Annotated in this window: 40 protein-coding genes and 1 tRNA gene; 20 read left to right on the plus strand and 21 right to left on the minus strand. The window is 53.8% G+C overall.

The genetic code is table 11. The features are described 5' to 3' along the window. Positions 1-180: 180 nt before the first annotated feature. Positions 181-507, minus strand: coding sequence for a thioredoxin TrxA (trxA, locus tag J122_RS17730; protein WP_011784020.1), 327 nt, complete (start codon positions 505-507; stop codon positions 181-183). A gap of 285 nt (positions 508-792) precedes the next feature. Between trxA and ppx the strand changes: the two genes are divergently transcribed. Beyond that, positions 793-2,319: an exopolyphosphatase gene (ppx, locus tag J122_RS17735; RefSeq protein ID WP_061333455.1), complete on the plus strand. Its 1,527-nt coding sequence runs from the start codon at positions 793-795 to the stop codon at positions 2,317-2,319. A 13-nt stretch (positions 2,320-2,332) separates the two neighbouring features. Here ppx and J122_RS17740 read toward each other — a convergent pair whose 3' ends face one another. Next, positions 2,333-4,279 carry an ATP-binding cassette domain-containing protein gene (locus tag J122_RS17740; RefSeq protein ID WP_061333456.1) on the minus strand — a complete coding sequence of 649 codons (1,947 nt, stop codon included), beginning with the start codon at positions 4,277-4,279 and terminating at the stop codon, positions 2,333-2,335. 44 nt (positions 4,280-4,323) lie between these two features. On the opposite strand from J122_RS17740, the gene J122_RS17745 reads away from it, so the two are divergent. The 3 genes from J122_RS17745 to J122_RS17755 all read left to right on the plus strand — a co-directional run bounded on the left by J122_RS17745 (position 4,324) and on the right by J122_RS17755 (position 6,074). Then, complete coding sequence (locus J122_RS17745) at positions 4,324-4,857, plus strand: DUF2390 domain-containing protein (protein WP_061333457.1); 534 nt, start codon at positions 4,324-4,326, stop codon at positions 4,855-4,857. Continuing rightward, positions 4,854-5,237, plus strand: coding sequence for a hypothetical protein (locus J122_RS17750; protein ID WP_061333458.1), 384 nt, complete (start codon positions 4,854-4,856; stop codon positions 5,235-5,237). The genes J122_RS17745 and J122_RS17750 overlap by 4 nt, the downstream gene beginning before the upstream one ends. Positions 5,238-5,360: 123 nt before the next feature. Next, the gene (locus J122_RS17755; protein ID WP_061333459.1) at positions 5,361-6,074 is read left to right on the plus strand and encodes an FKBP-type peptidyl-prolyl cis-trans isomerase; all 714 of its coding nucleotides are present in this window, start codon (positions 5,361-5,363) and stop codon (positions 6,072-6,074) included. A 70-nt stretch (positions 6,075-6,144) separates the two neighbouring features. Here J122_RS17755 and J122_RS17760 read toward each other — a convergent pair whose 3' ends face one another. Continuing rightward, positions 6,145-6,624 (minus strand): Rsd/AlgQ family anti-sigma factor, encoded by a 480-nt coding sequence (locus J122_RS17760; protein ID WP_061333460.1) that lies wholly within the window; start codon positions 6,622-6,624, stop codon positions 6,145-6,147. Positions 6,625-6,729: 105 nt separating this feature from the next. Next, positions 6,730-7,236 (minus strand): disulfide bond formation protein B, encoded by a 507-nt coding sequence (locus J122_RS17765; RefSeq protein WP_061333461.1) that lies wholly within the window; start codon positions 7,234-7,236, stop codon positions 6,730-6,732. 67 nt (positions 7,237-7,303) lie between these two features. Here J122_RS17765 and fliL point away from each other — a divergent pair, with 67 nt between their 5' ends. Further along, entirely contained in the window at positions 7,304-7,729 is a 426-nt protein-coding gene (gene fliL, locus J122_RS17770; protein WP_061333486.1) for a flagellar basal body-associated protein FliL, read from the plus strand. A gap of 1 nt (position 7,730) precedes the next feature. Here the strand turns inward: fliL and rmf are convergent, their stop codons facing one another. The 4 genes from rmf to J122_RS17790 form a co-directional block, all read right to left on the minus strand. Further along, the gene (rmf, locus tag J122_RS17775; RefSeq protein ID WP_058091935.1) at positions 7,731-7,943 is read right to left on the minus strand and encodes a ribosome modulation factor; all 213 of its coding nucleotides are present in this window, start codon (positions 7,941-7,943) and stop codon (positions 7,731-7,733) included. Positions 7,944-8,056: 113 nt separating this feature from the next. Beyond that, the gene (gene gshA / locus J122_RS17780) at positions 8,057-9,613 is read right to left on the minus strand and encodes a glutamate--cysteine ligase (RefSeq protein WP_061333462.1); all 1,557 of its coding nucleotides are present in this window, start codon (positions 9,611-9,613) and stop codon (positions 8,057-8,059) included. A 65-nt stretch (positions 9,614-9,678) separates the two neighbouring features. Continuing rightward, on the minus strand, positions 9,679-12,009 hold the full coding sequence (locus J122_RS17785; RefSeq protein ID WP_061333463.1) for a Tex family protein: 2,331 nt from the start codon (positions 12,007-12,009) through the stop codon (positions 9,679-9,681). 52 nt (positions 12,010-12,061) lie between these two features. Continuing rightward, entirely contained in the window at positions 12,062-13,795 is a 1,734-nt protein-coding gene (locus J122_RS17790) for an EAL domain-containing protein (RefSeq protein ID WP_061333464.1), read from the minus strand. A gap of 144 nt (positions 13,796-13,939) precedes the next feature. On the opposite strand from J122_RS17790, the gene rep reads away from it, so the two are divergent. The 3 genes from rep to J122_RS17805 all read left to right on the plus strand — a co-directional run bounded on the left by rep (position 13,940) and on the right by J122_RS17805 (position 18,926). Further along, entirely contained in the window at positions 13,940-15,958 is a 2,019-nt protein-coding gene (rep, locus tag J122_RS17795) for a DNA helicase Rep (protein WP_061333465.1), read from the plus strand. Between the two features lie 114 nt (positions 15,959-16,072). Beyond that, on the plus strand, positions 16,073-18,376 hold the full coding sequence (locus tag J122_RS17800; RefSeq protein WP_082780636.1) for a galactose oxidase-like domain-containing protein: 2,304 nt from the start codon (positions 16,073-16,075) through the stop codon (positions 18,374-18,376). A 10-nt stretch (positions 18,377-18,386) separates the two neighbouring features. Next, entirely contained in the window at positions 18,387-18,926 is a 540-nt protein-coding gene (locus tag J122_RS17805; protein ID WP_061333466.1) for a hypothetical protein, read from the plus strand. A 65-nt stretch (positions 18,927-18,991) separates the two neighbouring features. On the opposite strand, the gene J122_RS17810 is transcribed toward J122_RS17805, so the two are convergent. Continuing rightward, complete coding sequence (locus J122_RS17810) at positions 18,992-19,408, minus strand: c-type cytochrome (RefSeq protein WP_061333467.1); 417 nt, start codon at positions 19,406-19,408, stop codon at positions 18,992-18,994. Between the two features lie 215 nt (positions 19,409-19,623). Here J122_RS17810 and J122_RS17815 point away from each other — a divergent pair, with 215 nt between their 5' ends. After that, positions 19,624-19,956 carry a hypothetical protein gene (locus tag J122_RS17815; RefSeq protein WP_061333468.1) on the plus strand — a complete coding sequence of 111 codons (333 nt, stop codon included), beginning with the start codon at positions 19,624-19,626 and terminating at the stop codon, positions 19,954-19,956. Positions 19,957-19,965: 9 nt separating this feature from the next. Then, a complete protein-coding gene (locus tag J122_RS17820) occupies positions 19,966-21,084 on the plus strand; it encodes a phospholipase A (protein ID WP_061333469.1) in 1,119 nt (372 codons plus the stop codon). Between the two features lie 128 nt (positions 21,085-21,212). Here J122_RS17820 and J122_RS17825 read toward each other — a convergent pair whose 3' ends face one another. The 5 genes from J122_RS17825 to J122_RS17845 all read right to left on the minus strand — a co-directional run bounded on the left by J122_RS17825 (position 21,213) and on the right by J122_RS17845 (position 24,571). After that, entirely contained in the window at positions 21,213-22,568 is a 1,356-nt protein-coding gene (locus tag J122_RS17825; protein ID WP_061333470.1) for a phosphomannomutase/phosphoglucomutase, read from the minus strand. Positions 22,569-22,577: 9 nt separating this feature from the next. Beyond that, a complete protein-coding gene (bfr, locus tag J122_RS17830) occupies positions 22,578-23,054 on the minus strand; it encodes a bacterioferritin (protein ID WP_061333471.1) in 477 nt (158 codons plus the stop codon). Positions 23,055-23,183: 129 nt separating this feature from the next. Continuing rightward, positions 23,184-23,390: a bacterioferritin-associated ferredoxin gene (locus J122_RS17835; protein WP_061333472.1), complete on the minus strand. Its 207-nt coding sequence runs from the start codon at positions 23,388-23,390 to the stop codon at positions 23,184-23,186. Between the two features lie 97 nt (positions 23,391-23,487). Next, entirely contained in the window at positions 23,488-24,213 is a 726-nt protein-coding gene (locus J122_RS17840) for an LrgB family protein (RefSeq protein WP_061333473.1), read from the minus strand. Then, positions 24,206-24,571, minus strand: coding sequence for a CidA/LrgA family protein (locus J122_RS17845; RefSeq protein WP_061333474.1), 366 nt, complete (start codon positions 24,569-24,571; stop codon positions 24,206-24,208). Before J122_RS17845 ends, J122_RS17840 begins: the two co-directional genes overlap by 8 nt. A 69-nt stretch (positions 24,572-24,640) precedes the next feature. Here J122_RS17845 and J122_RS17850 point away from each other — a divergent pair, with 69 nt between their 5' ends. The 7 genes from J122_RS17850 (at position 24,641) to J122_RS17880 (ending at position 33,267) form a co-directional block, all read left to right on the plus strand. Beyond that, the gene (locus J122_RS17850; protein ID WP_061333475.1) at positions 24,641-25,186 is read left to right on the plus strand and encodes a YaeQ family protein; all 546 of its coding nucleotides are present in this window, start codon (positions 24,641-24,643) and stop codon (positions 25,184-25,186) included. Positions 25,187-25,276: 90 nt separating this feature from the next. Further along, positions 25,277-25,353 (plus strand) — tRNA-Arg (locus tag J122_RS17855). A 295-nt stretch (positions 25,354-25,648) separates the two neighbouring features. Then, complete coding sequence (locus tag J122_RS17860; RefSeq protein ID WP_061333476.1) at positions 25,649-28,231, plus strand: DNA phosphorothioation-associated putative methyltransferase; 2,583 nt, start codon at positions 25,649-25,651, stop codon at positions 28,229-28,231. A 90-nt stretch (positions 28,232-28,321) separates the two neighbouring features. After that, entirely contained in the window at positions 28,322-29,401 is a 1,080-nt protein-coding gene (gene dndB, locus J122_RS17865) for a DNA sulfur modification protein DndB (RefSeq protein WP_036134109.1), read from the plus strand. After that, positions 29,398-30,918: a DNA phosphorothioation system sulfurtransferase DndC gene (gene dndC, locus J122_RS17870; RefSeq protein ID WP_061333477.1), complete on the plus strand. Its 1,521-nt coding sequence runs from the start codon at positions 29,398-29,400 to the stop codon at positions 30,916-30,918. Before dndB ends, dndC begins: the two co-directional genes overlap by 4 nt. Beyond that, a complete protein-coding gene (gene dndD, locus J122_RS17875; protein ID WP_061333478.1) occupies positions 30,918-32,912 on the plus strand; it encodes a DNA sulfur modification protein DndD in 1,995 nt (664 codons plus the stop codon). Before dndC ends, dndD begins: the two co-directional genes overlap by 1 nt. 1 nt (position 32,913) lies before the next feature. Continuing rightward, a complete protein-coding gene (locus tag J122_RS17880; RefSeq protein WP_061333479.1) occupies positions 32,914-33,267 on the plus strand; it encodes a DndE family protein in 354 nt (117 codons plus the stop codon). 80 nt (positions 33,268-33,347) lie between these two features. Here J122_RS17880 and J122_RS17885 read toward each other — a convergent pair whose 3' ends face one another. The 6 genes from J122_RS17885 to J122_RS17910 form a co-directional block, all read right to left on the minus strand. Beyond that, a complete protein-coding gene (locus J122_RS17885; RefSeq protein WP_061333480.1) occupies positions 33,348-34,622 on the minus strand; it encodes a DGQHR domain-containing protein in 1,275 nt (424 codons plus the stop codon). Next, complete coding sequence (locus J122_RS17890) at positions 34,622-35,095, minus strand: hypothetical protein (RefSeq protein ID WP_061333481.1); 474 nt, start codon at positions 35,093-35,095, stop codon at positions 34,622-34,624. The genes J122_RS17885 and J122_RS17890 overlap by 1 nt, the downstream gene beginning before the upstream one ends. Continuing rightward, a complete protein-coding gene (gene dptH / locus J122_RS17895; RefSeq protein ID WP_197463878.1) occupies positions 35,095-40,203 on the minus strand; it encodes a DNA phosphorothioation-dependent restriction protein DptH in 5,109 nt (1,702 codons plus the stop codon). The genes J122_RS17890 and dptH overlap by 1 nt, the downstream gene beginning before the upstream one ends. Further along, positions 40,184-41,518: a DNA phosphorothioation-dependent restriction protein DptG gene (gene dptG / locus J122_RS17900; protein WP_061333483.1), complete on the minus strand. Its 1,335-nt coding sequence runs from the start codon at positions 41,516-41,518 to the stop codon at positions 40,184-40,186. Before dptG ends, dptH begins: the two co-directional genes overlap by 20 nt. Further along, entirely contained in the window at positions 41,515-43,110 is a 1,596-nt protein-coding gene (dptF, locus tag J122_RS17905; RefSeq protein WP_061333484.1) for a DNA phosphorothioation-dependent restriction protein DptF, read from the minus strand. The genes dptG and dptF overlap by 4 nt, the downstream gene beginning before the upstream one ends. A 271-nt stretch (positions 43,111-43,381) precedes the next feature. After that, a complete protein-coding gene (locus J122_RS17910) occupies positions 43,382-43,618 on the minus strand; it encodes a helix-turn-helix domain-containing protein (protein ID WP_022993304.1) in 237 nt (78 codons plus the stop codon). Between the two features lie 152 nt (positions 43,619-43,770). Here J122_RS17910 and J122_RS17915 point away from each other — a divergent pair, with 152 nt between their 5' ends. The 3 genes from J122_RS17915 to J122_RS17925 are packed head-to-tail and all read left to right on the plus strand — an operon-like array spanning position 43,771 to position 45,494. Continuing rightward, positions 43,771-44,010, plus strand: a complete 240-nt coding sequence (locus J122_RS17915) for a hypothetical protein (RefSeq protein WP_058091260.1) — start codon at positions 43,771-43,773, stop codon at positions 44,008-44,010. Continuing rightward, positions 44,003-45,211: an Arm DNA-binding domain-containing protein gene (locus tag J122_RS17920; RefSeq protein ID WP_058091259.1), complete on the plus strand. Its 1,209-nt coding sequence runs from the start codon at positions 44,003-44,005 to the stop codon at positions 45,209-45,211. Before J122_RS17915 ends, J122_RS17920 begins: the two co-directional genes overlap by 8 nt. Then, positions 45,201-45,494 (plus strand): hypothetical protein, encoded by a 294-nt coding sequence (locus J122_RS17925; RefSeq protein ID WP_035232409.1) that lies wholly within the window; start codon positions 45,201-45,203, stop codon positions 45,492-45,494. The genes J122_RS17920 and J122_RS17925 overlap by 11 nt, the downstream gene beginning before the upstream one ends. 303 nt (positions 45,495-45,797) lie before the next feature. Here the strand turns inward: J122_RS17925 and J122_RS17935 are convergent, their stop codons facing one another. Further along, positions 45,798-48,317 (minus strand): hypothetical protein, encoded by a 2,520-nt coding sequence (locus J122_RS17935; RefSeq protein WP_197463879.1) that lies wholly within the window; start codon positions 48,315-48,317, stop codon positions 45,798-45,800. Between the last annotated feature and the right edge of the window lie 820 nt (positions 48,318-49,137).

Here is a 49,137-nt window from a genome sequence, read left to right on the forward strand (position 1 = left end):
CCCTTGCCGTCCGGCTAGTGGTTCCCCTTGCCGGGCCCACAGGGGACTTGCACCCCCAAGTCATCCGGCCAGCACCACCTGTACCGGAACAGCGCCCGTCAAGGCGCTACGCGCCATGCCTGGCGCACCAAAAAAACCGCCCGTGAACCATGTTCAGGGGCGGTTTTCTTCAACAGCGGATCAGAGGTTGCTGTCGAGGAAGGCGGCGAGTTGTGACTTGGACAAAGCGCCAACTTTGGTGGCGTCCACGTTGCCGTTCTTGAACAGCATGAGGGTCGGGATACCACGGATGTTGAACTTGGGCGGGGTCTGTTCGTTTTCGTCGATGTTGAGCTTGCAGACCTTGAGCTTGCCGTCGTATTCGTCGGCGATTTCTTCCAGAACCGGGGCAATCATCTTGCACGGGCCGCACCACTCAGCCCAGTAGTCGACCAGTACCGGGACGTCGGACTTCAGTACGTCCTGTTCGAAAGAAGCGTCGGTGACATTAACGATATTTCCGCTCATTACCTTTTCCTGATTCAGGCGCTCCGGGGCCTGTAACGCAGCCGCGTCGGAGTCGCTGTTGACTGTAGCAGGCTGTACAAACCGTCATCGGAATGTCGCCTGCCCGGATTTCGTTAGACGAATACTTTACGCGATTGCCGGCCTCAATGTGAAGCGAGATCTGTTTCCGTCGGCGACGATCCGCATCCGTATTCACCGCAGACCGTTACTGACAGCGCACCGCGCTTTCTTTTATAGTACGGCCATTGTATCGACAAGTTCACACCATACAGGACGCCAACCCACGTGACGGCCGCATCCCCTGCCGAGAACACCGCCCCCTCCCCGGACATGCTGGCAGCCATTGATATGGGCTCCAACAGTTTTCATATGGTCGTAGCCCACCTGGTCCATGGTGAAATTCGTACCGTCGAAAAGATGGGCGAAAAGGTCCAGCTGGGCGCGGGGCTTGACCCCTATAACCGGCTGACGGAAGAAGCCCAGCAAAGGGCCCTGGAATGTCTCAGCCGGTTTGCCCAGCGCCTACAGGGCATGCCTGCCGAGGGGGTTCAGATTGTCGGCACCAACGCTTTGAGGGTGGCCCGCAACGCCCCCGAGTTCATTGCCCGGGCAGAAGAGGTCCTCGGTTACCCGGTTGAGATCATCGCGGGACGGGAAGAAGCCCGTCTGATCTACCTTGGCGTTTCCCACACTCTGGCCGATGACGAAGGCAGGCGACTGGTCATCGATATTGGCGGCGGCAGCACCGAATTCATCATCGGCCAGCGATTTGAGCCCCAGGAGCTGGAAAGCCTGCATATGGGCTGTGTGTCGTTTCGCAATCGCTATTTCCCGGACGGCAAAATTACCCGGCGGCAGATGGACAAGGCGATCACTCACGCCGAACAGGAGCTCCTGAACATCCGCCAGCACTACCGCTCGGTTGGCTGGCAGAGTGCCGTCGGTTCCTCAGGATCCATCAAGGCGATCTGCAGTGTGCTGGCCAACCTGAAGATCACCGATGGCACCCTCACCCGTGACGCAATGGAAGAGCTGCGTAAACGGCTTGTCGACATGGGCAGGGTCGAAAAACTGGCAGACCTGGGCGTGCGCCAGGACCGGCAAAGCATTTTCCCGGCCGGGTTTGCCATCCTGCTGGCGGCGTTCCGATCACTGGATATTCAAGCGATGACCTTCGCTGATGGCGCGCTGCGGGAGGGGCTGCTGTACGACATCGTAGGCCGTATCCAGCACGAGGATGTACGGGAGCGCACCATTGCCGCGCTGCAGGAGCGCTACCATGTGGACCAGGCTCACGGCGCTGCCGTTGAGCAAACGGCTATTGCTGCATGGCAGCAAGTGGCCGATCAATGGGGCCTGCATACGTCAGCGGACGAGGATGTACTGCGCTGGGCCTGCCGGCTGCACGAGATTGGTCTGACCATCTCCCACAGCCAGTACCACAAACATGGCGCTTATCTGCTGCGTTATTCCGACTTGCCCGGGTTTACCCAGCAGTTTCAAAAAGATCTGGCCACCCTGGTGCGTGGCCATCGACGGAAATTCTCCTCCACCGTGTTCGAGGGCATAGAGCCGGAAGACAAGCCGCGCCTGCGCTACCTGTGCGTTTTGCTAAGGCTGGCCGTGCTAATCCAACACCCCAGGAATCTGGAGCAGCCACCCGAATTCGTCCTCCATGGCCATGAAAACAAGCTGGTGGTGGAGTTTCCGGAAGGCTGGCTGGATAACCGGCCACTGACCCTGGCAGACCTGGAGAACGAGCGGGATTACCTGTCCAAACAGGATTTCACCCTGGAAATCGGCACCCGGTAAACCCGATGGGGCACTAGCCAGCCAGTTCGGCCTCGAGGTTTTCCACCATTTCGCTGACCTCCAGCCATTCGGCCTCGGCCTCCTCCAGGGCCCGCTTGAGTTCGGTCTGCTCCGCCAGCAGCGCCTTCAGGCGCAATTTCCCGCTGTCTTCGTACACCGCAGGGTCGCCCAGAGAAGCTTCCACGCCTGCCAATTGCTGCTGCAGCTGATCCATCCGGGCTTCCAGAGATACCTGTTTTTTCCGCCACGGGCTCAGCTTCTGACGAAGTTCCGCCTCCTGGCGTTTTCTGGCCTTGCGCTCTTCGGCCGTCAATGCCTGGCCACTGCCCGCCTTCTTTTCAGCATCTGAATCCTCAGCTACCTGGCGTTTGGGGGGCTCGTCCTCATCCTTCCTGCGGTCTGCCAGCCAGCGTTCATAGTCTTCCAGGTCGCCGTCGTATTCCTGGACTGTGCCATCCGACACCAGCCAGAACTCGTCTACGGTATTGCGTAACAGGTGCCGATCATGGGACACCACCACAATGGCACCATCAAAATTCTGCAATGCCATGGTCAGGGCCTGGCGCATCTCCAGGTCCAGGTGGTTGGTGGGCTCATCCAGCAACAGCAGGTTGGGTTTCTGCCAGGCGATCACCGCCAGGGCGACCCGGGCTTTCTCCCCCCCGGAGAACGAGCGAATCGGACTCAGGGCTTCGTCGCCATGAAAATCAAAACCGCCCAGAAAGTTCCGTACCGATTGCTCGGACGCACGGGGCGACAATCGCTGCAAATGCAAGAACGGGCTGGCGTCCAGGTCCAGGGCTTCCAGCTGGTGCTGGGCAAAATACCCGATGGCCAGGTGCTCGCCACAGGTACGCTCACCGGCCAGCAGGGTACCAGTGCCCCGCAGGGCATCCATAAAGGTTGATTTGCCCGCACCGTTGGGGCCGAGCAAACCAATGCGCGAGCCGGGCAGCAAGGTGACGTTGATATTGTTCAGGATAGCCGTCTGGCCATGGCCGGCCACACCGTTGCGAATGGACAACAACGGGTTGGACACCTTGTCCGCCATTGGAAATTCAAAGCTGAAGGGCGAATCCACATGGGCTGGCGCGATTCGTTCCATGCGCTCCAGGGCCTTGACCCGGCTCTGGGCCTGGCGGGCCTTGGTAGCCTTGGCCTTGAAGCGGTCAATGAAACGCTGGATCTCGGCAATACGGGCCTGCTGGCGCTCGTAATTGGATTGTTGCTGGGCCAGGCGCTCACTGCGCTGCACTTCAAACGCCGAGTAGTTGCCGGTGTAGAGTTCCAGCTTTTTGTTATCAAAGTGCACCAGGTGTGTGGCCACCCGATCCATGAAATCCCGATCATGGGAAATAAATAGCAGGGTGCCAGGGTATCGACGAAGCCAGTTCTCAAGCCACAGACAGGCGTCCAGGTCCAGGTGGTTGGTGGGCTCATCCAGCAACAGGAGGTCCGATGGCCGCATCAGGGCCTGGGCCAGATTCAGGCGAATACGCCAGCCCCCTGAAAACGCCGATACTGGCCGGCCGGTATCGCTATCAGCGAACCCCAACCCACGCAGCAACGAGTCGGCTCTTCTCGGCGCAGACCAGGCTTCGTGCACATCCAGCTCGCCGTGCAGGCGGGCAATGGCGTGATGGTCATCCCGGGTCTCGGCATCGGCCAGCTCACGCTCCATACGGCGCAATTCAAAGTCGCCATCCAGGACAAAGTCCCGGGCAGATCGCTGGCTGGCCTCAACCTCCTGCGCCATGTGGGCAATACGGCAGCCCCCTGGCAACGACACACTGCCCTGCTCCGGCGCCAGATGGCCCAGTAAGAGCTGGAACAGGCTGGATTTTCCGGCACCATTAGCGCCAACAATCGCTACCCTCTGGCCGGGCTGCACCGTCAGGCTGACGTTTTCTAGCAACCAGACGCCGCCTCGTTGTAAACTGAGATCGGTTATCGTTAACATAGACTGTCTTTATCCATGGATTTCAGCCAGGGAAGCGCCCTGCCATGACCGTTCCGCAGACAGAATCATTGAATCTGCCCGCAACAATGGAACCGGATAATCCCCTGTGGCGTTATGCACTGGCCTGCTGGCAAAACCCGGAGCTGGCCGAGGCCTGCCTGACGTTGCAGGCCTGTGACTGGAGCGTTACCCGAATTCTCTGTGCCGGCTGGCTGGGGGTGAACGGGCACCTGTTCACTGGCGTTGAGGACGCTAAGGTAACAGAGTGGCGATCCCGTGTAACCGGCAGCATTCGTTCCGCCAGAAAATCCATTCCCCGGCATCATATTGGTTGTCGTGATCTCCGGGAAGCACTGGCCCAGGCCGAACTACAGGCCGAGCAAACCGAACTTGCCCTGGCCTGGCACACACTGACACCCAGGTACCCGGAGACTGGCAACATGCACAATCGCAAAGCCGCCATCTTGCAAAACCTATTGGCCGCAGCACCGCGTCGGGACACAGACACCCAGGCATCCGTATCAATGGACACGCTGGCAGGCCTCCTGGCGGCTGCGGCAGGAGAACCCCAGCCATGATGATGAAATGGCTTATTAGGCTATCGTTTCCAGCCCTTGGCCTGCTTTTGTTGCTGATTTTCTTTGGACTGGGGGACCCAGGCAAGGTATCGGAGTCTGCGGCCGAGGAGAAACCCGAGGCCATCCCTTCGTTTGAAGGCCTGCTGCCGGCCCCCATTCCCACCGAGGGCCCGGAGATTGTCTTCAAATGGCAGGACACCGAGGGGAACTGGCACTACGCCGACCAGCCACCGGCCCAGGGCCCCTGGAACGCTCTGGCCATTGAACGTCCGGGCAAGAACCTGCATAACGAACGCCGGGCCGACAATGACAGCGACTGGCGTTCTCCCTACCGGGCCCCTTTTTCCCTGGCGCCATCGCCCGGGGATAACGGTACCTGACGCCAACAGCATCACACTGTTACCACAGTTTCAGTGGCATCCTGTGGCTGAACCCGTTACCTTTCCTGTTTGCCAAATCCAAGTGGGCCGTCAGGCCCTGTTACACGCGCGAAGGATACCAGTATGAAGAAAACCCTGTTAGCTATCGCCATGACCGGCCTGGTTGCCGGCTGCTCTACCGCCCAGGACTCCGAAAAGGACCCAGCCCTGGACACGACGCCGGAGAGAGTCAGCTACGGCATGGGCCTGGTGCTTGGTGAGCGCATGAGCAATGACCTGCCTGACCTGCAAATGGACCAGTTCCTGCAGGGTATCCAGCACGGCCACGCTGGCGACGAAGAGACCAAACGCCTGACCAGGGAGCAAATCCAGGAAGCACTGATGGCCTACCAGGAGGAGCTTCAGGGGCAACAGGAACAACAATTCGAAGAACTGGCCAGCCAGAACCTGGAAGCCGGCGAAGCCTTCCTGGCCCAGAACGCTGAGCGCGAAGGCGTGGAAACCACCGAGTCCGGCCTGCAATATGAGGTCATCGAGGAAGGCGATGGCAACAACCCGACAGCCTCAGACCGAGTACAGGTGCACTACACCGGCGAGCTGATCAATGGCGATGTGTTCGACAGCTCCCGTGATCGTGGCCAACCGGTTACCTTTGGCCTTAGCCAGGTAATTCCGGGCTGGACCGAAGGCCTGCAGCTGATGAGCGAAGGCGCCCGCTACAAGCTCTACATCCCCGCCGACCTGGCCTACGGCCCGGGTGGCAATCAGGCGATCGGGCCCAACGAAACCCTGATTTTTGATGTAGAACTGCTGGCAGTGAACCCGGAAAGCGAATAACTCCGGGCAATAAAAAACGGCCTGAACATTCAGGCCGTTTTTTTTGAAACACTCTACTGGCTGCCCGAAATCAGGCTGAGGCCATTTTTCCAGCGTGGGCGTTATGCAAATGCTCGATCAGGAAATCTTCCATCTCGAACCGGCTTTCCAGCACCTCACCCAGCTTTGACAACTCTGAGAACAGCTCTCTGACGTCGTCTTCGGTCAGTAGTCGACCATCAACGCGATCGTTGAAATTGAGAGCCACGCCGGTCGTCTGCTCAATCCGGGGATAGACCTTTGCCGCCAACTCCAGGCCGCCATCGTTGAACTCACGGGCTTCCTGGATCAACTGTTCGTAGACTTCGAAGTGCCCGGCAGACACATAATCGACCAGCACCTCACAGAGGCGGACAAACTTGTCTCGCAGCATCTCGGTCTGGGAAAAATCGGTCTCGGTCGACAGATCGCAGTAGCGCACCAACAGCTCCTGGCGCTCTTTCAGCCAACGGTCGATCAGCTCGCTGACTCCGCCCCAACGCTCCCTGGCGTTTCTGCAGTTCTCCAACATGACGTCTGTCTCCCCTCAGTCAGTCTGCCTGATAAATGGCCGTTCACTTGATTGTTGTCATGACTGAATCAAGTTACCCCAAGGCCATGGTGGCCCGCAACCGTTTCAGCCCTGCAACCAGTTTTTCGGCCGGTATCGGCGGAACATCATCACCAGGCCAACCAGCACCAACAAGCTGAAGAACACGGCTGTCCAGCCAGGAATGCTCAACCCGAGAAAGCGCCAGACCACCTCGGCGCAATCACCGGTGCCTTTCAGGGCCGTCTGCAGCACCTCAAACCAGGGCAACACCTCAAGCATGTAGTCCACGGACGGGCCGCAGGCGGGCACCTGATCTTCCGGCAGGCTTTGCAACCAAAGTTGCCGGCCAGCAATGCCCAGCCCGGTACCGGCGGTCAGCACCAGAAAAAAGCCATACACCCGGTTACCAAAACCGGCGGGACCATGGAGAAACGCAATCAGGGCTACCAGCCCTGCGCCCATGAAACCAAAACGCTGCAACCAGCACAACGGGCAAGGCTCCAGGCCCATGACGTGCTCCATGTAAAAGGCCACGGCCAACAGAGCTGCGCACAGAAGAAAAACGACGCCGAACACCCATTTGCTTGTCAAATCAACACCCCGGAATCATCATGTAAGCTGATGCTGCCAATCCTAACCCATGAAGAACATTGCGCCTATGACCTTTCACCGAAAATACGCCCTAACGCTGTTACTCGCTGTCGCTTCCCTGATCGCCTGGCCGGCCATGGCCGAGGAGGAGCCGGAGGAACGGGGGGTAACCGACTACATCGCCATGGAGCCGGCTTTTGTGACCCATGTGGGCGAACCCGGCAACAAGGTCATTTACCTGAAAGCGTCTGTAACCCTGCGGGCCTCGCAGGAGACGACAAGAGCTGCTGTAGAGGCCCATATGCCAAGATTACGGCACGAATTGGTAATGTTGTTCGGTGAACAGACCGACGTTGACCAGCTCACTACGCAACAGGGCCAGCAAGCGTTGAGAGGGGAGGCAGCACAGCGCATCAATGCTGCCCTGGAAGAACAGAAAACCGGTGAGCGCATCACCGGCGTCCTGTTTACGGAATTTGTGGTACAAAGGTAGGTCAGGCGATTCGGGAGAACAGGTCGTCGCTGGAGGGCTGCTCGGCAGCCACCTGGCCGGCATCATCCCAACCCGCTTCCCAGGCAGCGATGATCACCTCACCCCGATACGGGCATCGGTTTTTATCCATGCCCATGGAGCCCGCCATGTACCCCTGGCGATATGCCTTGTTGAGGGCTTCCACATCCCATCCGAGCTTGATATCTCTTGCCATGGCGCCGTCTCCTTACCTGTTGTAAACAAAAGTAACAGCAGGTAACGAAGCCGGCAAACCGTTCTGTGGTTTCTGTGCGTCACGTCCCTTTCGGGTTGTGACTCAACCACGGCTCACGAGCGAAGATACTCTTCCAGGAAGGTGGCAAACGGAAGTTTATCCGACTGTTCCTGGGCCTTCTGTTCGGCCAGGGATTCCCGCGACATGCGTTGGTAATCCGCCAGTACGTCCGGAGCCAGTGGTTCGCTTCTGAGGGTTTCCTGATGCTGCCGGGACAACGCCAGCACCCAGTCCCGGTGACCAAGCCCGGAGGCTTCCATCGAAGCCAGTACGCGGGCTGATGGCACAGACCACTCCTGCCCCTGCAGCTTTTCACGCTGAGCAGCCAGGGCTGAACGGTAGGTCTCGTCCTTACCCCAGCTGTCCAGCAAATCCGCCAGCGGCTGCAAGCGATCCAGCAACTCACGGGCCGCGTTACCCACCGGCACCCGCTGGCCACCCTGGCACACCCCCAGCTCCTGCCAGCGGCCTGATGCCACCACATCTTTGTAGTTGTCATCCAGCCGCTGACATTCATCATCTCCGATGCGGGGAGAGTCGGTCAGCAGGCAGTCAAGCAGGAACAGATCCAGAAAATCGATCTGCGCCCGGTTGACCCCTACCGGCGAGAATGGGTCCAGATCCAGACAACGTACCTCTATGTATTCAACTCCACGGGCATCCAGCGCCTGGATAGGCTTCTCGGCACGCTCGGTGGTGCGTTTGGGACGAACGGCGCTGTAATACTCGTTCTCAATCTGCAACACACTGGTGTTGATCTGGATAAACTCGTCGTTACGACGGGTGCCAATGGCTTCATAAGCCGGCCAATTGGTATGGATAGCCTGGTCCAGGGTACGGGTGTAGGTGCTCAGCTCGTTGAAACAGATGTTGAGGGAGGCCTGGGCATTGTTGTGGTAACCCAGATCACCCATCCTCAGCGACGTAGCGTGTTTGCCATACCAGGTTCGCTCATCAAACCGGCTTAGGTCATGCTTCACGCCGGCAACGAAACTGGCATCCAGGGCTGGTGATGCACCGAACAACAGCATTAACAGCCAGCTTCGTCGGCGGAAATTGCGGATCAACCAGAAATACTGGTCGGATTTGAAATCCTTCAGGGCATCCTGATTACCGGTGAGTTGCTGCCACTTATGCCAGAAACTGTCGGGTAACGACAGGTTGTAGTGGGCCCCGGCAATACTCTGCATGATGCGACCGTAACGCACAGCCAACCCCTGCCGATAGACATGCTTGAGCTGGCCAATGTTGGAGCGGCCATACTCAGCGATGGGAATGCTCTGATCGCCATCAATCTCACAGGGCATACTGGCCGACCAGAACACTTCGTCACCGAGATTCTGCTGGACAAACCGGTGGGTGTCTCGCAGCGATGCCAGCATGGCCTCAGTGGAGCTGAAAACCGGGGTGATCAGCTCCAGCAGGGCTTCGGAATAATCGGTGGTAATCCGTGGATGGGTCAGGGCCGAGCCCAGCGCCTCCGGGTGCGGTGTCTGGGCAATGAAACCATTGGCATCCACGCGAAGGCCTTCTTTTTCGACCCCTTTGAGGAAACCGTCCCAATCGCTGGCCGCAAACTGGTGAAACAGGGAGTGGCGGGATTCAGCCATGGTGAGCTCCTGTTGGCGCGATTGCCCCCTCGTGAGGAGCAATCGCGTTGAATCGATAAGGTGATTTAACGACCGTTCTTGCGGGCAGAGGCCAGCGCCTGCGCCAACGCACCCGCCATGGCGCCCTGCGCCTGGCCCTGGCCACCCTGGGGTTTGCGACCACCGGAGCGACCTGCGTTGCGGTCGGCGCCCCGGGCTGGCTTGGCCTGGGTCTCGGCACCGGGCTGGTCATCCATACGCATAGACAGCCCGATGCGTTTACGGGGAATGTCCACTTCCATCACTTTGACCTTAACAATATCACCGGCCTTGACCACTTCGCGCGGATCTTTAACGAAAGTATGAGACAGGGCGGAGATGTGCACCAGGCCGTCCTGATGCACGCCGATGTCAACAAAGGCGCCGAAATTGGTGACGTTGGTTACCGAACCTTCCAGCACCATGCCTGGTTTCAGGTCATTCAGGGTTTCCACCCCTTCCTCGAAGTTGGCAAAGCGGAACTCGGGGCGCGGGTCGCGGCCCGGCTTTTCCAGTTCGGAGATGATGTCTTTGATGGTTGGCAGGCCAAACTGTTCGGTAACGTAGTCCTGAGGGTTCAGGCTGCGCAGAAACGCCGAGTCGCCAATGATGTCTTCCACCTTGCGACCATTACCCTTCGCGATGGCCTCAACCACACCGTAGGCTTCCGGGTGCACCGAGGAACGGTCCAGCGGGTTGTCGCCGCCAGCAATACGCAGGAAGCCAGCCGCCTGTTCAAAGGTGCGCTCACCCAGCCGGGAGACCTTCAGTAGCTGCTTGCGACTGACAAACTTGCCGTTCTGGTTGCGAAAATCGACGATGTTCTGGGCAATGCTCGGATTCAGGCCGGACACCCGGGTAAGCAGAGGCACGGAGGCCGTATTCAGGTCGACCCCAACACCGTTTACACAGTCTTCCACCACCGCATCCAGGCTACGAGACAGCTGCACCTGGGAAACGTCGTGCTGGTACTGGCCAACCCCGATGGACTTGGGTTCGATCTTTACCAGTTCCGCCAGTGGGTCCTGCAGGCGGCGGGCGATGGACACCGCACCACGGATGGTAACATCCAGATCCGGCAGCTCTTTTGAGGCAAATTCCGAGGCGGAGTAGATGGACGCACCGGATTCGTTCACCACAATACGGGCCAGCTTCAGTTCCGGATAGCGTTTGCACAGGTCGCCCACCAGCTTCTCGGTTTCCCGGGACGCGGTGCCGTTGCCGATGGCGACCAGCTCAATCTGGTATTTCTGGCACCAGGCCGCCAGTTGGGCAATGGATGGCTCCCATTTGTTCTGGGGCGCATGGGGGAAGATGGCCCCGTGGTCCACCACCTGGCCAGTGCCGTCGATCACCGCGACTTTAACGCCAGTACGCAGACCGGGGTCCAGGCCCAGGGTTGGCCGAGGGCCGGCCGGGGCCAGCAACAACAGGTCTTTTAGGTTGGCGGCAAACACGTTGATGGCTTCGGCCTCGGCGGCTTCCCTTACCTGAGACATCAGGTCGGTTTCAATCTGGGTAGAGAGCTTCACCCGCCAGGTCCAGCGCACCACTTCCGACAGCCATTTGTCGGCGGCCCGCCCGTTATCCCGAATACCCCAGCGCGCGGCAATCCGCTGCTCGGCGGGATGGGGCTGACGGCGATCGTCTTCGACATCCCCCACCACCAGTGAGTAGGTCAGCATGCCTTCGTTACGTCCGCGCAGAATCGCCAGGGCCCGGTGTGAAGGTACTTTCTTCAGGGGCTCCACGTGATCGAAATAATCCCGGAACTTGGCGCCTTCGTTCTCCTTGCCGTCCACTACGGTGACTTTCAACTGACCTTCCTGCCAGATAAAGTCCCGCAATGAACCCAGCAACTCGGCGTCTTCGGCAAAGCGCTCCATCAGAATGTGGCGGGCGCCTTCCAGCGCGGCTTTGGTGTCTTCCACGCCAGCTTCCGGGTTCAGGTAACCGGCGGCGGTGGCTTCCGGGTCCAGCGTAGGGTCGCCGAACAGGGCGTCAGCCAAGGGCTCCAGCCCGGCTTCTCGGGCAATCTGGGCCTTGGTGCGGCGCTTGGGCTTGTAGGGCAGATACAGATCTTCCAGGCGGTTCTTGGTGTCTGCCTCCTGGATGGCGGCGCGCAGCTCATCGGTAAGCTTGCCCTGCTCATCAATGCTGTTGAGGATGGTGCCGCGGCGGTCTTCCAGCTCGCGCAGGTAACGAAGACGCTCTTCCAGGGTTCGCAGCTGGTTGTCGTCCAGCGAGCCGGTCACCTCTTTACGGTAACGGGCAATAAACGGAACGGTGGCCCCTTCATCCAGCAAGGCAACGGTGGCATTAACCTGTTGCTCGCGTACGCCGAGTTCGTCGGCAATGCGCCGGGAGATACTGTTCATGCAACCTCTGTGTATTATCGCGTTCGGAATTAATGCGCAAAGGTACAGCGGCTTACTGCTGCAGGCAAGCGGACTGGTTACGGTGGTTCAGGAATTGAACAAGGTCATTCCAGGGCATGGGGCGGGCAAAGTAATAGCCCTGGATCTCATCGCAGTGCTGCTGGCGCAGGAATTCCAGCTGGCTTTCAGTTTCAACACCCTCCGCCACCACGCTGATCTGCAGGCTGTGGGCCAGGCTGATGATGGCCCGGATGATGTGCTCGGCATCCGCCGACTGCCCCAGTTCCTGGACGAAGGATTTGTCGATTTTCACCAGGGAAATGGGCAGGTGTTGCAGATTGCTCAGGGATGAAAAACCGGTACCGAAGTCATCCAGGGCAAAGCTGATGCCTAGCTGATTGAGTTCCCGCAGGCATCGCTGGGCGTAATCCGGATCGTGCATCATGGCGCTTTCGGTCAGTTCCAGCTCCAGCAGGCTGGTGTCGACGTTAGCGTTGAAAATAATCCGGAAGATGGTTTCGGTCATCTTGCGGTCGTGGAACTGGCGGAACGACAGATTGACCGCAAATACCAGGCCGGGAAAGCCCATTTCGGCGCTTTCCTGCAGGCGCTTGCAGGCCTGCTCTATAACCCAGTAACCAATGGGTACAATCAGGCCACTGCGCTCCGCCACCGGTATGAACTCGTCGGGCCCCACCAGGCCTCGCTTGGGATGATTCCAGCGCAGAAGGCACTCGACGCCACGAACCTCTTCGGTCGCCAGATCGATTCTTGGTTGATAGTAGAGCTCCAGCTCTTTACCCCGCAAAGCATTGCGCAAATCCGCTTCCAACCGGAGCTGGTAGCCAGCAGAAATATGTAACTGCCGGTCATAGAACCGATAACTGGTACCCGGGTCCCGTTTGGCCTCGAACATCGCCCGGTTGGCCCGCCTCAGCAGTTCTTCCGGGCTGTCGCCCGCCTCGGGATAGGTCGCCACGCCCAGGCTGGCGCTGACCACAATCATCTGGCCGTCAACGGTCAGCGGCTCATCCAGTGCAACCACCACCTTACGGATAATCTGGGTAATATCGAGCGAGTCTTCCACCTTCTCGATAATAATCGCCAACTCGTCGCCGCCGATGCGCATCAGCGAATCCACCCGACGCATCTTCTGCCGCAGCCGCTCCGCCAGCCGGAACATCAACTGGTCGCTTTTCTGATAACCGAAGGATTCGTTGATACTGCGAAAATCATCGACATTGAGATGCAGGAGTGCCAGCCGGTGGCCAGCTCTCTCCGCCCGCAACAGCGCCTGCTGCAGGCGATCGAAGAACAGGTCCCTATTGATAAACCCGGTTGCCACCTCACGGCCTAACTGGCCGTGGGCCGACTCGGACAGCTGCACGCGATACCAGAGATACTTCACCGCCCGGCGAAAACTCCAACGATCCAGGGTCTGCCGGCACAGGTAGTCAGACGCACCGTCCTGCAGCAATTTACCCCCGCGTTCATTGCAGGGCTCCGCACTGAGGGCAAGCACCGGTTTGTCTTCACTTGAAACCGATAGGTACTGAAGGAAAGACTGTTCGTCACCACCGTGAAAAATGCAGTCCCAAACAATGACATCGAAACTGGCGTTGCGGATAAGATCATCACAATCCACGAGGTCCGGGCACCATATGGCGTCCGGACTGATTTCCGGATCGTCTTGCAGCAGTGCGGATAACCACAGAAAATCCGCGTATTCCGGGGTCAGTACCAGCAGGCGTAGACAATCAGGTCTGGTGTCCAAAGACAGTGTCATCGAGCAAAATCCATGTGTCGGCCAACAGCAACGTCCATTCTAGGAAGCATAGCTGATAGATCGCCAAGGTACAGAAAGTCTGGCTGGTGTAGAATAGCCCCACGCTAAATACCTCCCCATGGTTCCCTATTTGGTCGCTACATTGTGAACAAGCTCAACCCGAGACAACGCGAAGCGGTTCGCTACGCTGAAGGCCCTCTGCTGGTGCTGGCCGGGGCGGGTAGTGGCAAAACCAGTGTAATCACCCGCAAGATTGCCTATCTGATTGAGGAACTGGGCATTCCGGGGCGACACATTGCCGCCGTGACCTTCACCAACAAGGCCGCCCGGGAAATGAAGGAACGGGTCAGCCGGATTGTTGACCGGGGTAAGGCCCGGGGGCTGATTGTGTCCACCTTCCATAACCTGGGGCTGAATATCATCCGGGAGGAACATACGCACCTGGGCTACCACCCCGGTTTCTCCATCTTCGATGCCGAAGATGCCAAAGCCCTGCTGCAGGACCTGATGATGCGAGAGGCCAGCGCCGAGGCCGGTGACGAGCTGAACGATGTACAGATGACCATCTCGTCCTGGAAGAACGCCATGCGCAGTCCGCCGGAAGCCTACAGCAAGGCTGCTGACGAGCGAGAGCAGCGCATCGCCATTGTCTACAAGCACTACAACGAGTATCTGAAAGCCTATAACGCGGTGGATTTTGACGACCTGATCCTGCTGCCGGTGCAGTTGTTCCGGGACACCCCCGACGTGCTGGCCAAATGGCGCCGGAAAATCCGTTACATGCTGGTGGATGAATATCAGGACACCAACGTGTGCCAGTATGAACTGGTCAAACAACTGGTCGCAGAGCGGGCAGCGTTTACCGTGGTGGGCGACGACGACCAGTCCATCTACGCCTGGCGTGGTGCCCGGCCGGAAAACCTGGCACAACTCAAAGAAGACTTTCCCAGCCTGAAGATCGTCAAGCTGGAGCAGAACTACCGCTCCACCGGCCGCATCCTTCGCAGTGCCAACACGGTGATTGCCAACAACCCCCACGTGTTCGAGAAGGCCCTGTGGAGTGACCACACCATCGGCGAGGAAATTCGCATCATCCGATGCCGCAACGAAGACGCGGAAACCGAGCGGGTGGCCACAGAGATCCTGGACCAGAAGCTGAAGAACGGGCTCGATTTCAAAGACTTTGCCGTGCTGTACCGGGGCAACCACCAGGCCCGGTTGCTGGAAATGAAGCTTCAGGCGTATCAGATCCCCTACCGGATCTCCGGTGGGCAGTCGTTCTTCTCCAAGAACGAGATCAAGGATGCCATGTCGTACCTGCGCCTGATGATCAACCCGGATGATGACGCCGCCTTCCTGCGGGTGGTGAACGTGCCTCGCCGGGAGATTGGCCCGCGCACCCTGGAACAGCTGAGCCACTACGCTCGCGCTCGCAACGTCAGCCTGTTCAAGGCACTGGGCGATATGGGCGCGGAAACCCACGTCACCGAGAAAGGCCTGGACCGGCTGCGCCGCTTTGCCCACTGGGTGGACAAAACCTGTGAACGGCTGTTTTCGGAAGATCCGATACCGGTGATCAAGCAGCTGTTCACCGACATTGAATACGAAGAATGGCTGCACCAGCACTCCGGCAGCCCGAAGCAGGCCGAACGGCGGATGGAGAACATCTGGTACCTGGTGGAATCGATCCAGCACATGCTGGACGACGGCAAGGGTACCGCCGATGAACTGGGCATAGAAGATGCCATCGCCAAACTGATTCTGCGAGACATGATGGAGCAGCGGGAGGAGGAAGACGACAGCGACAAGGTGCAGTTGCTGACTCTGCACGCCTCCAAGGGCCTGGAGTTCCCCCATGTTTTCATCATGGGCCTGGAAGAGGAAATCCTCCCACACCGCACCAGCATTGAGGAGGGCAACATCGAAGAGGAGCGTCGCCTGATGTATGTGGGTATCACCCGGGCCAGGGAAACCCTGGCGCTGACCTATGCCGCCTCACGCAAACAGTACGGCGAGAAACTGGAGACCATTCCCAGCCGGTTTCTGGACGAGCTGCCGGAAGACGATGTTCGCTGGGAAGGTCTCGGGGACCAGGACAAAGAGGTCAACCAGAAGAAAGGCAAGGCAACCCTGAGCGCCCTGCTGGGCGACCTACGCGAGTAACACTGTCAGACAATATTACATTTTTTGAAACTTTTCCCGCTCCCCTTCGTATGAACAGGCAGTGGTCGCATAGACCACCGCATGCCAAACAAATACAAAACAAGGGAGCATACGATGAATAGAACAAGAATCGGTTTTTACAGGGGTGTCCCCATTTTGTTGGGCGCCGCCTATCTTTCAGGCTGCGGCGGTGACGGCGCTGAATCGGGCAATACCGCCGACACACGCACCGAAGCGCCAGCAGTCGCGGACGCGGCTCAACCGTCGCCCAGGCCTCTGCCCGCCATCCCGGAGAATTACTCACCCATCGGCGTGTTCAGCGCACCGTTCGCCGAACCCACCATCGTGGTGGATGGTGAAGTGGTCGAAACCGACGAAAAGTGCATCACCATCGAAGACGGTCTGCAGGAATGTAAGCCGGCCGCCGGCACCATGGCGCTGCTTCCGGACGACCGCCTTCTTTACCTGAATGCGCTGGAGGGAACCGAAAACGTTGAGTTGTCCATTGTTGCAGAGTTCGGCGAGGTATCGGTAAACGACCAGACACGGGTGCTGTCACTGGGCAACGACGATCGCCCCGACTGGCTGAAACCCTCCCCGCTACGCGGTGGTGCCAACCCGGACGGCAACGACAGTGAGACGTTGCTTGGCGGAACGCCACTGGACGGTTTGCTGGACACCGCCGACAACACCAACCGGAACGATGGTGCCCTGTTCTGCTCTGACGTGATCGGGCTCGCGGATGGCAGTGTCATGGCCGTCGGCGGCACCGACTATTATTCCGAGCCGGGCATTGATGGCTTACCCCTGGGGGTAGCTGAGCTGGAAGGCATCAAGAATTCCCGGATCTTTGATCCGACCACCAATACCTGGCGACAAACGGGAGACATGAACTTCGGCCGCTGGTATCCCTCCATGGTCACGCTGCCAGACAGCAAAATCTTTGTTGCCAGCGGCGTCACCAAACTGCTTAAGCCGGTTTATCCCGAGGAGCCCATCAACTCCGGCCGCAACGTGGTGCAAACGGAAACCTTCAACCCCTGCACCGGCGTGTGGAGCCAAAATCCCAGCACCGCTGATCGTTCTCTGCCTCTGTACCCGCGCTTGCACCTGCTACCTAACGGCCACGTGCTCTACAACGCCGGTGGCCAGGCCTTCAATCCCTTTGGCCAGGGTTATGACCAGGCACTCTGGAACATTGTCGCCACCTTTGACCCTGCCAGCCAGCGTTGGAATGACATTGGCTATGCCGGCCTGCCGTTGCGGCTGGACGAAGTCGGTTTGGGGCAACTTGCCAGCACGCTCAATCTGACCAACCTGACCGAAGAGCAGCTCCGGTTGTTTACCGAAGACCTGTTATCCAGCACGGATGGACTGATCAGCTCCGTCACGGATCTACTGACCAGCCCGGACGATTCGCTCCTGACAACCGACACGCTGGTCAAAGCCATAGGCGGTGGTATGCGGGGCTCCACCTCCTCAACCATGCTACCGTTAAGGCCGAACGAGAACGGCGAGTACAACGACGTTGAACTGCTCACAGCCGGTGGCGTGCCCAGCTATGCACTGCTGACCAGCCCCGGCGGCTACCTGCCTACCGATCAGAGCCGAATCGATCGGATTGAAACCAATGGCGATCAGATTGGCTATGAATCACGGCTGACTGGCGCCCTGAACCAGCCGCGCTGGTATGGAACCAATGTGGTGATGCCCGACGGCAGCGTGATGGTATTCAGTGGTGGCACCCGAGACGGCGTCGTCTTGCCGGGGCTTGAAGGCGCCATCATGACCGCTGAGCGATTTGATCCGGACACCGAAACCTGGACCGAAATGGCCAGCGGCCATCGCCCACGCACCTATCACAACACCGCCGTGTTGATGGCCGATGGCCGGGTCATGATTGGCGGGCACGCTCCGATCAACACAGCGTATTTGTCTCACATCAGCCTGGAAGACTTCGGGCTTGCCCCGAACGATGGCCGGGACCCAAGCTTCGAGATCTACACACCGCCCTACGCCATGCGTAATGATCGGCCGACCATTCTGTCTGCACCGGAGCAGCTCAGTGTTGGCGATAGCTTTACCATTCAGGTGGACCAGGCCCAGGACATCGACAAGGTGTTGCTGATCCGGAGAACGGTGATGACTCACCTGATTGATGGCGATCAGCGGGCGATTGAGCTGCCAGTCAAGGCTCGCAACGGCCGCAACCTGCAACTGGAAATGCCCGGGAAACAGAGCGTTGTGCCTGCGGGGCAGTATATGTTGTTCGTCAGCAAATCCACGCCGGAAGGGCGGGTACCCTCGGTTTCTGCACCGATTGCGGTGGTAAACGAAGCGCTCCAGTGCCAGGGCGATGCCACCATGGCGCAGCTGGGCCAGGACATGTTTGAGCTGTTGCCTGGCATATCCGGCTGAGGAGACGACCATGCAGATGACAAAAAAAACACGGACATCGCCCATAAGTACGGCGGTTGCGCTGCTCGCCACGTGTTTGCCCGCTGCCGTGCTGGCGCACGGCGCCGTTGAAGTGGACAACGCGCCGGAGCACATCATTCAGGCCAGTATCAGCCAGCCTGCGGCGATCCCCGGGCTGTCTGCGGTCATTCTGGATGCTCCACAACCGGGCATCCTGGTGTCCTACCGTGGGAGCCATGTTCTTACCGTAGAGGACACACAAGGCCAGGGGTTGCTGAGATTCAGCCCGGAAGGTGTGATGGCAAACCGTTCGAGCGCAGACTGGCCGGACCTGAGCCAGGCAAGGCCAGGCATGGTCAACAGCAGCACCAACGGCCGCTCTTGGGTCAAGGTATCTGCGACGCCGAGTTTTGGCTGGATGGATCCACGCCTGGGCGTTGAACACGGAGAGGGGCTCTGGCGAATTCCTGTTCGTACAGTTTCGGGCGCACAGTCTGAGATCCGGGGACTGCTAACCAGGAAACCGCTACCCAAGGAAGATCATCACTAACCCTTAGAAAATAAAACAGCCCCTTAAAGGGGCTGTTTTATTCATACCGAGGTTCTCAAGCCAAATTACTGGCTCTGCTCGATGATGAACTCGATGGACGCAACAATTTCTTCGTCAGAGCAGCTGGCACAACCACCTTTTGCCGGCATGGCGTTAAAGCCATTGATGGCGTGGTCAATCAGGGTGTCCATGCCTTTCTCGATGCGAGGGCCCCACTGATCGGCGTTACCAATTACCGGAGCACCGGCAGCACCTGTGGTGTGGCATGCCATACAAGCGGCATCGTAGACTTCGCTACCGGAGCGAGGACCGGAGCTGGCCGATTCAGCCGGAGCTGCCGCCGCATCACCGCAGTCTTCACCCTGCAGACACACCTGGCCTACCGGCTTGATACGGTCACGGATCTCATCTTCAACACTTGCCAGTGCGGCACCAGCGGCCAGGCCAAAACCCAGAGCAACAACAGCCAGGACTCTCTTCATCTTCACAATGCACCTCGCATTTGAGCGTTATAATCTTTCGGTGGCAGCATTATAGCGATTGAGCCCCCGCAAAAAAACCAAAGGCCAGAAACAGAATTTGATTTCAACCATTTTAGTGACAGTTTCGTAGGCTATAACGGAACTGAAGCTAATTCCGGTTACCATACCTGCTAACCGTGTGGTTTAACATTATTCTGGCCAGAACAGGGAGTCGCATGTCTGACAACACCCCCCACCGCCTGCGCAAACCGCTGTTGATCGTCGAGTTTTCGAGCCTGGCGATTTTGTTGGCTTCGATGGCCTGGTTCGGCAACCAGTCCACCGTTGAGAATCCGGTGAGCGCCGCCTGGCTACTTGTTCCGGCGGTGGCCAGCCTGGGTGTTTTCCTGAGCTTCATCGGCCTGATGTATCTGCGCTGGGTGGCGTCTGCCAACAACGAGGACAACACCCGGCACAAACTGATTTTTCTCCTGCTGGCACTGAGCCTGCTCGGCGTCTGGGTTTACAGCATTGCCAATACCTGGCTCAGCCTGACCGCCACCAATTGAGAGGACGCGATGAAAGGATATCATTACGGTTTTTCAGCCGGGGCACTTGCCTTGATACTCTCGGCCGCCAGCGCCACTTTGGCGGCTCAGGCTGTGCCCGAAGAACAGAACGAAACCGTTAACTGTGCGTTGATCCGCGATGGCATTCAGCGACTTGCCTGCTACGACGCCCAGAATGATCCGAATACCGCCAGAGAATCAGCAGACGAAGACGCGCTGGAGCAAGCCGATGAGGAAGCGGCTGCGTTGGTCGCGGATGACACCAGCCGCGAGGAAATGGTTGGCGATGCCCTGGGGGATGATCCGGATGCCGGCGTGATGGCAGCTTTGGTTGATAATTATCTGACTGCAGAGAAAGCCATTTTCGCATTCACTGGAAGCTTTGTAACTCACCGCCCCAACTACATACTCCCGATCACCTATGTCGACGACCCCAACCCGAGGCCGGTCAGCCCGCGGCTGGGTACCGGGGGGTATGACTACGGTCTGGAGGAGGAGGAAGCGAAATACCAGATCAGTTTCAAGATTCCCCTGCTGACCGGCATCTTTGATGATCGCACAACCCTCTGGTTCGGCTACACCCAGCAGTCCTATTGGCAGGTGTACAACACCAAAGAGTCCGCTCCCTTCCGGGAGACCAACTACGAGCCCGAGATATTTTTCCGGCACCGGCTGAACTGGGATCTGGGGCCGGGCAACCTGAGTGCAGTGTCACTGGGCTTCAATCATCAGTCCAACGGTCAATCAGAACCCCGGTCACGCAGCTGGAACCGGATTACCGGCACAGCGGCATACAGCTACGACCGCTGGCTGTTCATGGTGAACCCCTGGTTTCGACTGCCGGAGAGCAGCCGCGATGACGACAACTCGGATATTGAGAAGTATCTTGGGCACGGCAGTTACCATGCCGTCTATAAGCTGACAGAGGACCGTACGTTCTCACTGAAACTTTTGAATAATATGCGTTCTACCAATCGGACGTCGGTGGAGTTCGGGTACAGTTTCCCGATGGGGGATACGTTGAAGGGCTTTTTCCAGTACTACAACGGGTATGGGGAGAGTTTGATTGATTATAATGAGCGTATTGAGCGCTTTGGGGTGGGTATTATGCTGAATAACTGGCTGTAGTAAATATAGTTCAAGACCGGGGTAAGGGGGAGGGCTTCCAAAACGGAAACCGTGGCTTTCCTGATAGTTTTGGAAACCCTCCCCCTTACCCCGGTCCCGAAGCCCATCCGTGGTTTCAACTCACAGTCTTAATTCTTGTTCAGTCTGTCCATTTCCTGCAGTAACTCTTCCGTTTTCGCCTCCATCAACGCTTTGTCTGCCCTGGATTCCACGTTCAGGCGAACCACCGGTTCGGTGTTGGACATCCGGAGGTTGAAGCGCCAGTTGTCGAATTCGACGCTCAGGCCGTCTACGAAGCTGACGCTCTTGGCTCCCACGGAGTATTTGGCTTCGATGGCGGCGATGACCTTGGGGGGATCGTTGATGGTGCGGTTGATTTCGCCGCTGGCCGGGTAGGCTTCGATTCTGGCGTCGATCAAAGACGACAGGGTCTGGCCGGACTGGCACAGGCGTTCGGCGATCAGTAGCCAGGGGATCATGCCGCTGTCGCAGTAGGCGAAGTCACGGAAGTAGTGGTGGGCGCTCATTTCGCCGCCGTAGACGGCGTCTTCGTCGCGCATTCTCTGCTTGATGAAGGCGTGGCCGGTTTTGCTTTCAATCGCTTTGCCGCCGGCGGCTTTGACCAGGTCCAGGGTGTTCCAGGTGAGGCGGGGGTCGTGGATAACTTTGCCACCGCCGGTCTTGCGCAGGAACTGGTCGGCCAGCAAGCCCACTACATAGTAGCCTTCAATGAACCGGCCGTTTTCGTCGAAGAAGAAGCAGCGGTCGTAGTCGCCGTCCCAGGCGATGCCCATGGCTGCACCGTGTTCGATCACGGCATCTGCGGTGGCGGTGCGGTTCTCCGGCAGGATCGGGTTGGGTACGCCGTTGGGGAAGTGGCCATCCGGCTGGTGGTGCACTTTCACGAACTCGAATGGCAGGTGCTGTTCCAGTTCGTCAATCACCAGCCCTGCACCACCGTTACCCGCGTTGCAGACGATGGTCATGGGCTTGAGGCTGCCCGCATCGATGTAGCCCAGCAGGTGGTCTACATAGGCACTCATCACTTCCAGTGTCTCGTAACGGCCCTGTTCCGGGGCGTTGGCGAAGGGCTCCAGAACCCGGTCCCGAATGTCGTTCAGGCCGTTGTCGGAGCTGATCGGCCGTGATTCGGGGCCAACCATTTTCATGCCGTTGTGGTCTTTCGGGTTATGGCTGGCAGTCACCATGATGCCGCCGTCCATGCCGTAGTGGCTGGTAGCAAAATACACCTGCTCGGTGCCACAAAGGCCAATGTCATATACATCCGCGCCGGCGGCCATCAGGCCGGAGCTCAAGGCTTCTGTGATTTCCGGGCTCGAGAGCCGGATGTCGTAACCCACGATGACTTTTTTTGCGCCGGTAATGGCCACGTAGGCCCGGCCAATCTTTTCAGCCAGCGTGGGGTTAAGCTGGTCCGGCACCCGACCGCGAAGGTCGTAGGCCTTGAAACAGGACAGGTCCATTGTCAGTGCTTACTCCGCTGCAGAAGATTGAAGCTGAATGTAATTCTGGATACCCATCTGCGAAATCATTTCCAGTTGGGTTTCCAGCCAGTCGATGTGCTCTTCTTCGCTATCGAGGATGCTGCGGAACAGTTCACGGCTGGTAAAGTCCTGCACCTGCTCGCAATAGAGGATGGCTTCTTTCAGATCGGTGTGGGCAATGTGCTCGAGTTTCAGATCGCACTCGATCATTTCCTGGACGTTTTCGCCGATCAGCAGCTTATTCAGGTCTTGCAGGTTGGGCAGGCCTTCGAGGAACAGAATGCGCTCGATCAGCTGATCGGCGTGTTTCATTTCATCGATGGATTCTTCATATTCCTTGGCCGCCAGCTTGGTAATACCCCAGTCCTTGTACATGCGCGAGTGCAGAAAGTACTGGTTGATCGCCGTCAGCTCGTTGGCGAGCACTTTATTCAGGAACTGAATGACCTTTTTATCGCCTTTCATAGCCGGAGTCCTTTGATTTGCTGAGTTGTCAGCTAGTCAGGATAGCCGGTTTGTAGCCGATAAAAAATGTCTGTGGCATTTTTAAGAGGGTTTCGCGCCCCGAGATGAGGAGTCTGGCGCCCGCCAGTGTCAGGCGGGCTGGGCCAGCATGTTGGCAAGGGTCAGGTAGTCAGGAGAACGTGCTTCTTTCAGGATTTCCCGGGCCGTACAGGCGCAACGACCACACTGGCGACCAACACCCAACTCTTTGCCCAACTGACGCATGGAGCTGATACCGTTATCTGCCGCTTCGCGGATTTCTCTGTCTGTTACCCCGACACACAAGCATACATACATAGGAGACACTCACCAACTGAAAAACGTTAGTGATAATTATTGTCATTACAAACGAGAATTGCAACCATTTGTACTTAACTTTTTGCTAATAAATGTATCAGATCATCCAGAAGGCCAGCGGCAGGAACAACGCCGTGAATACGCCCGTCAGCCCCATCCCCAGAGAAGCAAAGGCGCCGGCAGTATGACTGATCTCAAACGCACGGGCCGTGCCAATGGCGTGACCATTGAGGCCAAGGGCAAAACCGATGATGCGGTCGTCGGTAATCCGAAGCCAGCGGGCGCACCAGTCCACGAACAGTGATGCCAGCACACCGGTGATCAGCAGCCCGCCCAGTGTGAGCGACACCGACCCGCCCAACTCCTCAGTGATACCCATGGCAATGGGTGCGGTAACCGACTTGGGCGCCAGCGATGCCAGAACCATGGGCGCCGCTCCCATCAACCAGGCAATAGCCAGGGCATAGAACGCCGCCAGGCTTGCGGCCAGGGGCAGCGTCACCATAATCGGCCGCCACAGCGCCCGGATGTGATGCATCTGTTGATACAGGGGAACACCAAGCGCAACCGTTGCCGGCCCCAGCAGCACCGTTAGCCAACGCGCACCCGCCTCGTAACGTTCAAAGCCCAGGCCACTGGCGGCCACCACCGCCGCCAGCAACAGCGCTGCAATCATCACCGGCGGCAACCACAACGGGCGCCGCAGCCTGGCAAACAGCCACTGGGCCACGATAAAGGCGCCCAGGGTCAGACCGATGGACAACATGGGGCCAGCCGTCCATGCCGCCAGCAAAGCGTTGAATCCGCCCGGTTGATCAGTCATGTTGATCACCTCGGGCTTGCTCGGTCGTCAGTTTCTTCATCAACAGCAACGTGGTGAATACACTCAGCAAGGTGCCTAAAACCAACGCCACCACCACGGCTGTCCAGTGTCCGGCAAACTGATCCGCAATAAAAAACACACCAACAACACCGGGTGTGATCAGTAACACCAGAACCGATATCAGCCCCTGGCTGGCTGCCGCCAGCTCGTCGGTTACCCGCCCGCGAAGCATCAGGGTAAAGGTTGCCATCACCATACCCAGAACACCACCGCTGATGGGCAGCCCCACCAGTACACGCACCGCTTCACCCAGCAGAAAAAACACCACCAGAACCAGAAAACCCCGCAACACCACCATGCCGCTATGCCCTGCCAAGTCAAAATTGCTCTACACTATTGCCCTGCCACCCAAAACACAGGACGCTCAATGGCACTGAAAGCCACTATCTTCAAAGCCACACTCCATATCGCGGATATGGACCGGCATTACTACGCCGACCACCACCTGACCATCGCCCGCCACCCGTCAGAAACCGACGAGCGAATGATGATCCGGCTGCTGGCCTTTGCCCTGAACTCCACAGATACGCTGGAGTTTACCAAAGGCCTGAGCACCGATGACGAACCGGAGCTGTGGCAGAAATCCCTGACCGACGACATCGAACTCTGGGTAGAGCTGGGCCTGCCAGACGAAGACCGGGTTCGCAAAGCCTGCAACCGGTCCCAGCAGGTCATTCTGTATACCTATGGCGGCCGCGCCGTGCCGGTGTGGTGGGAGAAACACCATAACAAGCTGGAACGATTTGGCAACCTGACCATCGTCGACCTTCCCGCCGAAAACACCGCAGCGCTGGCCCGCCTGGTGGAACGCTCCATGACCTTCCAGGTGTCGATGCAGGACGGCGAAGTCACCTTCAGCAATGACACCGATCTGGTCAGCATCACCCCGGAACAGAAACTGCCAAAGGTATGAAAACAGAGTTGCCGCAAGGGGCTGGACAGACGCCCCCGGCGCACGTAAGATTGCGCACTCGAAATTGACGAGCAATCCGCAGTTTCGAATGCGCCCGTAGCTCAGCTGGATAGAGCGCTGCCCTCCGGAGGCAGAGGTCAGAGGTTCGAATCCTCTCGGGCGCGCCATGAATATCAAGGACTTGCGTGAAAGCGCAGGTCCTTTTTTTTGGCTTGTGCCCAAATGGTGCCCTGACAGTGCCCGGCATTTTTTCACAGATTAGCTTCCGACCTTTTTCGCGACCTTTGCCATACTTGCCCTTCTAGAGGGTTTGGGCACAGTTTCCCGCCGCCCCTGGAACCTATCTCGTTACCATGGCCTCTTGAACAGACGAGCAAAATCCGCAAACATCGTACAAACAATCTCTCAGTGCACGCTAGGCGACTCATAGAGAAGGAGTCGACACATTCCGGTTCAGTCCCCGTGGAAAAATCTAACAAGTTTATTGGCAAGAAGATCGCTGGTTACAGGTATCTACATACCTCCGCGCTTTCTGAACTTGACGACGAAAGCCGTAGCGCTGTGCGCAAAGCCGAGGCCAGGATTACTCCAGAAGCCCAGTACAATGTCATTAAAATCCGAGAAAGTGCTGCCGAAATATCTTTCCTGAATTATCCAACTTTTTTTGAGGAAGCTTTCCCGACTCTCGAACAATCATGGAAAGTTAACCTCGATACAGGGCAGTGCCGATACAGAGTTTATTCAGAATCGAATAATCCCCCCATCCTTCACCGCAAAGAACTTCTGCTGCCATCCTCTCACCCAGATTTTCAACGGTTTTTGGAGCTGACCAAAGAGGCTGAGAGTATCGGTTTATTCGACGATACGACCAGAATAGGCTTTCTACAGGACTGGAACCGTCTCTTGAAGCTAAAAGGCTATGAGGTTTCCGAGCACGCCCTGGTGCCTATAGCCAATGAAACTACAGAGAACCTGTCAGCCATCGAAAGCGGGTCAGAAATTCACCGACATTTAACTGCCCTCACTCGAACGCAACTATCGGCACCTATGCAAAGCCTTGCGCGATATGGCTATCTTGATCAGACGAGGTCAGTCTTTGACTACGGGTGCGGCAAGGGCAACGATGTTCAGCTCCTAAAAGATAGCAATATAAACGTAGCTGGATGGGATCCTTATTATTCTCCCAGTGCAGAAAAGAAAACAGCAGACATCGTCAACCTAGGGTTTGTCATCAATGTTATTGAAGTGCCGGAGGAACGTCACCTCGTCCTGACCAACGCTTATGAACTTGCGTCAGAAATCTTGGTCGTATCTGCGATGCTGGAGAACGCAAATGCTCGGGGTGGTCTGCCTTTCAGGGATGGTGTGCGCACCTCACGAAACACTTTCCAAAAGTATTTTTCACAAGGCGAACTGGCAATTTACATTGAATCAGTACTCAGAACAGAGCCTGTTCCGATAGCCCCGGGGATTTTTTACGCTTTCAAGACGGATGCAGCTAAGGCTGACTTCCTGGCTAGAAAAAGCGTTAAACGAAGCCGCCCTCGACCACTTCGAGCGAAGAGACCGCTCAGCAGCCAGGAACCTGAGCGCCGGGCACCGGCTAGTCTACGGAAGTATGAAAACAACAAGGATATTTTAGAAAAGTTGTGGAGCACTTGGCTAGATTTTGGCAGAAAACCCAGGCCAAGCGAGATCGAAAACCTCCATGACATTCGGAGATTTCTGGGCTCCTACCCTGCCGCATTGAGAATTCTTGAGACCATCAAGAATGAGGAGGGAGCGGTAGCATTAGCGAGGGCTGAGCAGGCTCGCAAGGACGATCTGATTGTTCAGTTTGCCGAACTACGATTCTTCCGGAGCTCACCCCCACGCCCTATGCCTAACAAGCTCAAGGAAGATGTCAGACATTTTTTTGGGACCCTAGCGAATGCCCAAACAATCGGAGAAGATCATCTCGTTCGAGTATTGGATAAGAGCGCAATACTGTCTGCTTGTATCGAAGCCTCTGAGCAGGGCTTGGGGTGGCTGCATGACGAACACTCACTTCAACTACACACTGAGTTAATACCAAGATTGCCCCCAGTCCTCCGAATTTACATCACATGTGCATCTAGCCTATTCGGAGACCCAGGTTCTGCCGATCTAGTCAAAATCCACATCCGTTCCGGGAAGCTTTCCCTCATGAATTACGACGACTTCTTCGGAAAGGCCATTCCGAAAATGCTCGTTCGCACCAAGATTAATTTGAGAAATCAGCGGATCGACGTTTACCAATACGGTGATGAGTTTACCCCTCCCAACCTCTACCTGAAGAGCAGGTATATGCATGAGGATCAAGAAAACTATGCCGAACAATTGCGTTTTGATGAAGCGCTTGAACAACTGGGAGTTGGCGATTTTAGCGGCTTCGGCCCTCCTGACAGAGATTTCCAGAACGCGCTGCGCGACAAGAGATGGGCAGTAGAAGGACACAGCCTGACAAGGAGTACCGAAATTCCGAGCCTCGATCATCCCTGCGGCCAATACTTCAAATATCGCGACCTGATTGAATGCGGCGAAACGCAGAAGTCGCTTAAAATCGAGAATCACCCGCTCCAACCAGAGACTTACACCGCCCTCCTCGACCTAGCCAATAATCTTATCGATCCTATCGTGGACTATTTCGGCATGATCAAGCTCACTTATGGCTTTTGCTCGTCAGAACTGAGCAAAAATATACGGCGTAGGATCGCTCCGAAACTAGATCAGCACGCATCCCATGAACTGAACAGGTTAGGCAACCCCATCTGCATGCGCGGGGGCGCCGCAGTGGACTTTATCGTCGAAGATGAGGACATGTTCGAGGTCAGTCAATGGATCGCGGAAAACCTCGAATTCGATAGGATGTATTTCTATGGCCAAGACCGGCCAATTCACGTAAGTTTCAGCGAGACACCGGCCAAGCAGGTAACGGTGATGAAGCGAAGCTCTGCTAACGAACGACTAATTCCAAGATCTTACTCTCTCAACGATTTCATGAACTTAGATAACTCCCCAATCTGAAACATCGCCCTACCACGCGTTGACCCGGAAGTTTATTTTAGGTAAATTAACTTCCACTCCAACTTTTAACTTCCATTCTCGGAGCCCCTCATGGCCGAGTTCTCCCACACCTTCCCGGCAGCGAGAGGCGTTCAGTCCGGACGGCCTTGCTACGTGGCCATGTGCCCGTTACGACTAATACCAAAAATTTTCATCTTCGATGGGCAGGAAGTTCCTCCAGAACTGAGAGCTCAACGAGTATTGAATCGAACCCGAATACCAGACATTGTCAGCTATTTGGTCGACAACCCAACGGACTATACGCTTTCGGGAATCACAGCGTCTGTAGATGGTCAGGTCTCGTTTGAACCCAGTACCGACACAGGTATCGCCCAAAATCTTGGGCTACTGTCGATCCCCATGGATGCAAAAATCCTGATTAACGATGGCCAACACCGCCGTGAAGCCATCGTTCAGGCAATCGAACAAAATCCAGAACTCGGTTACGACAACGTCCCTGTGTTGTTCTTTATTGACGAAGGTCTGAAGCGCAGCCAGCAAATGTTCGCGGATCTCAACAAGCACGCTGTCCGGCCAAGCGACTCTATCAGCACGCTCTATGACCACCGGGATCACTTATCCGAACTCGCCCGAGTTGTTGCTCGTGAGGTGAAGGTATTCTCCCGGCTGACGGAAATGGAGAGGTCCAGCATATCCAACCGAAGCAGCAAACTTTTTACACTGTCGGCTATCAAGAACGCCTCAAAGGCTCTGCTGATGAAAGGGAAGAGTGACCTAGTTAGCGAGGACGAGCAGCAGTTGGCAATTGAATACTGGAATGAAGTCGCGGCTAACATGAGAGACTGGCAACTCGCTCTGGAAAAGAAAGTAGCGACCTGCGAGCTCCGTGAGCAATACGTTCATGCCCATGGCGTCATGCTGCAGGCCATGGGCCAAATAGGCGCCGACCTTTTGTTCAAGCCAAAATCTCAGTGGAGCCGGATACTGCAAGGTCTTCAAGACATTGATTGGGCACGAGCTAACAATGAGTGGGAAGGTCGAGCAATGCATCACGGTCGCATTAGCAAGGCTCGCAGTAGCGTCGTCCTCACGGGCAACTACATCAAACAGCAATTAAGTGTTCCTCTCACCCCTTCCGAGCAGGAATACGAGGAGTCGCTTAAGCCATGACTGCGCAGGAACAGTTCGTTTTCCCGGATCATCTATCCATGATTCAGGAGTTTTCTCTTGGCAATCGCCCTCTAGTGGACCTAGTGCGCGAAATTCAGAACATATATTGCTCTGACGACCGGCCCTGGATAATTGGCTTCAGTGGAGGAAAAGACTCTACTTGCGTTCTTTCCTTGATCTACATGGCACTATTGCAGCTTCCTGCCGAAAAGCGAACCAAACATGTTTATGTGGTCTCGTCTGACACCTTGGTCGAGACCCCTGTCGTGGTCGACATGATCAAGAGAGTAATAAAGCTGATTAATGAGGCAGCGCCGAAAGAGGGCCTACCTATCAGTGCACACAGTGTTGTGCCAAAGACAGATCAAACCTTTTGGGTGAATTTGCTCGGTCGTGGTTATCCTGCGCCAAATCAGACGTTCCGCTGGTGCACGGAACGAATGAAGATAGACCCTGTGAGTGAGTTTATTCTCGATAAGGTCGCCAAATTTGGTGAGGCCGTTGTAGTGTTGGGCTCTCGCAGCCAAGAGAGTGCGTCTCGCGCCCAGGTTATCGCGAAACATAAAATCGATGGTTCTGCCCTTAGCCGCCACAGCTCTCTTCCAAACGCCTACACGTATATGCCCATCGAAAGCTGGTCCGCAGACGAAGTGTGGATGTACCTAATGAGTGCCCCATGCCCATGGGGAGGATCAAACCAAGAGTTGCTCGAATTGTACAAAGGGTCGAACCAAGGCGAGTGCCCGCTGGTAATCGATAAAAGTACGCCCTCGTGTGGGAATAGCCGTTTCGGGTGCTGGACGTGCACCGTTGTGACTAACGATAAAGCGCTGCATGGCCTTATCGAGTCGGGTGCCAACTGGATGAAGCCTTTGTTGGCGTTCAGAAACAAACTATACATGTCCCGCCAACCAGAAAACTCTGAGGAGTATCGCAACTTTCGGCGAAGAACAGGAAGGGTCTCTTACAACTCGGGCGACATCAGTGATGATAGTGTGCGAGAAGTACGCCATATCCCGGGCCCCTATTGGCTGTCCAAGCGCCAAGAGTTCCTCCGTGAATTGCTCACTATTGAGAAGGGGATTAACGAGAGTGGTGAGTCTATCGAACTGATTACTCGCCCCGAGTTGCACATGATAAGAAGAGAATGGCTACGCGACCCAAATGAACCGGACTGGGAAGACTCCCTGCCGCGGATTTATCGAGAGGTCTATGGAGAGGACCTTGATTGGGTAGAGGACGATGCTGGCGCATTTACACGAGCAGATTCAGAAACACTTGAGAGGCTCGCAGAAAAATACGGCGTTCCATCAGCGCTTGTTCGCAAGATGCTGGAAGCAGAACTTCAAGTATCGGGTCTAGGCAATCGAAGGGGCATACTGAACAGCCTGGAGAGTATCCTCCAAAGAGATTGGGAGGATCTCGACGCGATCAATGAGCGCAACCATTCCTTTCGTAAGCGAGGCAAATCGTACGTTGAGGAAGTGAAAGACGAATTTTCAGAGTTTTTGAACTAATGCTTATTAAAGAGCTTACGCTTACCGACTTTCGAGTCTACGAAGGGAAAAACTCCTTCAACCTCACGCCCGAAAAGAGTGCGGCCAAAACACGGCCCATCATTCTTTTTGGCGGTTTAAATGGCGCGGGTAAAACAAGCATCCTTTTGGGCGTAAGGTTGGCGCTCTACGGACGTTTGTGTCTGGGCAGTGCAGTTTCCCAAAAGCGCTATGATGAGTTTCTGCTCGACGTTATCCATCACTCAAGAGAGACTGGTCGCTCTGCCAACTCTTCGTCTGTTGAGCTCAAATTCACTTACGCAAAGCTCGGAACGGAAAGCCAGTACCACGTTAAGCGTGAATGGGAACGAAAGGGCAAAGGCGTTAAGGAAACACTCACTGTCTTGGAGAATGATACGCCTATTAAAGGTCTGAGCTACGAGCAAGCTCAGAATTTTCTGAATGAACTGATACCTGCAGGTGTATCCGACTTATTCTTTTTTGATGGTGAGAAAATCGCCCAACTAGCTGATGATTCCGGAGGAATAGCCCTCGAACAGTCTATCAAGAAATTACTCGGGCTCGACGTCGTGGAACGGCTCTCCGGCGATCTCACTGTTCTTAACCGGAACCTGGCTAAACGATCGTCAGCTCAGGAAATGCAGGCACAAATCGATGCTGAACAGTCCAAACTGACGCACTGCCGGAAGCAAGCTGAGATCGTCCGTCAAGAGATCTCAACCATCCTCGCTCAGCGCGCTGAGTTACAAGACCGCGCGAACAGACTCCAAAAAGACATCGATGATCGGGGGGGGCATTTCTCCACATCTCGGGCTCAGCTCGAAGCCAGGTTGAGTCAGCTCCAAAGCGAGCGAGATAACTTAATATCCGACATTAATGGCCTTATATCCGACGCCGCACCCATTGCCTTGGCAGAGGACTTTTGCCGAAGAACTAAAGAGCAGATTGAGCAAGACCTCCAGCTTCAGGGGCTTTTGCAGGAACACAGAATCCACAACGAATACCGAACACACCTGGAAGACGCTCTCGATTCAAAGCTGGCACCCGATTCTTTGGCTATCGTGCTCGCTGAGATGGATAAACTGGGCAACTCCCATCAAGACCTCGAATCCCAGACTTTGGTTCACGACTTAACGCCCTCTCAAGCAGGGAAAATATACTCAGCATTCGAGGACGCCAGTAGACAACGGCAGGACGTGATTAAGTTGTTTGATGCTCTGGAGTGCATCGAAGCGGAACTCGATGAAATTGGTGCATCTCTGGCCCGCGCTCCGGACGATTCTTTGATTGCCTCTGATTTCGAAAACTTGCAGCAGCTACAGCAAAAACTTGGCAGGTTAGATGCTGAAATCGAGTCAGCGCGGGCGAAAGGAAAAGACGCAGCTAATGAAGCCGTCGAAATAGCCCGCCGGCTTGACCGACTTTACGAAACTGCTGCGAAGCTGAGCGACCAAAAGAGAGTTATCGACTACGTCAACAACGCCAATGGCTTGCTCGCGGACTATGTCGATCAGACAGCGACCGCCAAGGTTCGAGACCTTGAAGTCCAGTTCACCGAGTGCTTTGCCAAACTTGCTCGGAAAGAGGACATGGATCTACAAATTCGGATCAACCCCAAGACCTTCCGCGTAGAACTATTGACCGGTAACGGGCGGACAATAGCGAAAGACGAGCTTTCAGCTGGTGAAAAACAGATATTTGCAATTGCTGTTCTTGAGGCACTTGCAAAAACCTCCGGACGCCAGTTGCCTATGATCGTCGATACTCCATTAGGGAGGCTAGACTCCGAGCACAGAACCAAGCTGATAGAAGGCTATTTCCCTATCGCAAGCCACCAGATGATTGTGCTCTCTACAGACACTGAGGTGGATGAATCATTCTATTCTGATCTCGCACCCGACATATCCCGGGCCTATAAGCTCGAATACGATTCAAAAGCCGGGGCCACTCGCGTCCGTGAAGGTTATTTTTGGCACCAAAAGGAGGCAAGCTGAGATGTTTCCCACCCGCATTCAGTTGAGCAAACAGACTTGGGATCGGCTGCAATTCTTGCAAACCAAAACACGCCTTACGCCGAACGTGCTTGCACGAATAGCCATCGCGCTGGCGCTGCGCGACACACAGACCGCAATCATAAATGAGAGTAAACCGGACCAGTTACATGTTATCAACCGCGACGTTCTTTTTGGAGGCCAGGAAAAGGCGTATGAGGCTCTGATCAGACAACTCTGCTCAGAACAAAAAATCGATGCCGATCCTCAAAGCATCGTTCGGTCCTTAATTGATAGCGGTTTACACAAAATGGGGCATACGAAAACAACCTCTGATCTAAAATTTTTCTTTGCCTAGCAGCGTCACATCACCTAACACTTTCATCTCATAAGCAAGAAAATCGATCTCCGACTACTACTAATAAGATAGCCATTTGCTCAGATGAGCGAGTGGCTGATTTCCACAATCTCTGCATAGTCTCTGCTGTCAGAAAAATCCTCTAGTCCTTTTAATCCAGAGATAAGTAGCAATAAACTCCTAATTCTCGATGAGCCAACTGCAGAAGCACTAAAGAATGAGACTGAAAAATCTACATTTTTAGCTTTCTCGAAAAATCTTTCAATTTCTGATCCGTCATAATTTCCGCTCCTTTTCTTTAGGTAATCCTTAAGAAACGCAAAACTACCGATAAAACCAACGGTTTTTCGCAGGTAAGAATGCTCGGCACTTCCCGCAACAAGGATGTCGTAATACTTAGACATATAATCGACTACTACATCCTCAATCTCTTCATCTTGACCAAGTATAAATTTCTCCCTTAGCGGCAGCGTACCGGTTCCCAGGTCCAGCCCTTTTCGACCGATCTTGTTTTTGTAATTTTGAATGTCGTCTCTATCTTTTCTAGGATTGCTCGATATGAGAGAGAGAATGCCATCGACAATAGTTGAGAGTGATACCAGTGTGTTTTCTTCTTTTTGATCCAATTTATTTTCATCAAATTTATTACTCGAAGAGCCTCGGCCGGGATCATCATCAAAGGCGACACCTAAGGAAATCTTTCCAATCAAAGACCCTCTTTTAAACCTCATCACTCTTGCAATATAAACAGCGAGCTTTTCTGGCGACCAATTATTCCGATCTTCGTCTGAAAGGTTAAATCCATAAAGCTCATAAGCCAAACTTTTGTCAACCTTTTTCTGATTGATGTTAATCGTTGCAAAAATATACGCTTGGTAAGGAGCAGGAAGATCAAGATAAACAGAACATAACAAATCCATATCCTTTCGATCGGAATGTTCAAATCCTGCCAAACGGTGCTGCCCATCAATTATGCACGCCATTTTTTTATTAGTTGGAATGCACAAATAAAATAGTTCATCGTCAACCCTTTCAACGTGCCACCTTTCATTCTCGTCTTGGACTAGCAGTCCATTTTCTTCATAATTTGCGCCCAATATTATTGAATTCGGAAAGGCGGACTCGTTGCTATCAATAAATCGTGCGATCTCCTTTTCACGCTTTTCGTCCTTTTTTCTTTGATTTCCAGCAATATTACCGAACACTGAGCCTAGCATATTTCGTCTTTCATACCTGGCTCTGGCACTATAAGTAAGCTTTTCAAGGTCGGACGCTGACAAAACAACAGAAAAGAAATCACCCAGTGGCTGTCGTATTCTCAACGCAGGAATCCTTAAATAGTTGGCTCCCGGCATCACAAACTTCCTCCCAACGCACTTTCCGCAGACTGAGTGTCATATTCCGTTCTATTTACATGGTGGAAAAACCACATCAATACCGTAAGCAGCAAGCCCAGCGAGCTCCACACACTGTATGAGCCTCCCGTATCATTAGCGCCTTTCACATAAAGAATTATTGCAAAAAAACATAGAAAAAATATAAAAGCTTTAGACGTCATTTCTTTTTGATCATCGTCTTTACTCATAAAAAGACGATCTCCAATTATTATACTACTAGTCGCGACACCAAAAATTAGGACATCGAAACTCCCCATAAAGCTGCTATTTGGGCCCCAGCCGATAAAAGGCGGTACCCACAAGCCGAAAGACCCAACACAAAAAATAAAAAGAAAATCAACCCAAAACTCTCTTCTTTTAACTGCCTCGCAAATCCTGTTATAAAATACCGGGAAATAATTGTTTCTGGAGATTACTTTATCACCACTCATCACTTTAGTTCCCAAAACGCCAAGTCTTTCATCTTATGCACTTTCTTTTTTCCATCTACATATAGGCTGTAATGTTTATTTAACTTCCTGATCTGGCCCATAAAGTATTCTTCGTCTTGCTTACTCTGAGTATTGAAGATGGCCTTAATTTCCTGCGATTTGATATTGGTGACCTGGTGGATGACCCAAGAGAGGATGAGCGTCGAATAGTCATTGTCTCCAGTTTTGAAGTGCGTCAATTCTTGGGTCGACAAGATGGTTCCAACGCCAAACTCTCGCCCTTCCTTCAAAATTTTCTTCAAGCTTTCAAAGTCCTGGGACATAAAATTATCAGCTTCGTCGACCAGAATCATTTTGGAAATCTGACGAAGGTCACCGGCAAGTTGCGAACTTCCTTGCTGATGCATCTGTGTGTAGAAAAGATCTAGTGTCAACGCGACGACAAGGTTCTGAATGGTGCGATCGTAGCCGGAAAGGTTGATGACTGTGACGCCATCTATCAGGTCATAGAGTGATTGAGTTTTACTCGTGTCCGGCTCAAAGATTTCATAAGCGGATAATACTTCGAGCGCTGCGTATAAGGAGTCGTGGTCGATCTTCTCCTGCTCCTGAAACGCTGCCCAGACATCTTCCAAAGTTGGAGCAGGCCTACTCCAAGTGCTTTCATCATTCGAATAAATGCTGGCAGCTTCATACGCATCCCGAATCACAGTTCGTAATTTGCTTTGCTGCTTTACGCCAAGGTTATAAGACTTGGTCATCGACGAAATGAACTGACCAGCAACATGCACCGGTAGCTTTTTCTTGTCTCCAAACAAAGCGAACGGGTTGAAAGGCAAGCAGTCAAGTTCGAAAACCTTGGCATTAGTGGCCTGAACAAAATCGTCTTTAACGTAGTCAGCCTTGTAGTCGAAGATCAGTATCCCTATTGGGGCTCCGTCAACGTTATGATTCTGATTTCGAACAAGCTGAGTAATCAGCGACTTAGTGAATTGGGTCTTCCCTGTGCCCATCGTGCCAATAATTCCGGTATTCGTATTGAAGAGCTTTTCGGTATTCGTAGGCTCCCAATAGACTACCTCACCGCTTTGAACATCCTTGCCAAACTCTACTCTGAGTGGCTCGGCTAGTGCCGCAGGTTCGGAGTTGCCCACCTTCTCTTCAGAAGTATCATCAGCCGCAGCGGGGAAGATACCGCTATCATGTTTTGCAAATGGGTACACGACCGTTTCTGCCTTATTGGGGGCAGGCTTCTTCGCTGCATCCTCTTTTGTGTCTGCACGATGTTGCTCAGTGAGAGGCTGCAGAAAATACTCTTTGGGAACATGAAGAAGTGACGAGTTTTCGATTTTCGCTCTAAGCTCTTGGTAAGGGGTCCTTACTAGCTGATCCAGTAACCCCATCGGTATTTCAGCCTGAAGAACTTCTTCAGCTATCTCATACTTCTCTTCAAAACAGGACTCATTGTTGATGTGAGCTACCACCATTGCACCGGGATAATTCGAGAGCTGACCGATCCCATACCGGCCTTCTAACCACTCTTCGCGATGGTTTAAGAAATCCTCGAAATGGTTATCCTCGAACACTCGATACAACTGATACTTCTCGATTTGCAGAAGCACTTGGCGAATGAATAGCCCGCGATAGAGACGCGACGCAAGCGTGTCCGGTCCTAAGAGGTCTTCTTCCATGTATCGTTTCAACTCAACCGCCTGCTCTCTCGCCTTGGAGAAATCAGGGCGGCCCCCAGCTTTTACCTCCACAGGTAGGAGGTAGAGTTGGCCTTCCTTAAAACCTGCGAACAAGATATCGTCAGAGATTGCACCTTTTTTGATCTTGCGGTTGTGGCGCGAGAAATCACTATCCGTCATCGCAAGGCCAATATTGCCGGCCACTCTGATCATTTCGGCGACAGAGATAGGAATCCAGGTGATATCTGACTGGGCCAAAAGGGTACTAACGATTTTATAGGCACCGATAATGCCTTCTTTTGCAATCTTTTCTTTCGAGTGGTCGGTAATCAGTCTGAGCAGCCATTCACCATTGAACGCATTGAACTCTCGAATCAATTCATTGCCAGCATTGCCCAAGACGTTCTTATAAAGGTCAACTTGCTTAGTGACGGTGATCGCGTCATAACCCGACGAGCTTGTGTATTGATCGGAGTAGTGAATCAGAATCACGCCTTCGGTGGCTTCAAAGAACTTCAGCGTGACCTTTGGATCTATGATGGTCGTCCAGACTGAACTATCGTATGAGCGCTCCAGCAAGGACATAAACTCCTGACTCACTGCGAGGCTCGTGGCCGAATGATCATGATAGACATCGTTCTTGGACTGAGAGGGGCGCCAAAGCGTTCCTATTAACTTAGCCAGCTTCAAGTGCGGTGAAGAGCCGTAATCGACACCTTTCAGGCCAAACGCCGTAAAGTATCGGTCGCCCTCGCTCCTCGAAGACTCACCTGACAACAGTCCAGCGCAGGCAACACCCGAAACGTGCTCATCAATGTTGTTGTCCACAGCTTCCACTTTCTGATCATTTTTGAAGAATGTCAGATGAGCATAAGCTTGCTTTTCCACTTGGTTGTGCTGAAACTTGCTGAACGTTAGCCTGGTTCGTAGTAAATCGATTACCGCATCGGCATTGCGACGTGCGGCCCCCTTATCGAGCCCGTACCGTTCCTTAATTTCGTCATACATCCCCATCTCAGCGAAAACATCAAACTCAGTCTCGACCAACTTCTCGTCATAGAGATTGACGTGTATGTGACGACCGCCGAGCAAGTTCGCCTGATAGTAGGACACCAGCCCTCTGAATAACTCTGAGTTTTCTGCGTTGTTGACAGAGTTTATTAACAGAGGGGCGTCATCGACCTGGCGGAATAGCTGCTCAAATGTAGACGTGAACTCCTCGATTTTGTGCTTTACAAGGTTTATCACAAAATCAAAGCTTGTATCCTGATGTGGCACTATCTCCAACCAGATGGGGTTCTCTGGCACAGCCTGTGTATAGCTGTAACGATTGTCTCTGTCGAAAAGGTGAGGGAGTAATCCCCGTGCGTTTAATCGTCCTTTCGTAACCTCTGGTAATTCGCGAAAGCTACGCGCTTCACCATCTTCAACGATTTCTTCAACTAAACTCAGATAGTAGGCCATGACCAGCGGATGGAACGGAGTAAAAAATCGACGCTCCTCCACTGTTGCCAGCCCAATGCGAATCACCAGCCGTTCAGAGCTATCGAGCGGCTTACCCTTCTTAATTTTTTCCAAGTACTCAACGGAAGCCAGAACATACTCTTTACCTAGGGCAACAAGTTCAGGCCCCCAGCTAGCCAGCGAGGGCAACGTCTTACGCTCTTGAAAGTAAGAAACAAGGGCGGCATAGGCTTGATATATTCTGTCGTCGGCGAGCGAAAGGTTTGAAAGTGGAATTCCTTTGCGTCGATCATTGTCCCATTCGATGCACTCTTCATTAACGAAGGCAGACTCTGCCTGGAGCAAGGCTTTTCGGAAGAACACTGGCTCCGATTCTTGGCTATCGAAGACGACGGTCTCTTTCCCTGGCCGATACACACCATTGAAGTTATCGTCTTTAAAAAGCCTGGCAAACCGACTTGGATCAAAAATCACTGGTAGCCGCAGTGCTTCTTTGCTCGGTTCTCCTTCAACGAGTACAAAGAGAGACCTGTCCCCATTCGTCAGGGTGAAATTAACTTCGTCAGACTCATCGTAGAGCTGCTCGAAATCGATCTTTCCCACTGAATTTACGTCAATTGTTTCACCGCTGTCGGATAACACGGTCTCAGGGGTGACGTCAGGATTAACGTCAAGGCGATGTTGGTCTGCCTGGAGTACGAGTGCTCTTCTCCTTCTATCGATGAGAAAGCGATTCTCAAAGGCCGAAAGATAAAAGACCCCCTGTTGCACTACTAGACAATGAAAGCTGTATTTTTCGTTCGAAGAATCTCGATTGAGTCTCAGACTAAAAAACTCCGGTTCACCACTACATGGTCCGGAGATAACGAAGGTCGACTTGTCACCTCTAAAAGAGAAATCAATGTCAATGACGTCAGACATAGCTCTTGGCGTAACCAAAAGCTCCTTTTTTTCTAATCGCTGACCAACGAACTTGATCTTGAAGCTGAACAGGTCCTGTCCACTCGGAACTTCAATAATCAGATGCTTATCTCGCCTACCCGCCGAGGTGTCTTTCTTATCTCTTACGTCGATTTCGCAGCCATTAACCTCGACCCCTTCATAGTCGAGAGTCAGCTTTTTCTGGAGTTCCTCTTCGTCTCGAAACTCTTGGTAGTTGAGCTCGGTCCAGGGAACTTCAGCTCCTTCTCCAAAATGTTCTTGTATGAATTTTGATCCAAACTTTGTCAGCTTGTCTTCCAAGTCATTCGGGAAATGCTCAACGGCAAACTCAATCTCTTCCCTTAGCTGGCGATTCGACTCCAGTCGGCGCGCTACCTGCTTCTCATTCGAATTGCTTAACACCTGCGGGTCGTTGAACAGCCCTAGCTCTTGGAATCGCAGGTCTCCGTCTAGCAATGCATCATGGAGATGTCGAAATCCGAATACACTGGAGCCTTCTTCCGTGATTATCCGGGCTTGGTGCTCTAAGAGACACCGGGAAGCAACTTGATTCTGAAGGCCACCAGATATCATGAGATCCAGCTCATTTTTTGTTTGATTAGGCGACCAAACAGCGTCGCCCTGGGCCAGGTCGAACGCACTATTAATCAAAGTATCAAGAAGGCTGTTATGTACGATTAGCAAAGCGCACCCCTCGAAAGGGGGCATCTCAGCTGCCACAGTATCCCGAAGATTTGATATGTAGTTTTCCGTGTAGCAACCATTCTGAATATCAGGCTGCTCCAAATGCCCGGTCACCAACAAACGCACATCATTAATCTGGAGATATGAAAGTTCGTGCTCGCCATAATGTAGTCGACCATCACACTGTTCTAACAACTCCGAAACAAGACGTATTGTGTTGTCTGGGTCTGGTGATTTGAACTGATACCGGGCGCCCGCTTCTATCCGGGACTGAAGCCAACCACGTAGATTACTTACCAAGAAGGCTTCAAAGTGTTTTTCGGACATAAACCGCATCTCCGCTATCGCTCATTCGCTCGACATTACCAATTCGCTCCAAAAACCTGATGATCGCTTGCTCTGACTGTCTGTCGAACCAGACCCCACGTTTTCTAAACTCCTGAAGCAGCTCTTGGAACTGAATCTGCTTTCTACTGCCGATAGCCAGGTTTGTGAGAAGGAGTAGATAATCTTGAGAAATTGTCAGCACTCTTCCTGAGCGCCCCCTCACCTGGACAAAGTGTGGAGCAATTTCATTCTCAAATGCGTTCACAAATTTATTGTTTACAGCGTGTTGGTTCGTACCTTTTGTCCCAAAAATTTCCTTGGCAGTTCTACTGAGAATCTCAATCAGTTCTTTCGTTGATTGAGGATATTCTTCAAGAGGTGGAAATTTTCTTTTTTCTCGATACTTTTCGCAGAACCTTATCAGCGAGCTATTAATGCTATTACGCTGTAACGTATCCATCTCGTTTATATCTAAAAAAATCTTCCAAAGAGGAAACTTTATCGCTTTCCTATTCTTCGGTTGATTCAGATATTCAAGCATAGAAAGAACCGGGAATAGATCGAAAGCTTTCGTCCTCAGGTGACGAAAAGCTTCTCTAACCTGATTCCGCTCTAAGCTAGCCTTCTCGGTATCAAGAATGAAAAAAAGTGGTTTACTAGCAGGCTGCTCCGTCCAACCATTGATGTTCAATGCCAACTGGGAGCTATATAAAAAGGTATAAAGGCTAAAAAATGCTCTAAGGTTGTCTAAGAAATATCCGGGGTGCTCCAAAAGAAAGCCAAGATCCTGGGAAAAGAGCTCTGACATAAATGGCAAATAAGGCCTCTCAACGGGATCCTCATTACAATCAGTCAATTGCTGATGGAACGCTTCAACAAGCTCTTGCTCTAGGAAATTCACTTCACTGCTGAGTTTCGGAAATCTTCGATTCGAGTCACGAATGAAGCCGATAAAAACTTGCGCAACATGTTTATTAGTAGATGCCTCAGCCTGAGCGGCTTTGGCAATTAGAAATTCCGGAGAAACTTTAAACAAACCTGCCGCTTCATTATCGAAATACATCTTTTCAATAAGAGGGAAAATTTCTTTGTCCGTTAGCTTATACTGTAAGCGACCATAAACTGAGGACTTAAAACTCTCTAACGTTGAGCCTTTCTCAAGCCGCTTTTGAAAAGCCACCGTCAAAATGCTTCCAGCTATTGCTTCAAAATCAAGGCCAGACGACTGAGACCGAAATGGCAGAAAATGGTTAACGAAGTTTTTGTTCTGAATTTCTTGTTCATCCAGCGCAAACAAGTTATCGGAAATACTCACTCGACACCTCCGACAACGATCTCACTGTCTTCAATTTCATTCGTAAGATAAACGTGTTGTCTACCATCCGAAAGCATCAGCTTGTTTGAACGAATGACGACTTTTATTACGTCGTCGACGATCTCCTCCAAAATCACAATCGTATTCTTATCGTGCTTATTCGGCCTGTACCCATCGTTTATTTTAGAAACCAGCTCAAGAAAACTAAGGTTTACATTAAACGTTTGAAGTGGTTCATCACCAACCTTAAGGCAAACCGGAAACTCGTGGATATTTGCCATCTCTTCATTTTCAATTCTTTTGAGGTCAGGCTTAATATCGGCAACTGCCGAAATAAAGATGCCGTTTCTGGAGCACAAAAATAAATGCTGTTTTGCAGTTAATGACGGATCCAACCTGTTTCCAAATCGAACCAGTGCATATACAAGCTCATCCTTATAGAAACTTCTCAGATTTTGACGCTCCTCAGCGCTTCCATCATAACTTTTATGTAAACGCCAAATCTCAATGTATCTGTCGTAAAGCGGCTGTTCAAAATCCTTTTTGAAACGTTCATGAAAGTTATTTCCAATGGCGATATCTTGAAAAAGGTAGAAAAATCGTAACCAACCAGCCGACTCAATGTCGACTATGCCTAGGGCTTCCTGCACTGAATTCTGGAACTCATCGAAAGCCTCTTCTCTGATACCTAGAGGATGCTGAATGAGGAACTGATCAATACTCCGAGACCTAATCGTGCATGGGTCAAAATGGCTGATAACATCACTCAAGTCATTGTGACCAGCCACAAATAGATTGTTGAAAAGCAAGCTGGGTCCGCAAATCAAATGGTGAACGAAATCGAGCAGAGCCCGCGCAGAAAGAAATTGATCAAATTTCAATCTAGCAGAAAGAAGCAAGTGGACTATCCGATCACGCACCTGCTCGTGTTTGAGTAACTCATAGTTCAGAGTCAGAGTGCTGGGATTCGTTCGCACCGCATCCAGATATGCAAGATGTAGCGGATTTTTTTCATTGGAGGCAACTACGCGCGAAAACAATTCACTGATAAAGCTCGATCCGGTCTTTCCGTCCTCAATACTGAATTTCGGATACTGTTCAAAGTTAAGGAACTTGTATGAGACTGAAATTTCGTCCCCACTTTGGAGGTAGGATTCAATGGCACTCCTGATGTTTTCGTGGCGGGGATGTCCTTGAGATGCAAAGTTAAATAGCATCCCGACATTTATTCCAATGACCAGCGGCTTGTCCGACTCACGGTGCTCGTCAAAGAGCTGGTCTAACGCTTCAATTGCATCTTGATCGGGTTTAAACGCATGAGTAGCATCTAGGTGAAACCTGATTCTGTCTGAGTAGGTCTCGTAATAGCGTTTTAGAATTTCAGACTTTCCGTCACCGGAAGAGCCACACAAGAAGATGACACTTTCTGACGAAAGGTTCGAATTCAGAAGATCTCTGAAGTCTTTCTCAATCCTCGTTTCGACGTAGAGGTACTCTTTTAGTTCGTCTTGCTCTTTTTGTCCCGCCCCCAGCGTTGTAACCGCTTGAGCTGACGACCGAGCCAGGGTGTCAAGCAACCGTTTGAACTGCACGCTATGTCCTTAACCGTCCGGTGGTACCGCGAGTGATTATAATTTTTAGAAAAACGACCAAAGGTCATTGAGACTACCATAGCGAGATTTCACGAGGGAAGCTAGAACCTCACCCCCTGGAGGGGAGGTATAGAAAGGTGGGAAAAGTTAATAAACTCAACAATTAAACGTTCGTTCTGATGTACCCGCAGCGTTGGCTGGCGTCGAACATCCAGCTCTTGGTGACTCTTGCACCAATGGTGAAATTTACAAGATTTCCTTCCGATGGTTCTCAATCACCATCTTCTGGCTCTTCAACGTGCTGTGCCACTTCTTGCAGCTCCACTCCAAAGTAGATGCAAAGCTTGTCCAGGATTTCTGTCGTCGTGTTATAGCCACGCTGGTTCGCAATTTTGGATAGCGTCGTCCTGTGGATTCCAGTCTCCTTCGAAACCTCATCCAGCGTAACCCTTCGATTTTCTTGAAATCCTTTCTCTGCGATTAGTTCTTTTAGACGAAATCTGATCATGGTCGGCAGGCCTTTGAGTGTGTAGCGATGATACCTCATAAGACGCAAACCCGCATCCAATGATGATTAAAACCTACAAAAGACTGTTGACAGCGTCGAAAATAGGCTTAATATGTAGCTTGTACGCTACAAAGAAAGCCTAGGAGAAACATATGAACACTACCGAATACCTGACCACCGAAGAGCTTGCAGAACGGATTCGCTATGAAGCCCGGACGATTCGCGAGCGCCTGAAAGACTCCGTGCTCCTCGAAGGCGTTCATTACATTCGGCCGTTTGGCGGCCGGAAAATTCTTTACATGTGGGAGCCCATCCAGCGAGATATGGCGCTGCACTCCGGCCACCACTCACTTTCTATTCCTATGGCCAACGGAGGACGTATGCATGGCTAGCATTCGAGTACGCGAAGCAACACAGAAGCTGTTTTTCGATTTCCATTTTCGAGGTAAGCGCTGCCGAGAGCAGACCGCTCTTGATAACACGCCCGCAAACCGGAAAAAACTCCAGGCGATTCTCAAACGAATCGAAGCGGAAATCACACTGGGCACTTTCGAGTACCACAAATATTTCCCAAACAGCCCCAAAGCCCAGGAGTTCACGAGGCAAGCAGAGCTCCGGCGTTCTCGCGAAGCTCACGACACGCCGTTGTTCAGTGAGTTTTGTGAAACCTGGATGGATGAGATGCGGGTGCAGTGGCGAAAGTCGCACATCACCACCATCGAAGGCACTCTGAAGAATTACCTGATCCCGGAGTTTGGGGAGAAGGAGGTTGGCCACATCACCAGGCAGGAAATTCTTTCGTTCCGGGCGTCCCTCGCCAAAGTTCAGACCCGGAGCAAAAAGCCACTTTCCGCCAGCCGTATCAACCGCATCATGACGCCTTTGCGCATGATTCTGGGAGAGGCAGCCAACCGATTTGAGTTTACCTCACCCTTTCAGGGGATCAAATCACTGAAGGTGCCGCGGTCCGATGTGGAGCCGTTTTCGCTGGAGGAAGTTCGGCTGATTCTCGCCACGGTTCGGGCGGACTTCAGGAACTACTACACCGTTCGCTTCTTTACCGGTCTTCGGACCGGTGAGATCGACGGGCTGCAGTGGGATTGCGTCGACTTTCAACGCCGGCAGATTCTGGTTCGCCAGGCACTGGTGAATGGCGAGATCGAGCAGACCAAAACCGACGGCAGCTACCGGCACATTGAAATGCCTCAACTGGTCTACGACGCCCTGAAGGATCAGCGCAAGGCCACCGGCAACAACACTTTTGTGTTCTGTAATGGCGCAGGCAATCCGCTTGAGCACAACAACGTCACCAAGCGGGTGTGGTACCCCCTGCTCAGCCATCTGGGCCTACGAAAGCGCCGGCCGTACCAGACCCGCCACACTGCCGCCACGTTGTGGCTGGCCGCTGGCGAGAACCCGGAATGGATTGCCCGGCAGATGGGGCACACTACGACCGAAATGCTGTTCCGGGTTTATAGCCGGTATGTGCCGAACCTGACCCGTCGGGATGGTTCTGCGTTTGAGCGGCTGTTGATCAATGAGTTCGAGGCCAAGGTAACACCGGAAGAGGAGGCAGCAAGCGATGAGGTCTGAGCTGATGTTATTGGCGGCCATGCCGTTGAACCGTCTGATACCTGCCGAACGGCGCACCGTTCGTAATCTGGCTAGCAGCCTGTGTGTGGCCATGGGCATCCTGCAAGAGGGCTGTCATCTGGTGGCCATCCTTGGTCTGGGAGGAGAACGCACCAACCAGGAGGCGATGGAAACCTGGGTGTACTGCGAACTCGTTAAGCAGAATCTGGAAGCGGGCCGTGACTCTCTTCCAATGCTGATCAACCGGCTTCAGGAACTGGAGCATGAATGGAGGACATACTAATGGCCAATCCGGCGATTGACACTGCGGGCCTTCATCTAGCCTTTTGGAGGGATCAGTTTACGGTTCTCGGAGTGCATCCGTTCCAGTCAGCTCGCACTCAGAAAACCATTTATCAACTAACCCTGCACTGTCGCGGACGACAGGTGATGGCTTATCTCGCGCAGGCTCAGGCAGTTCAGACTGGCGTACCGGTATTAGGCAACCGAGTGACCGCCAGCCTGAAGCTGCTGAGATTTCCTTCGGGAGGCCGCCTGATCGTGGAGTCGTTAGATCTTTCCTCCAACACTCAATAGCGTGAACATCTTAGCCAGGGACGGCGCCCTTCTCACTTTCATCATCCAGCGTGTCAGCATCAAAGCTCCCGTCTCGGAAACTCTCAGGCACTGCGTCGTACAGCACACACCCGGTGAACACCACAAACCGAATGGTGGGCCAAAGGTATTTGCCAAGCTTGTGCGGGGCTTTCCAATCAAAGCTGACATTGCCATGCTTAGGGATTCTTATGTCCTCGGCCGGCCGGATAATGATGGCGTTTTGCGCAACACCCAAGCTCTGTCCCCAGAACTTTAAAGCTGCTTTTCTGTTCTCTTCTTTGACCGTCAGCGTAATAGTAGCCCTTGCTCCGAGGCGAAACTTCTTCATCAGAGCCATAAAGGCAATCTGCCTTGACCTTCCCAGGGGCCGGAGCGGAGCCTTACTCCGCTGCACGCTCTCGGCTGCGGCAATAAGCGCTCGTCGCCCAGACTCCGGGTCTTCGGCCATCCAGTCAGACAGCCATTTGAAGAACTGCATACACTCCTGAAACGCGGATTTCGATTGGGGAGGGCTGATATAGGTCGGTAATTCCGGTGCCCGAAAAATCAGCGTAAAGGCCTTATACAATTCGGTGTTAGCTAGCTCTGATTTCGGTCTCAACGAAAAACTCAACCGAATGCCAAGCTTTCGAGTCGGTGAGGGTGTTCCGGTCATGCCAGTAGAGCTGTTCATCAGCAACGCCGAGCGCTCATACCACTGCTGCACGATCGGCAAATCCAGATCCAACTGGGCCGCCGTTTTCTCCAATGCCACAGGCAGGGGCTCATGAAGCTGCGCCTGCGTCCGAATGAAAACCTGGCACGAAACCCGATACGGCAGCAGCGGATTGATGTCTTCGGCCACCCGGTTAACAACGGGTGGCAATTCCTTCTTTTTATCGCTGATTTTCGGAAGCGCCATCAGGCCTTTCGCAGGTATTCGAGCCACAGCTGCCAATATTATTCCGGGTGTCACTCGGTCCTTTAGCTGTGAACGGTGCCGGAATCGTTCAAGTGCACCTGACGTTTTGTCTAGAAGCGCTTGCTGCTGTGCAATCGTGTAAGACCGATCATCGCTAAGCAAGTACTGGCGAAGTGCGAGATCCAGCAGGTGGGTGTAGCTTTTTAGGGTCACCCTTTCACTCGAATGGCCCATCCACTGAGCCAGCTGAGAAAGCGGCCGCCAGGCGTTAGCGACTCCAGCATTCACCGTGTTGCCTGAGCCGTGCACGGCTGGCATGAGTTCTACGTCATTCGACCGAACCCAAGTTTCCGGCAAGAGGTCAAAAGGTTTGCGCTCCAGCAATCGCAGCAAGGTCAGCGTTGCAAAACTGTGTCTCAGATGGTGAAAACGTATATTTTCATCACCCGACACGGATCTGAGTAGGGCCGTCAGCCCATCAAACGCCCATTTTTCCTGGATTCGAAAGGTTCCGCTGACTGGATCTTCGAACAAGGCGTCACGCGCCTCATCGTTGGCGCGCCGCAACTTGCGCCCATTCACAAACCCGGTCAACCACTCCAGTTCATCTCCGGTTAAAAGCAAGCGTAAAGGAAGTCGGCGGATTGCCGCGTCCGACTTTACGCCGGCAATTTTGGTGGGGCGTACGAGCAGCTCGGGATCGTTAACGGTAGGATCCCCGAGGCCATGGAAATCTCCGTATTGCCGGGCCCAACACTCGGTTCGCCGAAGCCCACAACGGAACCCCATAATCAACAGGGCCAGCTGTATTCCCGCCAGCTCATCGTCGGCACGAGCCAACAAAAAGCTCTTTGCCCGGTGATACTCCAGAGGCGTCAGTATTGCCGCGTCGACGCCATAGCCTGAGCCCTCCTCCATTGGGATACGAGGCATTCCGTAATATCGGTGAAGAAATTCGTGCCACTCGGATAATGTCTGTCTGAGTGCTCCACCGTTACCGGGAAAGCCGCTCACCACCGTCTCATAGATCGATTGCCACTCATCCGAGTCCAGGCTTTCAGGGTTCGGAATGTCAGTTGCATAGGGCAGCAAAAGTTCCAGGTGTTGAAGATTGCGAATCTTTTGCTGCAAGGCCGGTGACACACTCTCGTCGGTTCTCAGAAGCGCTCGAACGTAGTGACACATCAACTGCACCAGAATGGAGCACCCCTTCTCTTCTGCAATTTTGTCGAGCGTTTTGAACACCTCCGCTTTCGTTGCCAATACATCCCTCCGTTGCCTTTCCGTCCTGGCCCCCTGGGCGGTCAACGCTTCAGATGCCAGGAACCGCACCCGCTTCATCAGACGTTTGAAAAATGGTTTTTGGTCGGTCAACGGGAATTCAGGAATGATGAGAGCCGGAGAGCCGACCATCTCGTTCTCACGTTCGGCCTGAGATGCTTGCAGTGCAGGTTGGACCACCGTCCCACCGGTCAACAATCGCATCCAGTTAGACAATGGCAAAGAAGCGCCCAGGTCAGGTGTTCGGGCGTAGTGAACCAGGAAACCTGGCGCGACCATGACCAGGTTTGCCTCGGCAACCGCAAAAACATGCAACGGCCGGTTCAAGGTAATCCGGTTTGCCTCAATGAGCCCACCGACAAAGCGCGTCAGCAGTTCCTCATCCGGAGACGCCTTACCTTTTACCTCATTTACCTCTGGCCAATTGCTGCCCCAGCGCAGGTACCAGCGTCGAAGCAGCAGTTCGGTGATAGGCGCCAGAATGACCCTACGGCAGGTGTCGGTTGAGGGACGGGTACGCCCGCCAAGCGAGGTCGATTCCAATTCCAGCCATGTGTAATCACCGGCGCTACCGGCACCCTGCCGGATCGCCTCACTCAGCCGGTTGAACCATCGACGCGCGGTAACGCCACTATGAAAAACCAGGCTGTACAGTAACTCACCAGCATCCCTCGCCATGGCCTCTTCGGCTGGCAGCTCAGGAGCGGCACTCTCCAGGCTGGCCAGGAACGCATCATTTATACGGTCGTAGTCGGCCAATCGGGCTCCCATGTCAGGGGTGGTGAACGAGGAAAACATCTGGACGCTCTGCACAGGCATCGGGACAGGCAGCTGCCAATTCCGGGTTTTCACCCCTTCATCCAGCAGCTTCACGAGATAATGCTGCCTGTCTTTGACCGCACGACCTTCAACGGTTTGACAGGTCTTGTCGACCAGCTGGGCAACCTCTTCGGCTGTCATCGTCAATCCTCGCTGGCCGCTTGCCAGCTCCGGGTGGTGCTCTCGCAAATAATCCCGGACCGCCTCCAGGTTGCGTAAACCGCTGAAGGTTGCCACCCATTCCATGTGAAGCCTGCCACCCGGACCGGAGCAAGGCTGCCACCCATCGGAGCGTAGCGACGCGGGGTTTCTCTTCTTACTCCGAAGT

The sequence above is a fragment of the Marinobacter excellens LAMA 842 genome, assembly GCF_001574445.1.
GTDB lineage: Bacteria > Pseudomonadota > Gammaproteobacteria > Pseudomonadales > Oleiphilaceae > Marinobacter > Marinobacter shengliensis.

What these genes read in the sequence shown, in the direction of transcription:
- trxA (WP_011784020.1), bottom strand. Translation starts at nt 507, where the DNA reads ATGAGCGGAAATATCGTTAATGTCACCGACGCTTCTTTCGAACAGGAC.
- J122_RS17740 (WP_061333456.1), bottom strand. Translation starts at nt 4,279, where the DNA reads ATGTTAACGATAACCGATCTCAGTTTACAACGAGGCGGCGTCTGGTTG.
- J122_RS17745 (WP_061333457.1), top strand. Translation starts at nt 4,324, where the DNA reads ATGACCGTTCCGCAGACAGAATCATTGAATCTGCCCGCAACAATGGAA.
- J122_RS17750 (WP_061333458.1), top strand. Translation starts at nt 4,854, where the DNA reads ATGATGATGAAATGGCTTATTAGGCTATCGTTTCCAGCCCTTGGCCTG.
- J122_RS17755 (WP_061333459.1), top strand. Translation starts at nt 5,361, where the DNA reads ATGAAGAAAACCCTGTTAGCTATCGCCATGACCGGCCTGGTTGCCGGC.
- J122_RS17760 (WP_061333460.1), bottom strand. Translation starts at nt 6,624, where the DNA reads ATGTTGGAGAACTGCAGAAACGCCAGGGAGCGTTGGGGCGGAGTCAGC.
- fliL (WP_061333486.1), top strand. Translation starts at nt 7,304, where the DNA reads ATGACCTTTCACCGAAAATACGCCCTAACGCTGTTACTCGCTGTCGCT.
- rmf (WP_058091935.1), bottom strand. Translation starts at nt 7,943, where the DNA reads ATGGCAAGAGATATCAAGCTCGGATGGGATGTGGAAGCCCTCAACAAG.
- gshA (WP_061333462.1), bottom strand. Translation starts at nt 9,613, where the DNA reads ATGGCTGAATCCCGCCACTCCCTGTTTCACCAGTTTGCGGCCAGCGAT.
- J122_RS17785 (WP_061333463.1), bottom strand. Translation starts at nt 12,009, where the DNA reads ATGAACAGTATCTCCCGGCGCATTGCCGACGAACTCGGCGTACGCGAG.
- J122_RS17790 (WP_061333464.1), bottom strand. Translation starts at nt 13,795, where the DNA reads ATGACACTGTCTTTGGACACCAGACCTGATTGTCTACGCCTGCTGGTA.
- J122_RS17800 (WP_082780636.1), top strand. Translation starts at nt 16,073, where the DNA reads ATGAATAGAACAAGAATCGGTTTTTACAGGGGTGTCCCCATTTTGTTG.
- J122_RS17805 (WP_061333466.1), top strand. Translation starts at nt 18,387, where the DNA reads ATGCAGATGACAAAAAAAACACGGACATCGCCCATAAGTACGGCGGTT.
- J122_RS17810 (WP_061333467.1), bottom strand. Translation starts at nt 19,408, where the DNA reads ATGAAGAGAGTCCTGGCTGTTGTTGCTCTGGGTTTTGGCCTGGCCGCT.
- J122_RS17815 (WP_061333468.1), top strand. Translation starts at nt 19,624, where the DNA reads ATGTCTGACAACACCCCCCACCGCCTGCGCAAACCGCTGTTGATCGTC.
- J122_RS17820 (WP_061333469.1), top strand. Translation starts at nt 19,966, where the DNA reads ATGAAAGGATATCATTACGGTTTTTCAGCCGGGGCACTTGCCTTGATA.
- J122_RS17825 (WP_061333470.1), bottom strand. Translation starts at nt 22,568, where the DNA reads ATGGACCTGTCCTGTTTCAAGGCCTACGACCTTCGCGGTCGGGTGCCG.
- bfr (WP_061333471.1), bottom strand. Translation starts at nt 23,054, where the DNA reads ATGAAAGGCGATAAAAAGGTCATTCAGTTCCTGAATAAAGTGCTCGCC.
- J122_RS17835 (WP_061333472.1), bottom strand. Translation starts at nt 23,390, where the DNA reads ATGTATGTATGCTTGTGTGTCGGGGTAACAGACAGAGAAATCCGCGAA.
- J122_RS17840 (WP_061333473.1), bottom strand. Translation starts at nt 24,213, where the DNA reads ATGACTGATCAACCGGGCGGATTCAACGCTTTGCTGGCGGCATGGACG.
- J122_RS17845 (WP_061333474.1), bottom strand. Translation starts at nt 24,571, where the DNA reads ATGGTGGTGTTGCGGGGTTTTCTGGTTCTGGTGGTGTTTTTTCTGCTG.
- J122_RS17850 (WP_061333475.1), top strand. Translation starts at nt 24,641, where the DNA reads ATGGCACTGAAAGCCACTATCTTCAAAGCCACACTCCATATCGCGGAT.
- dndB (WP_036134109.1), top strand. Translation starts at nt 28,322, where the DNA reads ATGGCCGAGTTCTCCCACACCTTCCCGGCAGCGAGAGGCGTTCAGTCC.
- dndC (WP_061333477.1), top strand. Translation starts at nt 29,398, where the DNA reads ATGACTGCGCAGGAACAGTTCGTTTTCCCGGATCATCTATCCATGATT.
- dndD (WP_061333478.1), top strand. Translation starts at nt 30,918, where the DNA reads ATGCTTATTAAAGAGCTTACGCTTACCGACTTTCGAGTCTACGAAGGG.
- J122_RS17880 (WP_061333479.1), top strand. Translation starts at nt 32,914, where the DNA reads ATGTTTCCCACCCGCATTCAGTTGAGCAAACAGACTTGGGATCGGCTG.
- J122_RS17885 (WP_061333480.1), bottom strand. Translation starts at nt 34,622, where the DNA reads ATGCCGGGAGCCAACTATTTAAGGATTCCTGCGTTGAGAATACGACAG.
- J122_RS17890 (WP_061333481.1), bottom strand. Translation starts at nt 35,095, where the DNA reads ATGAGTGGTGATAAAGTAATCTCCAGAAACAATTATTTCCCGGTATTT.
- dptH (WP_197463878.1), bottom strand. Translation starts at nt 40,203, where the DNA reads ATGTCCGAAAAACACTTTGAAGCCTTCTTGGTAAGTAATCTACGTGGT.
- J122_RS17910 (WP_022993304.1), bottom strand. Translation starts at nt 43,618, where the DNA reads ATGATCAGATTTCGTCTAAAAGAACTAATCGCAGAGAAAGGATTTCAA.
- J122_RS17915 (WP_058091260.1), top strand. Translation starts at nt 43,771, where the DNA reads ATGAACACTACCGAATACCTGACCACCGAAGAGCTTGCAGAACGGATT.
- J122_RS17920 (WP_058091259.1), top strand. Translation starts at nt 44,003, where the DNA reads ATGGCTAGCATTCGAGTACGCGAAGCAACACAGAAGCTGTTTTTCGAT.
- J122_RS17925 (WP_035232409.1), top strand. Translation starts at nt 45,201, where the DNA reads ATGAGGTCTGAGCTGATGTTATTGGCGGCCATGCCGTTGAACCGTCTG.